Annotated in this window: 46 protein-coding genes, 1 other RNA gene and 1 other annotated feature (1 of these 48 running past the window's edge); of the genes, 19 read left to right on the top strand and 28 right to left on the bottom strand. The window is 50.8% G+C overall.

From position 1 onward, the window contains the following. From OGX99_RS00235 to OGX99_RS00200, 8 genes are all read right to left on the bottom strand, one after another. Positions 1-306, bottom strand: the 5' portion of a protein-coding gene (locus OGX99_RS00235; protein ID WP_252052498.1) for an antirestriction protein. It extends 174 nt beyond the left edge of the window; 306 of the gene's 480 nt are visible here — the first part of the coding sequence; it begins with the start codon at positions 304-306; its stop codon lies beyond the left edge, outside the window. Positions 307-385: 79 nt separating this feature from the next. Then, on the bottom strand, positions 386-1,207 hold the full coding sequence (locus tag OGX99_RS00230; protein WP_071067384.1) for a DUF932 domain-containing protein: 822 nt from the start codon (positions 1,205-1,207) through the stop codon (positions 386-388). Positions 1,208-1,313: 106 nt separating this feature from the next. Then, entirely contained in the window at positions 1,314-1,526 is a 213-nt protein-coding gene (locus tag OGX99_RS00225) for a hypothetical protein (protein WP_047058010.1), read from the bottom strand. Between the two features lie 84 nt (positions 1,527-1,610). Then, positions 1,611-1,970: a hypothetical protein gene (locus OGX99_RS00220; protein WP_004136901.1), complete on the bottom strand. Its 360-nt coding sequence runs from the start codon at positions 1,968-1,970 to the stop codon at positions 1,611-1,613. Between the two features lie 54 nt (positions 1,971-2,024). After that, positions 2,025-2,489: a YfjT/YkfB family phage-associated protein gene (locus tag OGX99_RS00215; RefSeq protein WP_004114621.1), complete on the bottom strand. Its 465-nt coding sequence runs from the start codon at positions 2,487-2,489 to the stop codon at positions 2,025-2,027. A gap of 277 nt (positions 2,490-2,766) precedes the next feature. After that, a complete protein-coding gene (locus OGX99_RS00210; protein ID WP_224224984.1) occupies positions 2,767-3,987 on the bottom strand; it encodes a hypothetical protein in 1,221 nt (406 codons plus the stop codon). A 303-nt stretch (positions 3,988-4,290) separates the two neighbouring features. Next, the gene (locus tag OGX99_RS00205) at positions 4,291-5,901 is read right to left on the bottom strand and encodes a YfjI family protein (RefSeq protein ID WP_286542240.1); all 1,611 of its coding nucleotides are present in this window, start codon (positions 5,899-5,901) and stop codon (positions 4,291-4,293) included. A 227-nt stretch (positions 5,902-6,128) separates the two neighbouring features. Beyond that, on the bottom strand, positions 6,129-6,344 hold the full coding sequence (locus tag OGX99_RS00200; protein ID WP_123829877.1) for an AlpA family phage regulatory protein: 216 nt from the start codon (positions 6,342-6,344) through the stop codon (positions 6,129-6,131). Between the two features lie 122 nt (positions 6,345-6,466). Between OGX99_RS00200 and OGX99_RS00195 the strand changes: the two genes are divergently transcribed. The 6 genes from OGX99_RS00195 (at position 6,467) to OGX99_RS00170 (ending at position 14,556) form a co-directional block, all read left to right on the top strand. Beyond that, entirely contained in the window at positions 6,467-7,216 is a 750-nt protein-coding gene (locus OGX99_RS00195; protein ID WP_148856010.1) for a hypothetical protein, read from the top strand. A 466-nt stretch (positions 7,217-7,682) separates the two neighbouring features. Then, on the top strand, positions 7,683-9,059 hold the full coding sequence (locus tag OGX99_RS00190; protein ID WP_123829875.1) for a metallophosphoesterase: 1,377 nt from the start codon (positions 7,683-7,685) through the stop codon (positions 9,057-9,059). Then, a complete protein-coding gene (locus tag OGX99_RS00185; protein WP_148855992.1) occupies positions 9,059-10,084 on the top strand; it encodes a GTPase-associated system all-helical protein GASH in 1,026 nt (341 codons plus the stop codon). The genes OGX99_RS00190 and OGX99_RS00185 overlap by 1 nt, the downstream gene beginning before the upstream one ends. Then, the gene (locus tag OGX99_RS00180; protein WP_286542235.1) at positions 10,081-11,100 is read left to right on the top strand and encodes a TRAFAC clade GTPase domain-containing protein; all 1,020 of its coding nucleotides are present in this window, start codon (positions 10,081-10,083) and stop codon (positions 11,098-11,100) included. The genes OGX99_RS00185 and OGX99_RS00180 overlap by 4 nt, the downstream gene beginning before the upstream one ends. Continuing rightward, entirely contained in the window at positions 11,097-11,939 is an 843-nt protein-coding gene (locus OGX99_RS00175) for a TRAFAC clade GTPase domain-containing protein (RefSeq protein ID WP_123829872.1), read from the top strand. The genes OGX99_RS00180 and OGX99_RS00175 overlap by 4 nt, the downstream gene beginning before the upstream one ends. Position 11,940: 1 nt before the next feature. After that, on the top strand, positions 11,941-14,556 hold the full coding sequence (locus OGX99_RS00170) for a GAP1-N1 domain-containing protein (protein ID WP_193162613.1): 2,616 nt from the start codon (positions 11,941-11,943) through the stop codon (positions 14,554-14,556). Positions 14,557-15,021: 465 nt separating this feature from the next. Here OGX99_RS00170 and OGX99_RS00165 read toward each other — a convergent pair whose 3' ends face one another. The 7 genes from OGX99_RS00165 to smpB all read right to left on the bottom strand — a co-directional run bounded on the left by OGX99_RS00165 (position 15,022) and on the right by smpB (position 34,074). After that, complete coding sequence (locus tag OGX99_RS00165) at positions 15,022-16,263, bottom strand: integrase (RefSeq protein WP_123829870.1); 1,242 nt, start codon at positions 16,261-16,263, stop codon at positions 15,022-15,024. 204 nt (positions 16,264-16,467) lie between these two features. Continuing rightward, positions 16,468-16,831: a transfer-messenger RNA gene (gene ssrA, locus OGX99_RS00160) on the bottom strand. A 72-nt stretch (positions 16,832-16,903) separates the two neighbouring features. Continuing rightward, complete coding sequence (locus OGX99_RS00155) at positions 16,904-18,067, bottom strand: beta-barrel domain-containing protein (RefSeq protein WP_151218389.1); 1,164 nt, start codon at positions 18,065-18,067, stop codon at positions 16,904-16,906. Positions 18,068-18,074: 7 nt separating this feature from the next. Then, positions 18,075-20,261 carry a type I secretion system permease/ATPase gene (locus OGX99_RS00150; RefSeq protein WP_286542228.1) on the bottom strand — a complete coding sequence of 729 codons (2,187 nt, stop codon included), beginning with the start codon at positions 20,259-20,261 and terminating at the stop codon, positions 18,075-18,077. Then, positions 20,258-21,667: a TolC family outer membrane protein gene (locus tag OGX99_RS00145; RefSeq protein ID WP_151218121.1), complete on the bottom strand. Its 1,410-nt coding sequence runs from the start codon at positions 21,665-21,667 to the stop codon at positions 20,258-20,260. Before OGX99_RS00145 ends, OGX99_RS00150 begins: the two co-directional genes overlap by 4 nt. Positions 21,668-21,767: 100 nt before the next feature. Continuing rightward, a complete protein-coding gene (locus OGX99_RS00140) occupies positions 21,768-33,020 on the bottom strand; it encodes a BapA/Bap/LapF family large adhesin (RefSeq protein WP_286542225.1) in 11,253 nt (3,750 codons plus the stop codon). 571 nt (positions 33,021-33,591) lie between these two features. Then, positions 33,592-34,074, bottom strand: coding sequence for an SsrA-binding protein SmpB (gene smpB, locus OGX99_RS00135; RefSeq protein WP_003031211.1), 483 nt, complete (start codon positions 34,072-34,074; stop codon positions 33,592-33,594). A gap of 154 nt (positions 34,075-34,228) precedes the next feature. Here smpB and ratA point away from each other — a divergent pair, with 154 nt between their 5' ends. Both ratA and OGX99_RS00125 read left to right on the top strand, forming a co-directional pair. Then, on the top strand, positions 34,229-34,672 hold the full coding sequence (ratA, locus tag OGX99_RS00130) for a type II toxin-antitoxin system RatA family toxin (protein WP_210905271.1): 444 nt from the start codon (positions 34,229-34,231) through the stop codon (positions 34,670-34,672). Further along, entirely contained in the window at positions 34,656-34,952 is a 297-nt protein-coding gene (locus OGX99_RS00125; protein WP_151218118.1) for an RnfH family protein, read from the top strand. The genes ratA and OGX99_RS00125 overlap by 17 nt, the downstream gene beginning before the upstream one ends. A gap of 50 nt (positions 34,953-35,002) precedes the next feature. Here OGX99_RS00125 and bamE read toward each other — a convergent pair whose 3' ends face one another. From bamE to nadK, 3 genes are all read right to left on the bottom strand, one after another. Further along, positions 35,003-35,347 carry an outer membrane protein assembly factor BamE gene (gene bamE, locus OGX99_RS00120; protein ID WP_003826401.1) on the bottom strand — a complete coding sequence of 115 codons (345 nt, stop codon included), beginning with the start codon at positions 35,345-35,347 and terminating at the stop codon, positions 35,003-35,005. Positions 35,348-35,496: 149 nt separating this feature from the next. Beyond that, the gene (gene recN, locus OGX99_RS00115) at positions 35,497-37,158 is read right to left on the bottom strand and encodes a DNA repair protein RecN (RefSeq protein ID WP_286537487.1); all 1,662 of its coding nucleotides are present in this window, start codon (positions 37,156-37,158) and stop codon (positions 35,497-35,499) included. Between the two features lie 85 nt (positions 37,159-37,243). Next, on the bottom strand, positions 37,244-38,122 hold the full coding sequence (gene nadK, locus OGX99_RS00110) for an NAD(+) kinase (RefSeq protein WP_151218116.1): 879 nt from the start codon (positions 38,120-38,122) through the stop codon (positions 37,244-37,246). A 121-nt stretch (positions 38,123-38,243) separates the two neighbouring features. Between nadK and grpE the strand changes: the two genes are divergently transcribed. Then, entirely contained in the window at positions 38,244-38,837 is a 594-nt protein-coding gene (grpE, locus tag OGX99_RS00105) for a nucleotide exchange factor GrpE (RefSeq protein WP_286542221.1), read from the top strand. Between the two features lie 50 nt (positions 38,838-38,887). Here grpE and OGX99_RS00100 read toward each other — a convergent pair whose 3' ends face one another. Both OGX99_RS00100 and OGX99_RS00095 read right to left on the bottom strand, forming a co-directional pair. Then, positions 38,888-40,177 carry an HlyC/CorC family transporter gene (locus OGX99_RS00100; RefSeq protein ID WP_187253037.1) on the bottom strand — a complete coding sequence of 430 codons (1,290 nt, stop codon included), beginning with the start codon at positions 40,175-40,177 and terminating at the stop codon, positions 38,888-38,890. Between the two features lie 18 nt (positions 40,178-40,195). Continuing rightward, the gene (locus OGX99_RS00095; RefSeq protein ID WP_151218114.1) at positions 40,196-40,987 is read right to left on the bottom strand and encodes a cytochrome C assembly family protein; all 792 of its coding nucleotides are present in this window, start codon (positions 40,985-40,987) and stop codon (positions 40,196-40,198) included. A gap of 165 nt (positions 40,988-41,152) precedes the next feature. Between OGX99_RS00095 and ffh the strand changes: the two genes are divergently transcribed. From ffh to rplS, 5 genes are all read left to right on the top strand, one after another. Continuing rightward, positions 41,153-42,514 carry a signal recognition particle protein gene (gene ffh, locus OGX99_RS00090; RefSeq protein ID WP_003031226.1) on the top strand — a complete coding sequence of 454 codons (1,362 nt, stop codon included), beginning with the start codon at positions 41,153-41,155 and terminating at the stop codon, positions 42,512-42,514. A gap of 293 nt (positions 42,515-42,807) precedes the next feature. Continuing rightward, a complete protein-coding gene (gene rpsP / locus OGX99_RS00085) occupies positions 42,808-43,056 on the top strand; it encodes a 30S ribosomal protein S16 (protein WP_003031228.1) in 249 nt (82 codons plus the stop codon). A gap of 18 nt (positions 43,057-43,074) precedes the next feature. Next, complete coding sequence (rimM, locus tag OGX99_RS00080) at positions 43,075-43,623, top strand: ribosome maturation factor RimM (RefSeq protein ID WP_003031230.1); 549 nt, start codon at positions 43,075-43,077, stop codon at positions 43,621-43,623. A 44-nt stretch (positions 43,624-43,667) separates the two neighbouring features. After that, positions 43,668-44,435, top strand: a complete 768-nt coding sequence (gene trmD, locus OGX99_RS00075) for a tRNA (guanosine(37)-N1)-methyltransferase TrmD (RefSeq protein ID WP_003031232.1) — start codon at positions 43,668-43,670, stop codon at positions 44,433-44,435. 39 nt (positions 44,436-44,474) lie between these two features. Further along, positions 44,475-44,822, top strand: a complete 348-nt coding sequence (gene rplS, locus OGX99_RS00070) for a 50S ribosomal protein L19 (protein ID WP_002914145.1) — start codon at positions 44,475-44,477, stop codon at positions 44,820-44,822. Positions 44,823-44,950: 128 nt separating this feature from the next. Here rplS and OGX99_RS00065 read toward each other — a convergent pair whose 3' ends face one another. The 4 genes from OGX99_RS00065 to OGX99_RS00050 form a co-directional block, all read right to left on the bottom strand. Beyond that, complete coding sequence (locus tag OGX99_RS00065; RefSeq protein ID WP_151218113.1) at positions 44,951-45,433, bottom strand: OmpA family protein; 483 nt, start codon at positions 45,431-45,433, stop codon at positions 44,951-44,953. A gap of 12 nt (positions 45,434-45,445) precedes the next feature. After that, positions 45,446-46,672, bottom strand: a complete 1,227-nt coding sequence (dgcN, locus tag OGX99_RS00060) for a diguanylate cyclase DgcN/YfiN (RefSeq protein WP_187260360.1) — start codon at positions 46,670-46,672, stop codon at positions 45,446-45,448. Continuing rightward, positions 46,665-47,183, bottom strand: coding sequence for a regulatory sequestration protein YfiR (yfiR, locus tag OGX99_RS00055; RefSeq protein ID WP_151218111.1), 519 nt, complete (start codon positions 47,181-47,183; stop codon positions 46,665-46,667). Before yfiR ends, dgcN begins: the two co-directional genes overlap by 8 nt. A gap of 158 nt (positions 47,184-47,341) precedes the next feature. Then, positions 47,342-47,716, bottom strand: a complete 375-nt coding sequence (locus OGX99_RS00050; protein WP_151223949.1) for a DUF2799 domain-containing protein — start codon at positions 47,714-47,716, stop codon at positions 47,342-47,344. 215 nt (positions 47,717-47,931) lie between these two features. Between OGX99_RS00050 and aroF the strand changes: the two genes are divergently transcribed. Both aroF and tyrA read left to right on the top strand, forming a co-directional pair. Then, positions 47,932-49,002, top strand: coding sequence for a 3-deoxy-7-phosphoheptulonate synthase AroF (aroF, locus tag OGX99_RS00045; RefSeq protein ID WP_151218109.1), 1,071 nt, complete (start codon positions 47,932-47,934; stop codon positions 49,000-49,002). Between the two features lie 10 nt (positions 49,003-49,012). Then, positions 49,013-50,134, top strand: coding sequence for a bifunctional chorismate mutase/prephenate dehydrogenase (gene tyrA / locus OGX99_RS00040; RefSeq protein ID WP_151218108.1), 1,122 nt, complete (start codon positions 49,013-49,015; stop codon positions 50,132-50,134). Positions 50,135-50,178: 44 nt separating this feature from the next. On the opposite strand, the gene pheA is transcribed toward tyrA, so the two are convergent. From pheA to bamD, 4 genes are all read right to left on the bottom strand, one after another. Further along, entirely contained in the window at positions 50,179-51,339 is a 1,161-nt protein-coding gene (gene pheA / locus OGX99_RS00035; RefSeq protein WP_003031243.1) for a bifunctional chorismate mutase/prephenate dehydratase, read from the bottom strand. Positions 51,340-51,361: 22 nt separating this feature from the next. After that, positions 51,362-51,487, bottom strand: a sequence feature (Phe leader region). After that, a complete protein-coding gene (gene pheL, locus OGX99_RS00030; RefSeq protein ID WP_100250063.1) occupies positions 51,439-51,486 on the bottom strand; it encodes a pheA operon leader peptide PheL in 48 nt (15 codons plus the stop codon). (Overlaps the previous feature by 48 nt.) A 102-nt stretch (positions 51,488-51,589) precedes the next feature. After that, positions 51,590-51,928, bottom strand: a complete 339-nt coding sequence (gene raiA, locus OGX99_RS00025) for a ribosome-associated translation inhibitor RaiA (RefSeq protein WP_151218107.1) — start codon at positions 51,926-51,928, stop codon at positions 51,590-51,592. A 269-nt stretch (positions 51,929-52,197) separates the two neighbouring features. Next, positions 52,198-52,935, bottom strand: coding sequence for an outer membrane protein assembly factor BamD (gene bamD / locus OGX99_RS00020; protein WP_151218106.1), 738 nt, complete (start codon positions 52,933-52,935; stop codon positions 52,198-52,200). 131 nt (positions 52,936-53,066) lie between these two features. On the opposite strand from bamD, the gene rluD reads away from it, so the two are divergent. From rluD to clpB, 3 genes are all read left to right on the top strand, one after another. Then, the gene (rluD, locus tag OGX99_RS00015; protein WP_278238514.1) at positions 53,067-54,047 is read left to right on the top strand and encodes a 23S rRNA pseudouridine(1911/1915/1917) synthase RluD; all 981 of its coding nucleotides are present in this window, start codon (positions 53,067-53,069) and stop codon (positions 54,045-54,047) included. Further along, positions 54,044-54,775, top strand: a complete 732-nt coding sequence (yfiH, locus tag OGX99_RS00010) for a purine nucleoside phosphorylase YfiH (protein ID WP_286542217.1) — start codon at positions 54,044-54,046, stop codon at positions 54,773-54,775. Before rluD ends, yfiH begins: the two co-directional genes overlap by 4 nt. Before the next feature lie 129 nt (positions 54,776-54,904). Then, positions 54,905-57,478, top strand: a complete 2,574-nt coding sequence (gene clpB, locus OGX99_RS00005; RefSeq protein ID WP_187253035.1) for an ATP-dependent chaperone ClpB — start codon at positions 54,905-54,907, stop codon at positions 57,476-57,478. Positions 57,479-57,671: the final 193 nt, after the last annotated feature.

The raw sequence follows: 57,671 nt of genomic DNA, 5'->3' as shown, positions 1-57,671 counted from the left end.
GTTCATGGCGTTGAACAGCGACCAGAAGACATCGTTGTCCGTTTCCGGAACCATGAAGGCCCCGCCGTTGCTGAGAGTATAAAAATTCCAGACACCGCCGCTGTAGTCAGCGCAGAACCGATCCATCCAAGCAAAGACCTGCGGTTCAAGGGTTATCCACTGCGGGATGTTGCCAAAGTGCTGCGGCCAGAACTCCACACGCTGTTCGTCCGGTACGGGCGCGGCTGTCAGAGCATGTGCAGAACCGTTATCGTCAGCCTGCAGAGGTAGCTGATTTTTATCGTTAATATTAATCATGTCGGTCATGTTAATTTTTCCTTATGCATGGAGATGTTGAATGGAAGACTCGGGCCGGGGATTGATTTCGGTGGCGGGGCGCGGGTTATTACCCGCCCAACAGGCCCATCATGTTTTCGGCCATCACCCAGAGCGCACGGTTTAACTTAACGTCGCCATCAATCCCGTTTACTGCGCGGGTATGGGTACGTTTACCCTGCGCGGTACGGCCACTTAGCCCGCCTTTCAGCAGGTTTTCCTGAATGCGCTGGTAGGTAGTCCACAGGTCATCGCTCTCGTCCTGCCAGCGGCGAGGTGCAAGGATTTGCGATTCAGTCACTGGCTGGTACTCTTCCCCAAAACGGTAGGCCAGCGCCGCTTTAGCAAGTGCATGCTGTGCTGGTGACGGGAGTTGCAGGGACTGCATAGCGTCACGTTTCTCTTCCACCCGGTCAAAGACGCTGAGCACCTCATAGGCACCCTCAATCACCTTCCCGACGACATCCCCCCTGTGTGGCACGCGGATCTCGCCAAACGACTGTCCGCAGACGAGCGAATTAGTGCAGACACTTCGGAATATCCCCGGCAGTAACTGAAAACTCGACGCGCCATCGTGCGAATTCAGAATGATGATTTCCGGCACCTGCTGACCGTTTATCTGACCGGCACGACGCAGGCGCAGCATATGCTTTGTATGTTCCCGTCGGCTCTGGTCGCGCACTCGTGACTGACAGGCAAAGAATGGCCGGAACCCTTCGCGTTTAAGGTTCTCCAGCAGGGTGATCGTGGGTATGTAGGTGTACTTTTCGCTTCTGGAGTCGTGCTTGTCTTCCCCGAAGACGCTGGGGACATGCTGCATCAGTTCTTCGTGGGTTAAGGGACGGTCACGGCGAATCTGGTTCACCCGACCAAAACGGCTGGCTAATCGCATAGTTGATTCCTCATCTGGTTAATCTGAAGGCATAAAAGCAAAAGCCCCTGCTCCGTGAGGAGGCAGGGGCTGGATGTGTTGTTCTCAATGAACGGATAGGGCGGGATTACAGCGTATCCAGAATCTTCAGTATCTGCGCCATCAGGGCGGAGATAAGTGCAGTGACCAGCAACGTGACCGCTTCCCGGGCTGTATCAATGCAGTCGTCATCGTAACCGGCCTGACGAAAGCGGATTTCAATATACTGCCGGGCATGATGTCCGCCGCACCAGGTCAGCGCCTGGCTCAGGGCGGTCACCAGCATTTTCAGAAAGGTCATAGGATTTACTCTGGACTGCGCAGCGGCAGCCCGTTGGTCATGTGGCATTTTTTAGGTTGGGAAACGTTAATCAGGGGCGGGGACTCAGTGGTAAGTGTAACGCCATCCCCCCTTATCAGTAGTGACGACGACTTCTGAAGCCACGCAGTTATTATAAAAACTCACGCTGACGGACTGCCCGTAACGCAGGGTGGCAGGCAAAATAGTTTCTTTATTACTGGAGTACAGATATTTCTGGTTGGCAATGCGACAGTTTCCCCGGTTCACGTCAATATTTTCGACTTTCACGGTGTTATCCAGTGCAGTGACCACGACCGTGACGTAGCGTGTTCCGGCAGGGTGAACCTGATTACTGGTCTCCACTTTGATGGATGGCGTTGGCTCTGCCAGCGCCAGGGCTGACAGTGCAAACAGTGCGGGCACCAGCATGTGTTTAAATTTCATAAACTGTTCCTTTTAAAAATAACGTAATCAACAGGTATTAAATTCAGATGCAGGCTAGAGTGCATCTTTACCCACGCAGCCGTGGGTCCCGAATACTGGCAATACCTTTGCTGCCCCAGCCAGCGTGAATGTGGCATCCTTAACACCGTCTCCGGTTACTGAGACCTGTTTGCCATTACGTAGCTGAGCCCAGGCCAGCGCCAGGTTATTACCGCCCACTCGACTGCCAGATTCGCTGATGTCGATGGGGGCTCCACCGTCGATACTGACCTGAAGGCTTTTATCTTCATCCATACTGACCTGATGCCCGCTGGCGTCAGTGAATATGACCGTGGCCGGTTGCGAGCCGTAATCCTCACAGGTCAGAGACAGTTGCGATTGACTTTCCCCATTGATAACAAACTCTGATACTCCCTGGCCCCAGCCCCGGGTCCAGGTGGTTTGATTACCGAAGGCCATTGCCACTGCCGGTACCAGCGCACAGGTCAGTAGTAAAGGGTGAATCATTTTTCTGTTCATTTTTGTGCACCTCTGGTTTTCGTAAAACGCTACCCGGAAAGGGTATCTGCATGATTTTTAGTAGAAGACAGACAGTCATAAGCATCCCGTTGGGATTTTATAGCTGCAAAAAAGAAGGGGATAACGATGAAATTCGATCGAACCGATCGACAAAATTGATCGTGGTTCAGTAAATATATTTACCGTAAACCTCGCCCGAGTTTATCGATGGTCCGGTTTCACTTCAGAAGGGTGATATATATCTGAGATTTTATTGAACACAGGCTGAGGAAATGCATCACTGAGGCGGTATGGCGCAGACACCGTCCTCTGTGACAGGAGGAACACTAAAAAAGCGGTTATAGAAGAGATTACAGGCTCTGTGGTCGCTAGTGTCAATGTGAAAATATTTTGCCATGTACTGGCTGAGTATATGCTGAAATTCGTCGTAGATTTGTTGAGACCCCCGCTTGTGCTTCACCCTGATTTCATCGACTAAACGATAACATTGCTCCAGCAGGCGGTCGCCGTCGCCGTTCAGCAACGCATGAAACGCGGCAACGGCAAATAATTCATTCGCAGGCCCGGCATTAAGCCAGACGCTGACTTCGGTACAAACCAGCGTTTCCCATAGTGACATCAAATTCAGGCGTAAGGCTTCCTCTTTTAACAGACGGGTTAGTGGAGGAAATGCGTAAATATCAGTGTCAAATAGCCTGCGTGACAGACTTAAATCAGCAAAGGCAAGATGCTTAACTCCGTACAATGCTTCCTGTACAGCATCTGAACCGTATTTATCCGTTAACGCTTTCAGTAAGGTCGATTTAACCGGTTGAGGTGTTTCCATTGCTTTTATGCCACTCAGCACTCCTGACTGACAGCAGGGGATAAAATCCTTCATCATCCGGTTTATAGCAGCAGGTGCGATGATAATGTTTCTGGCGATATTTGCACCGCCCTTAGAGTTAGGGTAAATGTGGCATAGCTCAAGATCCAGCCAGGGGATTAACCTTTTTGGCGTATCAGCAACTCTGTGCCCGTTCAGCGTATTATACGTTTTCTGGTGGTCAGCTTTGCGCTGATATAACCGAATGAGGTCTGCAATATCCGTCGGACCGGTGATACTCCCCAGTCCAAGGGAATTATTTTTTAGCATAGCTTCCACATTGAGCCAGTAAGAGTGCTTAACCAGTCTTATAATAGCATCGTCATCGATTAACCTCCGGGCTTTATCCCGATGTTCCTTACAACAATAAAACTGATTGCGGGTTTCAGATATACTGATACCACAGGCGGGATACTGGCATATTAATGCTGCTCTTTCCGTTCGTCTGGCTGCATTTAACTGTCTGCCCTGATAATGTGCCGGGCATAGCCGTAATATCCGTTCGGCGGGTGAATGGCCGATCTGTGCCATGCAGTTATTTCTTTTACATACGGCCATAATTAAACTCTTATTTAATGTGGTAATATCTTTGCTTTTATTGTTAATAATAATGATGCTATTTTTATATGTCATTAAATATATTTATTGATCAACATTAATTAAATGTTAATGTATTTGTCTCAAATGAGTAAGAAATACACTAGCAAAACACATTGTGTTAAATTACATGTTTTGATGGCTGTTAATGGTTCATATCCACAGAGCTTTCCACCAGTCGTCATTATCTGTTTTTTAGCACTGTATTCTGAGAAAACCCCGCGCGGATTGCGACCAGTCGCGACTGGCGCGGGGGTTTTTGCCTCTGTGGCTGTTTTTCGAAGACATTTAACCGGTTTACGCTCTGGCCATTCGGGTCTCTGTAGTGAGGTGTCCCGATTAATATTCCAGCCTGTTAAAGTCAAAGTATTCAAAACCATACCTACCAGTAACATTCTCTGGCGATGCAATAATCGGATTATGTCCGTTCTCCAGGAATGCCGGTGGAATACACCATGAGTGGCGATCTTCCAGGGAAGGCATGGCAATATACACCGCAGAATGACGGCCCGGACGAATAAAACAAATCAGACCCAGTGCGATTAACTGCTCCAGAACAGATTGTGATTTACTGGCGTCACGCAACCGATTCGGGCCGTTCCGGTTTACCTCATTTTTCCTGAATGGATATCCCTTATCATCGAGAAATTTCTCCTTAAGCCACCTGAACATCTCGTAAACGTCTTCCATAAATGCATTCCGTTCAGAAGAAGGGAAAAAAAGCCTTTCCGCTTCTTCAAGATGCCATTCCACAATGTTGAAGGCGGCCTGGATTACCCCCCGCGAAATACATAAACTCTCAGGTGAATACATATATGTCAGGATGGCCGCAACCCTGAGGGCATTCGCCCCCGCTTTGGCTGCAATTTCACTGATATGTTCCATCTGTTGTCCGGGGGCTGCTTTACGGCTGAGCTCTGACTGTTTTTCTGCCCAGTAAGCGGTCGCATCATCAGATAACCTGAGCGTTTGTTTCTGCGAGTCGTTACTATAAAAACGCACCTTCTGCTTATCAAGTAACTGGTTAATTTTCTGGTGGAATACATTTAATGCTTCATCAGACTGAGCGTGACCTGTATTGGTGCGGCGACGACCCAGTGTGCTGATGGTATTGATGTAAAGAAACCGTGACAGAAAACCACTTCCCTTGCTGAGTTCACCGTGGTTGCGGCAGTAATTTTCAAAGACCGGAGGCTGAACCATTAATGCCAGGGTCAGACAGGCATTGATATCGTACTCTTCGCCGCCCGGGCGGTGGTATTCATAGGTCTCCCCGTCCCAGGCTTTATTCAGTAAACCGAGGTTGTTTTTCAGATACCCTTTAAAAAAGGTAATTGCCTCATCTGAGACCACCCCGGCTTCAGAGTACCGGCTCAGACCTTCCAGGAGCGCCTTTGCGGTGGTGTCATCATAAAGCATCGCCAGACGGGCTGGAGGCTGCTGCCGGGTTTCTGCATGCTCATCTAACAGCCGTTCTTCTTCCATCCCCTCATAACCGTTTTTGATGGCAGTGTACAGATTACTGGTCAGTGCTTTCTGGTGTATTTTCCAGATATTGTCAGCACGCAGGTGCGTCTTCATCAGACTGTCGTGCTGCTGCTTCATTTGCTCAGAGAACCGGTAAAAAGGTTTCATCACTTTTTTGCTGATACTGGTCTTACCTTCTCCTGAGACCGCCAGCGTCAGTAGATACAGTGCACAGTGCATCGGATCCGATGAGTGTGGTGGTACCACCTCAATATGAGCCTGACAGGCGAGGGCAGCGGCTGCCAGTACGGCCCCCGCTATCAGTTCCGCCGGGATACCCGTCTCGTTATAAAGAGCATCAATGACATCCCGCATCACCGGCGGGAACGCGCAGACAGGGTAACCCTCCGGGTTTCTGTTTTGTACGGGAATATAAGGCTCCGGCATTTTCGGAATGACAGTGTATGGCAGTAAATTCTGCATGTAATATTCTCCTTGGTTACTGTTTTCAGTAACGGGTTAGTTGTGAATATAATAAAATAGCCAAGCGTCAAAATTTATTTAAAGTAAAAATCTTACCCAATAAATAATCGCATTCAGTTTCCTTGCAACTGGCAAAAATATGTCGCAGCGAGCGCATATTTAAATCAGAGACGTTGTTATATAACCTGCGTATCCTCCTTTAATTTTTACCAATACTATCTCATCGCTTATGATGGCTGCTGGCGTTCCAGCAGCCATGCATCCAGCTCTGACTCAAGCCAGCCGACGGACTGCATACCCAGCCTGCGCTGTTTCGGGAAGGTCGGGTCGTAACGCGGTGACTTCGGGTTGATCCAGTCATAGATGGTTGAGCGGGCGATGCCCGTTTTGTTAACAACGGCGCGTATGCGTAGTATCCTGATGCTTTGTGTGGTTGTGCTCATTTAATACCCTTTGGCCCTGTATGGATAGATGGTGACACGGTACAGGGAGGTAAAATGATAGGGTAGACGCCTGCCAAAAATACTGAAAGATTTTTGCTCAACGTACTTTTTGAGGAGATATTTTGTCTGATAACAACGAATTGTGTTCATGTGATGCTGAATGCACGGATGTTTTTTTCTCAATGGTTAAAGATCAGGTGCAGAGCATGTATTCCCTGCTTCATCAGGAAAGAAGACTTATCAGCGAAGAGGAAAAAAGACGAGTAAAACAATGGTTCCGAGATGCCTTGAGTGATATGAGGGGGTGGAGCCGAGAATCTAAAACCAGAATTGTTAATGGGAAGGTGAATGATTGTTACGAGCAGTCTCACCTTAAGGTCGGTGTTTTCGGAAAGGATATTGATTGTTACCTGGATGCTGCCGGAATCCTTTTCTGGTGGGGGCAATATACCTGGAAGAGAGGTGATCTGGGAGAAGGTATTCGCGCCATGCTGCGAGCAGCTCACTGCCTGGGGGCATGGCAGGGAGCCCATCATCAACTCGATAAGCAAGAGGAGTGTCAGTCACTCAGTGAAGTGCGGAGCGAGGCTGGAAAAAAAGGGGCAAAGTCTAAAAGGGCGTTGTTTGAACCAGTCAAAAAAGAATTTCTGTCCCTGATTGAGGAGCATATGCCCGCCGAAGGCTGGAAAAGCCGGGCCCAAGCAATAAAGATTGTCGCGCCTGAGTTACGTGTATTCATCGCCGGACTGAAAATAATGGGTAAACCGAGTGAAATTGATCTGGAACGTTTGATTGGTGACTGGTGTCGGAACAAGAAGTCGCCAGAATTTGGCAAACAGGTTAATGAAATGTTAAATAGATCCGGGATCTGACTACGTCGGGAGAAGGTCAATTTTCTTTAGTGCGAAACGAGCCTGTACACCATTCTGTGTAAATGCCTTTCTCAGAAGTGACCATCCAGGCGGCCACCGAACTCGATAATAAAGTGACTCATTGCCATGCGCCAGTCGCTTAGCTGGTGGGATAATGATGTGATTGAATCGTTCTCCAGTTCGCTGAAAAAAACTGATCACAAGGCGTATTTACAAAACCCGTGATCTGATGACCTGCCCCGTATTGAAGTGTGCCACAACCTGTATCGATGCCAGTCACCTTGGCGGCGTCAGTCCAAGTTGTGAGAACAATCCATATGTGGTTAAGGGACATAGATTAGAGGTCATTGTATAATCATGTGAATATCGGTGGGATTAGCTAATCCGAAGTGCCATTTTGCTTGTTAGGGGATTGATGCTTTATGGATTTTTTGTGTATCTAAAATGAGAAATGTTGGGGGTACGAATGCCAGCAGTATTTGTTCATGTATCAGATATTCATTTTGGTCAAGAAAAAGGTGATGACCGCGTCCACATACATGATGATGTCAAGCAGCAACTAATTTCTGATGCACGACATGTAGTTTCAAATTTAGGTAACGGAGTAGCTCATGGAATCTTGGTTACAGGTGACATTGCTCATTCGGGGACAAAGGCTGAATACGATTCTGCAGGAGAATGGTTGGATGAACTTGCGTCCAGCATAGGGGCAGAAATCCATTGTGTTCAAATGGTGCCGGGTAACCATGACCTTGATCGTTCTAAGCTGTCGTTATCCGGAAAAGCTATTCTTGACCATATCCGTAAAGGTGGCCCCCAAGAATACGAACGAGTTATGAACAACGTAGTGGATCGCGCCGCTCTTTTTGCTCGATTCGAAGACTATGGCAACTTCAGTTTTGGCTACAATTGCCCACTCAATGATGAGGGAGTATTTGCCTCTGAGATGGAAGTAAATTTAGCTCCAGGCCGCTCTATTCGTTTTATAAGGCTCAATTCATCATTACTTTGCCATGGTGAAGAACGCGATGAAGATCCGGAATTGATGATAGGAGCGCGGCAATTCACTATTCCACGCGATGATGGTGTGGAAAATGTAATTCTGGTTCATCACCCCTTAAGTTGGTACAAAGATCAGGAGCAAGTCCGTCAATACATCCGTAGTCGTGCTCGTGTATTCATTTCTGGGCATGAGCATGATCCCAAAGTTTCTGTGGATAGTGTTGAACAAGGTTGTGATATTTTAATGCTCGCAGCTGGCGCCACAGTTCCTTATCATTCCGATGACGTCTACACCTTTACTTATAACATCATTGAGTTTGATTGGGATGAAGAAATCGATGGGCTATCGGTAACCATACATCCAAGAGCCTGGAACCCGAATCGTACTTGTTTTGAAAATGATGATAAACGCTTAGGTGGAAAGGACCCCAATTATCGTCTTAACTCACCGAATTTTCGTGTTGCTCCACGCCCACAGTTAGCTTTGCCCTCTTCACCAATACAATCAAAACTAACAGAAGACGAGAATACGACTCCTTTATCCACTGGGATAGAAAAAACACCGGCAGAGTCTTCAAGAGAGGGCAAAAAATGTATGCCTTCTGTATCTGCTTCAGAGAGCTATGAAATTGCCAGGCTTCGTTTCTTCCGCGATCTTTTTGAAGGCGAGCGTTTACGAATTCTTGTTGAACTTGGGGCTCTCTCAGAGAATTTTAATGAACGGATGAATCAAGGAATTGAGCGAAAATTGTTGGATTTACTCGTTCGAGAAGGAAAACTGGAAGGAATTGAGAAAATGATTGATCAATTAATTAGTGACCGTAAGGAAGAGGCGAAATAATGGACAATTTAGCTCGTCATATGCGAATCAGCGGTGTTGCTGTTAGTGATAATGATGTTGAATCACGAAAGGCTGCAGTTAAAAGTTTAGCAACCCTTTGGGGTAAACAGAATAAAGTAGCGAGTATAGTCTCCCTTGCTGCTGATATAGCTGTAGCACTTGGTGGTAACGGAGACCCCTCACAGGAGTTGGGTGAGCAAGTCCAAGCCAGCATTCAGAAAAAGGCTCCTGCTTTCCTCTATGATGAACGACCTCTTGATGTTGGTGTTTGTTGTGGTATGGCGATGATTTCGATTCTGAGTGGTGCCGTAGGTAATAATGGATGGACTATACCAGTCATTTATGCTGCCTCTTTATGGTCGGCTTTATCTTATCAGCCAGCATTACCAGATGAGCGTCGAGAAATTTTGCGTCTAGAGATTTTAGAGAAAGCTGCAAATTATTACGCGGTATCAGCTGAAAAGGCAAGAGAGCGAATTCATGTACCTGATCCAGCGGAAGTAGATATAACCGTTGAGGACGATGTTGTTACGAATAATTTTCCTGAAGCAATCAAATATACCATAGAAGCATTACGTCGCAACGCTGTCTTGGATCGAGAGGAACTCGATTTTTTGTGGTGGGTACAATTGGGTCATAGCCGTTTACTTAAAAATCAGCTATCAAAGATTGACGAACCAGTGCGAATTGTAACGTCAGGTATTGAAGCTGCCAAGATTCTTCGGCGTTTACCTTGTGAGGTGCATCGTGAGATTGTTCTTCGTACATTGGAGCAGAATCCAGAACTTGATCTAGAAGAACTACTCTCTGTAATTGGCGATGAACGAACAACGCTCAGTGCAGCATTGACGGCGGAACATATACTTGCCCATCCAACTGTTTTCCCTCTCCTTCATGCGTTAACTACAGGTGAGATAGATCAAATAAATTCGTCTATAAAACGTCCAGTTTCTGAATGGGGGGAAAGAGCTCTGCTAGAAGCAACACTTGCAAAAATGATGTCACAAGGAGCTGGAACAATATGAGTGGCTCATGTAGGCATGAAGGCTGTACCTTCGATGAAACAGGAATCTGTACTCTCGGAAATGTCCCTACATCTTGTTCAAACCGACTTCCACTGGAAGATAGTGAAGGAACATCGCTTGAGGCTTCGGATTATAATGACTTAACCGAGCAGATCGGTGTCCCAGTCCTATCAGAACCAACCCAATCCCACACATTTGGTTCAAAACAGTCTCTTGGACTGGATGATGTCAACGCTTTAATGAGCAAAAGGTATGTCAATGTCGTAGGTATTCTCGGAGATCCAGAATCGGGGAAAACAGCCTGCTTAGCAAGCCTTTATCTTCTTCTATCGCATGCCAAACTTGATGGTTGGTCCTTTGCTGATAGTCGAAGCCTAACGGCTTTTGAAGAGATTGCACGAGGAGCCCGGGAATGGAATAACGGTCAGGTTCCAGAGCAGATGACGGTTCACACGGAGTTGACAGATGAACGCAGTCCGGGTTTTTTACATCTTAGACTAAAAAGATTATCCGATGGACGTAAAGTAGATTTTGCCCTTCCCGACATACCTGGTGAGTGGACACAAGCCCTTATTTCCAATTCACAATATGAACGGCTTGATTTTCTAAAGTCAGCGGAAACTATCTGGATTGTTATCGATGGCCGTGCTCTCAAAGATCCAGAGAAGCGCCATGGCACAATTGCTCGTTTAGGACAACTTGCTGGACGACTGCATACAATGTTCGGCGGCAATATTCCCCGGCTCTTAATCGTAGTTACCCATCGTGATTCATACACTGTAGATGAAAACATCTCCTCTCGTGTGCAACACGAGTTAAATCGGCGTGGAGCGAATGCCGAGATAGTTGAGGTTGCTCCATTCTCAGATCAGTTAGATATGGTTCCCGCAGGGTTTGGTATTGCAGAATTGATTAACATTACAGTTAATACTCCTCCTCGGCCGTTGATATTTTGGAAAACATATGAGCAGGGGACTAGTAAACGTGAATATCTGAACTATCGGAGAAGCATATGAGCCGATCAATAGTATTACTTGGTGGTCCAGACTCGGGGAAGACCAATTATATCGGGCCCCTGTGGCTTGCATTGGATAATGGAAAGGGAGCATTACATGCTGCAGAACAGCCTCCTGATATTGCTTTTGTGCTATCTGTCGCTGACCACATCTTCCAGGGAAGTTTCGCACCACGTACTGAACTAAGCGACATACGACGTAACTTTGAAGTTGTTGTTGCCGCAACTAAAGATGGACCTAGATCAAAGGTCATTGTGCCTGATATTTCTGGAGAACTTTGGCGTAATGCTGTTATTGAGAACGAAATTTCTTCAGACTGGATGGATGAACTAAAACAAGCAGACGCAGCGTTGCTTTTTGTCAGAGTGGATTCTGATCAAGACGTTCGACCATTAGATTGGGTGACAGCTAGGAACATGCTTGAAAGGATGGGGAATGAGGAAGACCAAGGGCTCCCTACACAGGTTATGTTGTGCGAGTTAATCCATTTTCTTGAAGACTCTTTAGCTAGGCGCGAAGATGGCGGACGCCCACGTCTTTCAGTTGTTGTTGCTGCTTGGGATCGTGTCGATCCAGACAAGTTCGAACAAGGGCCTATAGCCTATCTTGAAAGGGAATATCCTTTAGTTGCGGGAAGAATAGCAGACCTGACCGCACTCGATGTTAAAGTTTTTGGCTTGAGCTCTATCGGTGGCGATTTAAAAAATGATCTTGAATACCGAAATAAATTTTTGGATGAAGGTCCAAATGATCAAGGGTGGACTGCAGTATATGATGGACAGAAATGGCAGAAAATATTTGATATTACGATACCAATAGAATGGGCAGTGGGGCTTTAAAATGGTTATTACCATTAATATACAGATACACGGATACCGTAAAGGTCATCAACTTCTGGCATCTTCTATATTGCTTTCTAAAGAAGATCAGGCAACTGTGGATCGTCTCTCCGATGTAGCTGGCCCCCTACGTCCAAAGGAACAATTTGAACCTTACCTAACGGCTTATCCGCTACCTAGCGGGACCTATTATGTAATTGCAAGAACCTGGCAGGATCATAGTGTTCCTAGAGCAGGTTGTGTTAGAACTAAAAGTTTACTAGTTGATGCCAATGTATGGGCTAATACACCTCCGCTTAGCGCTATTCTTGAGCTGCTTGATTCTTCAGAATTACCATCCGAAATAGAAGCGGTTCTTGTCCAGTGTAAGGAAAAGGAACTAGTAACGGAAACACTTCCACCCATTTCGGGTTTTAATGCATCCGAGTTGCTTGAGGCTCTTTTTCTTGAAGAGCCTAAGCCAGTAGTTATATTTGATGCACCAAAACCTGAACAAATCGCATTACATTTACTTGTCGCCCTGTGGCCAAATATCAGACAAAAATTCACCTTTTCAACGTTTGCGTTATCTCCCAGAAAGATAATGGGGCGTGATTTAGATCTTGTTTTTTCGCCTTCTAACGCAAAAGCTCGCTTCTCCGACTGGCCAGGACGTCGTGTAGACGGGCGTTTACTACCGGCAGCACGGCATCGATGGACAAAAGTGATCGTTCGTCGTGTTTTTGAGGAGTCAATACCGAGACTATTGTCAAAAAATGCGTTCAAACTTATAAATAACAATGAAGCTGAAAATGTTTCTGTACTCCGTATCGCTCTTCTCTGGGATGAACTCTTTGATAAGCTGGAACAAACACCAACAGCATTTTTAGGTCTGCTTGATATCGCTAATTCTGGAATGGTAAACGGTGAACATGCTATGGCATTGTTAACACCACGCTTACTTGATGTTGTTAATTCGGTCAAAAATAATCTACCTGAAAAGGATGCTTGGGAATTTGCAGGTGCGCTGACCAGAAAAACTATGGGGCGTGACATGGCTGATTGTATAATTGCTGTCAATAATCTAGCTATGTATTTATCTGAAAAAGATCCAGAGGGTGTAATTAACCTGATAAAGCAAGTTAATTCTGATGATGTCATTAATAATTTAGTGCCAGGGATCGCATCAGGGCTTGGTAAAAGCCCTAGTACAATGGTCAAGAAAGTACTTTTAAGCGTACCTGTAAATATATTTGCCAATTTAGTTTTATTAGGCGATGGGCTTGCAGAAAAAATTATTAGTGATGATGAATTAATCCATTTCACTGGACTCGTATTATCAGAGATAGATAAATCACTTTCATTTAAAATTGGGATGATTTTGCTTCCTTTTCTGATTGAAGATCGTCATCTTCCTGTCGCTCTTCCCATCATAAGTAGTCTTGATATATGTGAGATTTCAGACGAACTTGTTTGGTTGAAAAATACCAATGACTTTCAGTCTAAAAAAATTAGTATGGCGCTAATTAACCGTGCTCGAGATATTGAGGGAATTCCTGAGGTCCGTAATGTATTAATTTCAAAAGACAGTTCTCCACGGGCACAAGCATTGCTGGCTCAGACGATTAACCCTACTGTAGATGATGTGCTTTGGCTGCTTGGCGAAACAAGTTTATCTGAAAAATCGTCATCAATAATTTTAGCAAATGTCATCCGCCGTGCGAATGAACAACAATTTGTTAAGCTATTATCCAATATCAAGATTAGTGAAAGCATAGCCGAACGTCTGACGAAAAATGATCTCGACATACTTGAAAGAGCTGCATTACAAGACATCGTTCCTATAAATATATATGTCAGGATTGTTCAGGTTGTGATTTCAGAAGTCAATAACGACCATAAGCTTTTGATCGCAAAATATGCATTAGGTAGATGTCTACGTAATCGTTTTGAGAATGATGTAGTGATTTTGTCCATGCTGCTGAATGTTATTGGGCATGATCTTGACCCAAAATGGATTGTTTATAACGCACTAGAGAGAGAGATTAATTCTGAACTAGCCAGTCGAAATGTAATTGTACTGGAACAATCTCAAACATTGATTCGTCAAAAAATATTATATGTGGTTAACGAAATAGCGAATATGCTGCGTATGAGGCAAGTCAGCTATTTAAATGAGGATGCAAATAATGCTTGTGCCAGACTTATGTTTGATGCTCAAGAGGTTTCCTATCCAGCGTTAATTGATGCGGCGATCACCCTCATCCCATCGTTGCTTAATGCTCGATATAAACCTGTTTCATTGATGATATCTGTATTATTCCCAATTATTTATAAAGAATTATCAAGAGCCAATGATTTTTCGGAACGTTTTAATATTTTCTCCTTCTTCGATTGGGATCGTTGTAAGACTGCTCGAAATGAACTTGTTGAGGCTTTTATGTCTTCATCATGGAACCCGGGAGATCTAGCTCTAACAGCGTGTTTGTGTCAGGAAGAATTTAAAATACTTAAGCGAGTGGCGCAATCTTACGGAGGGGAAAAATATTTATATAAAATTGAGAGTGACCTTGAACGACTTGATGCTGATAGGCAAATTCATGTGAAACGTATTATTGCTGAGTTTCTTCATGAGTAGAAAAATAGTTTATAAGGTATATGCGTTTCCTGAAAGAAGAGGGGTGAGCCTATAATAAAATTTTACTTGTCCCTAATCTGAGATATGATCGACCTGTGATTTGAAATAAATAACCTACTCATCTATCTCTGACCCCCGCTACATCCGCTATACGTAGCAGATGTAGCGGGGGAAACATAAAGCGTCATTTACTTTTTCTGACTGCACCAGTACTTTTCTGTTGACGTCTGGTTGCTTTTCCCTTCTCCATAAGCTTCCCTTATCTACGTTTTTCTGATGCAATCCTCAAAGCCTCACATACCTTTTCCCGAAGACCAGTTGGCAATTCAATTGTAACTTCCACTTTTTGCTCAAACCAGACTGTCAGATTTTATTGTGATTTATCTACGAAATCTGCAGTGTAGGTTTGAGCAAATGCACTTTTACTTGGAAAAACTTGCCAATAAAACCAATCCAGCTAGAAACTCAGACTACAAGTTTTAACTCTATTTTACCGTTTTCAAGAATGCTCCCATTGCCGGCGTTACACACGAAATCAGCCCACCATTGCATCATGGGACGACGTTGCTCAAGATAGTCACTGCGGTTATAAGCACGCCGAACCTCATTCTTATCCACATGAGCAAGTGCTGCCTCAATAACATCCGGCGGAAAGCCTTGTTCATTAAGAGCCGTGCTGGCAATTGATCTCAGCCCATGCGAAACGAGCACTCCACCAAAACCTGCGCGTTTTAGCGATGCGTTAACGGTCTGACTGTTCATTGGCTGGTTTGGCTTGATGCGGCTGGGAAAGATAAATTCTCGATTTCCACTTAACGGCTTCATCATCTCCAATATCGCAATCGCTTCATCTGACAATGGAACAGTATGGTCACGGTTCATTTTCATGCGTGCTGCAGGAATCTTCCACTCTCGGGCTTCCATGTCTACCTCTTCCCAGCGAGCTTCAGCAGCTTCGGCAGGGCGGGTAATAGTAAGAAGTTGCCACATGAACAGGCAGCGTGTGGAAAGGCTAATGCTGGCTGTTCGCATTGTCTGCATCAGTTGAGGTAGCTGATCCGGTCGAATGCTGGGCATGTTCTTTTTCTGAGGCTTCTCGAAGGCTTTACCGATATTAACGCTGGGAACAGCATCAATAAGCCCTGTGTTTTGGGCGTAGATCATGACCTCATTAATGCGTTGGCACAGGCGACGAACGGTTTCCAGTGCTCCTCTGGCCTGAACTGGTTGGACGGCCTGAACCAGTGTGTGAGCTTTAATATCTGTAACGCTAACGTCGCCAATTGCAGGAAAGACATCTCTTTCAAGAGAGCGCCAGATATCGTCGGCATAGTCCTCTGTCACGCTGGCTTTCTTCACATTCCACCATCGTTCAGCCACGAGCTGGAAAGTATTGGTTTTAGCTTCAAGCGAACTGCGAAGTTGTTCTTGCTGATGTTCCTGTGGATCGATTTGTTTCGCCAGGAGAGAGCGTGACTCTGCCCGGTAGTTTCTGGCATCGGCAAGGGTAACTGACGGGTAGGGGCCTATGCTCTTCTTCGCTCGTTTCTTCGTGACAGGGCGAATGTAGCGAAACTGCCAGATTTTACTCCCGCTGGATTTGATGAGTAGCTCAAGGCCATCACCATCATAGAGAACGTAGTCCGCTTCTTTGGGTTTGGCGGATTCGATTTCCTTCACGGATAGAGGTTTAGTTTGTCTTGCCATTGCCGGGTTTCCATAGTTTTAGGCACCTCAAAAACAATAATGCTTTATGAGGTGCCTAACAAGGTGCCTAAAAGGATCGGATTTAATTAGTTGGCATCAGACTTCGCGGGACAAATTGAGGGCACAAAAAAGCCCGCAAGGCTTGCGCCGTGCGGGCTCTTAGGACTTCATCGGATGACTCTGGTAATCACCGATGGAGAATTTTGGTGGAGCTGGCGGGAGTTGAACCCGCGTCCGAAATTCCTACATCCTCGGTACTACATGCTTAGTCAGTCTTTACATTCGCCTGGCACCTGCGGACAGACACGCCACTACCAGACTAGCCTGATTAGATTTAACGCTTCAACCCCAGGCAGGGCCTCCACGCGATCTCTTTTGGGTTTGACCTCTCTTTGATCCCCGTCTTAAGAGCGGAAGCTAGGGAGAGAGGGCTCAGAGCAGGTTATTAAGCTGCTAAAGCGTAGTTTTCGTCGTTTGCGACTATTTTTTTGCGGCTTTTTACGAGGCCAACCGCCCCTCGGCATGCACCTTGGGTTTCGCGAATCCCGTCGAATCCAGAATCAGCCCCAATGTGTGAGAGCAAGTATAACAGACTTGTGACACGCGTGACCAGCCCCTGCAACCCCTAATCCTCAAGGATTTACCGCTCGCGCAGTGCTTCTTTTGCACGATTAAATGGTTTGATTAAATAGTCGACGATGGTTTTTTCACCTGTTTTTATATCCACGGTAGCAATCATGCCCGGTACGATGGAGAAATGGCGTCCGAGTTTGTTCTGCAAGAAGTCCTGATGGGTACGGATAAACACGCGGTAGTAGAAAATTTCTGGTTTCACTTTGTCCTGGATGGTGTCCGGGGAGATGGTTTCGACTACGCCTTCCAGACCGCCGTAAATAGCGTAATCATAGGCGGTTATCTTCACCAGCGCCCGCTGCCCGGGGTGGATGAACGCGATATCGCGCGGAGACAGGCGGGTTTCTATCAGCAGATGATCGTCCAGCGGTACAATCTCCATCATCTCGCCGTTAGGCGGAATAACGCCGCCAATGGTGGTGACCTGGATATTTTTTACAATACCGCGCATCGGCGCGCGCACGGTCAGGCGGGTCACGGAATCCTCTCGACCTTTTAAAATAGCCGCCAGCATATCCACTTCGGCGTTGGCTTTTGACAGTGCTTCCCGTGCCTGCACGAAGTATTGCGAGCGCAGGTCGGTGATTTTTAATCCCAGATCGCTTTTTTGGCGTTGCAGGCGCAGCACTTCTACGTGGCTGGCGGCACCGCTTTTCTCCAGCCGCTGAGTAATGGCCAGTTCTTTATTTACCGAAACCAGCGCATCCTGTAGCTCCGCCATAGAATCAGCAAGCTGCGCGCGACGGCTTTTATACAAACGCGTTTCGGAAGCGATAAGTTCCGGCCAGGCGCGTAGTGAATCGGGAAAGACCAGTGGCAGATCGTTAACTTCGGCATTGAGCCTTGCGCTGGAAGCCAGCGAGGCACGATAGCGGGCGGCGCTTTCCCCAACGTTGGACTCCGAACGGGTGGGGTCGAGGCGCGCCACAATTTGATTGGCCTGAACTTTATCTCCCTCACGGACTGTCAGCTCGGCGAGAATACCGCCATCCAGTGACTGCAAGACCTGTTCACGCGAGCTGGGGATCACTTTCCCGCTGCCGGTCGAGACTTCATCCAGCTTGCCGAAATACGCCCAGATCCCCAGGACAGCAAACAGTAGCGTGCTGAGCAGAATAATGCGGCTGGCCCCGGAAAAACGGTGCTCGCGGCGAATATCGAGGTCGTCCATGGCGGCGTCATGCGGATTGGTTTTCATTTTTCCACTCCCGACCGTGAGTTGGGGCAGGTGCCCGGCTCGCATTCAACGCCTGCGCTTTCGGGGCATCCATGACCAGTTGGCCTTCTTTCAACACCACCACGCGTTCGACCAGTTCCAGAACCGGAACGCGATGGGTTGCAACAATCAATGTGCGGTTGCCCAGCCACAGGTTCAGGCGCTGAATAAACTCCCGTTCGGTATGTTCATCTAACGAGGCGCTGGGTTCGTCGAGCAGCACAATATTGGGTGAGCGCAGCAGCATTCTTGCCAGCAGGATCGACTGCCGTTGGCCGCCGGATAAACCGCTGCCGCCTTCCATAATAGGATGCGCTAGTCCTTTGGCGAGCTGTTTAACGAAAGCCGCCGCGCCGCTGACCTCCAGCGCGTCGAAGATCTGTGCCTCGCTGGCATGCGGTGCGCCGAGGGTCAGGTTCTCGCGCAAGGTACCGAAAAACAGTCGCGCATTCTGGCTGAGAAAACCGATGTTACGGCGTAAATCGGCCATGTCGATTTGTGCCAGGCTCAGGTTATCGAGCCGGACATCACCCTGGATAATCTCCACGCCACCTGCCATGGCCTGTAGCAGCGTTGATTTTCCGGCGCCGTTACGCCCGAGGATCGCCACCCGTTCGCCGGGCATGACCTCCAGACGCGAGATCCGCAGTGGAACGCGCTGATCGTCGCTGTGGTAGCGGAAGTGTGCGTTTTCAAACAGATAATGGCCGTGAAAAGTCTCCTGATGCACGCGGTCTTCATCGTACTGCGTTTCGGTGGGGAGCTGCATGATGCTGTCCAACCCCACCTTCGCCGCCTTCACCTGTTGCCAGCGGGCCAGCACACCGCACAGGTTAGCCATTGGGGCAATCATTCTGGAACCGAGCATCGATGCCGCCACCACGGCCCCGGTCGTCATCGTACCTTCAATGACCATCGGCGCGCCGAGCATAATGATGGCGGCGTAGACCAGGCTTTGCACCGACATGCCCCAGCCAATTAGCCCCTGAGTCAGCTTACGCGTGCGCAGCCCTGACTCTCCTGTAATACGGATATAGCTGTTCCACTGCTGTAAAAAGCGGTTTTCCGCCTGCATCAGCTTGATGTCTTCCAGCCCCTGAACGCTCTCGACCAGCACCGCGTTGCGCAGAGTGGATTCATGCGCAGCCTGGTTGGCAAGCACTGCCAGCTTTTTCTGTAACAGCAAGCCAGGCAGAATCATCAACAAGGCAGCGACGGGGGCTATCCACGCTAGTGGCGGGGCAATACAGGCCAGCACTACGATAAACAGAAAGAAAAACGGCAGATCGACAATGGTCGACATAGTCGAGGAAGTGATCATCTCACGAACCTGCTCCAGCTCGCGGAGTTGAGAAATAAAGCTCCCTGTCGAACGGGGGACGGCGCTGTTGCGCAGCCGCAAGGCGTGGCTAAACACGCGATCGGAAATGCGCATATCGGCGCGTTTGCCGAGCAGGTCCATTATGTGGGTACGCGCTTCGCGCAGCAAAAAGCCAAACAGCACTGCGACCAGAACGCCGGTGGAGAGAACATACAGCGTTGGATAAGACTGGGCGGGGATTACCCGGTCATAAACCTGCATCGAAAAGATAATCCCGGCGAGCGACAGGACGTTAATCAGAAAGGCGGCAATCATGACCGGCAGGTAAGGGCGGATGTCCTGTAATACCAGTTCGCGCATCCAGTCGGGCTTGAAGCGCGAAATATAGCGGTCAACCCGACTATCCTTCAGCGCCGACAGCGGACGCAGTGCGGTAATGCTTACGATCTCTGGCAAAAGTTCTGCAACCGCGAGTCGGTTACGCAGGCCCTCATCGGCGATGATAAAAACATCCAGGACATCTTCACCGTTGAAATGTTCTATCACCATCAGTTGGCCGTCGCGCAGTTCCGCTATCACTGGTAAACGCCACTGACCGAACGCCTGTGCAGCAGTATCCAGCGCATGAAATGACAGTCCCGACTGCCGCGCCAGCTGTGACAGAGCCATCGCCCGACTTTTTCCTGCAAACCACGGGGCGTTGGCCTGGATTGCGCCTGGCGAACAGGTAACGCGATAGTGGCTGGCAATATGCGTCATCGCCTGCGCCCACTGGCTCAGGGCGTGTTCACTAATCGCATCTTTAGCATGTGAATCGACGTCGCTCATAGCGTGATCTCCACCGATTGAATGCTGCGGTTATTTAAGGCGAACGCCTGACGAAGTGAGCCGGTGTTATAAAGGCAGTTCAGCTGTAGCTGGCGCAGCTGATTTTGAGTCTGAAGTTCGGCAAAACGGGCCTGATATACCTCCTGCTCAGCGTTAAGCACGTCGAGCAGTGGACGCGAACCAAGGTCCAGATATTGCTGTTGATAAAGCTCGCGCGTTTGTTCGCTCAACCGCTGTTGGCGACGCAGAATCTGCAGGGCGGTGGCGAGGCTCATTGCCTGGCTACGGGACTCAAGTAATTTCTGTCGTACTTCAAGTCGGGTGCGCTGGATGGAGTATTGTGCAGACTCTACCGCGTGGCTGGCGGCGTTGCGTCTGGCGGTGAGTCCGCCTCCCTGATACAGCGGCATTTCAACTTTTACCCATGCAGAATACTGGGTTTTGTCGAGTACCTCATGGCTGGGGTATTTGTCGTTGAGATAGTGCTGAACCGAAGGCTCCAGAGAGATGGTGGGCGTCATCTGCGCGTTGGCGTAGTCGAGGTTTGCCTGCGCCACATTCGCCTGCGCCCATGCCGCCAACACCGCAGGAACCAGTTTATCTTCTGGTTTGACTACATCACAACTGCTGTCCAGTTTGACCGGGAATTCATTGCTGATGCCGTTAAGCGAGTTCCAGCCAAGGAAGCTCATCAGCGTTGCCTTGCTGCTGTCGAGATTGGCTTGATACTGGGCCAGTTGAGAACGTGCGGACTCAATACGCGCATCGGTTTGCACCACGTCCGACAGTGAGGTTGCCCCTTCATCATTACGCTGGCGGGTCAGTCGGCCAATGCCGTTCAGGGCGTTAAGTTGCTCTTCGGCGGCGTCCACCATTTGCTGCCACGTCTGCACCTGGACTATCGCATTGGCGGTGGCATGAGCGATGGTATCAATACTGAGTAGCACATTCGCCTGCTGTTGTGCGGCTCCGGCAGTTTCAGCGCGGACCTGGCTTGCCACTTTGCCGAAGTCGTACAGCATTTGCGACACCGAAATAACCAGCGCCGGGCTAAAGCCGTGGTCGGTGTAAGTATTGCTGTAACCGTTGTTCATTCCGGCAGAAACCTGCGGATAATATTTTGATTTCGCCACGTCGATCTGCTCATTTTGTGAGAGCAGCTTGCCGATGGATTCACGAATAGAAGGATGCCAGCTCACGGCGCGACTCACCGCGTCATTGAGCGTCAGGCTGCCGGGAGCGGCGGCACTAAGCGGCAGATCGGCAACCGCGCCGTCCAGCGAGGGAAGCATCTGGCTGGTGGCCAGACCTTCCGGCGTAATAATTTGCGGTTCATCTTCGGCATTCACCCGCATGGCACAGAGCGTTAATGCCAGCAGCAAGGCAACAGGCGCGACATTTCTCATAGATTATCCCTTACAAAATACGGCAGCGACGACTGTTATTGCCCCGGACGTCATGGCATCCGGGGCTGTAGTTATGGCGCTTTAACGCTATACGTTAACGTCAGGGCACAATGTGATTTTGTTGCACCAGCTCATCGAGCGTGGTGTGTACGTTCTCCAGCGTTATGAGATTGGTTGAGTGATAAGTGTTGCCCGTACCGTCGCGGTCGATGGCAATTACCGTGTTGTTACCGTTAGTGGTCACGGTGAGGTAGTTACCGAGCGTCGCGTTCTGTCCGTTCCAGCCCACCAGCAGGTCGCCGATATCGATTTTGTCGCCCTGGGCCAGCGAGAAGTTGGTCCAGGTGTCGGTAGGTCCAACGCCAACATTGCCAACGTTACCACCGGTAGCGTCGTTGGCATTAAGCAGGTGATAAATCAGCGTATCGCCGTAGACACTGCCGGTAAAACGATCGGCATCGACGGTGCTCACCACCTGCGGATTCATGTTGATAGTTAGCGTTGCGGTATCGGTATGACCATTCTGGTCGTTAAGGGTGTAGGTAAATGTCTCTTTGGTGATGATGGTGGAGAGTGAGACATCGCTGTTGAGGACGTAGGTGTAATGACCATCAATTCCAATGGTCAGTTTGCCGTATAGCCCGTTAATGATGGCGCTGGTCGTGCTGCTCAGCGGATCCAGCGTGGCGGTGCTACCGCCCGTGCCGTTCACCGTCAGCAGGGTATGTACGCTGGCAATATGGTCTCCGTCATAAATATTGCCAGTGACGCTGTTTGCTGCGGAAGTCTCGAAGTTCTGCAGGTCGATTATCGTGCCTTTTACGCTGGGGGTGATGGTGATATTCCCCACCCCCAGAGCCCCGACGCTGCCGGTGTAGTCGAGGCGATAGTTGCCGGGGTGCAGCACTACCCCGCTCAGGGCAATATCGATATTGCCGCCAACCAGTAATCCACCATTGAATGAGCTGCCGGCAACCTTGACGTTGTTGCTGTCATACAGCGCCCAGGTGACGGTTAGCCCGCCCAGCGTCAGACCTGAAGCAACGTTAAAATGCAGTATGGCGTTTTGCACCGCCGTTCCCGTCGCGACCTCAATGACGCCGGTACCATTTTGTGAGGTAGGTGAAAGGAGTTGGGCGTTCCAGCTGGCACTCCCAACGCTGCTATCGGTGAACGACCGGGAAGTATCCGCCTGCGTGGTGACTGCCATTTGACTGCTGATGTCGTTTACGGCATCCAGCGCCTGCGGGGTTGCTGTAATGTTCAGTGACGCGCTGCCGGTATCGCCATTTGGTGTCCTGACCTTATACACGAAGCTGTCCGGCGTGTTGATACCATCTGCGCCCAGTCCGCTTTTCAGCGTGTAGGTATAGTTCCCTTTTGCATCAATAGTCAGCGTGCCGTACTGCCCATTAATCGTGGTCGTGCCCGTCCCATTCACGGTGACACCGTTCACTTCGGTGATAACGCTATTAGCCGGAGCCGAGTCGTTGGCCAGCAGATTTCCATTGGTTGCCGCACTCAGGCTGTCAACGGCGTAGGTATGATCGGCCAGAATATTCAGGGTATAGCCGGTCAGCAGCGTCAGGCCGCCGGAAGCGTTAAGCAGGAACAGATAGTCACCGCCCGGCAGGGTGATGGTGTAGTCCGTTGAGTTGCCACCCAACAGCGCCGTGACCCAATTGGGCTTCACGCGGAACTGTTCATACTGCTGAATAGATTCGTTGAAACGATAAACATAGAGATCAAAACCGCCCACCGTTACGCCAAGAACGCTGGCCTTGACGGTTAACGTGCGGGTTGCGCCATCGTCAACGTTGAACTTAATCGGGTTAGTCAGACCGTTGACAAGACTCACGTCCAGCACATTGCCGAGCCCAACGCTGGCGAGGGTGAAGCCGGTTTGTTGGGATGAGCCATGATCAACTGCGATAACCTGCGTCCCGTAAGTCAGCGCAGCCACATCGTCTGCCGCCGTTACCGTACTGGTGGTTGGGGCCTGACCCAGCGTGACCACCAGTTTTGCCGAGGAGTGATCGCTGCCATGCGTTAGCGTGTAGGTGAAGCTTTCGGAACGTCCATACACTGAGATTGACGTATTGGTCAGGGTATAGGTGTAGCTACCATTCTGGTTGATATGCAGAATGCCGTATTTCCCCTGCACATCAATGCCGCCCGCCGGGACGTTCACGACGTTGCCGTTACCGTCAGTAACGGCGGTGACCAGCGTGCCGGAAGGTGCATTATCTTGCCCGTTAGCGGGATCGGTATCCGTGATGATGTTGCCGGATTCTGTGGTACCGCCAATGATGGTCCCTGCGCTGGCTTTCACCACCGAGACATCAAGGCTGGTGTATGCCCCGGTAGCCAGCAGGTTGGTGTTGTAGCTGACCACACGGTAATCACCACCAGTCAGTCCGCCGTAATTGAGCGTAACCCCTGAGGCGCCCAGGGTGAGCAGGCTGGCAAAGTCTGGTTTACCGGTATCCACCACCGTTACCCAGGCATTCAGCGCGGTGTCAAAGCGCTGGATGACAATTTCCATGGTGCTCAGCAGCGACAGGACCACGCCGGTGGCGGCGGCATTGATCGTAATGGATCCGCTGCCGCCAGGGGCGATGCTGAAATTGACGGCTGCTGTATCGTTCCCCAGCACGTTGGCGACATTTCCCAGCGCATTAACCAACAGGAAGCCATAATCGCTTTGATGCTCGGTGCTGACGATCACATCGGTTTGTAGTGGCAGACTGGTGACATTGTCTTCAGCCAGCAGCGGCAATACCGGCGCGATAGCGCTTGTTGGTGATGAGGTATTTCCCGCTGCATCGGTTGCCGTGGCGGACAGCGACTGCCCTTCAATCTGGCGAACCGGCAGGTTGACGCTGTAAACACCGCTGCCGTTGGCGATTGCTGTCACGCTGGTGCCGCCGGGTAGAGAGATGGTGACCGTGCTTCCCGCTTCGGCGACGCCGCTGACGGTACCGCCATCGGCGCTGATCAGTATCGTTGGCGCGGTCGGTGGCGTGGTATCCACAATCACGCTGAACGAACTGGACAACCCGCTTGCGCCGTTGACGTTTGTTGCCGTGGCGGTAAACGCGTGGCTGCCTTCGCTGAGCGCGCCGGATGGCGTAAAGCTCCAGAGCCCGTTACCGTCTGCGGTCGTAGTGCCCATGAGCGCGCCATTGTTGTACAGATTGATGATGGCGTTAGCCTGTGCCGTTCCGCTGAGCGTAGGCAGGGTATCATTGGTGGTTTTTCCGGCCGCGACCAGCCCCGTGATCGTGCCGACGTCATCGAACACGCTGGCAATAACCGGCGCAGGCGGTACGCCGGTAAACGGTGCGAGCACGTTACCCGCCGTGCCGATGTTGCCTGCGGCGTCCTGTGCGCTAACCAGCAGCGTTTGCCCACTGATTTGGGGTGGGTTCAGCGTGAAAGTGAAATTACCGGAGCCGTTGGCGGTTGCCGTACCGATCACCGTTCCGCCGCTGGAGGTAATAATGACCGTGCTGTTTGGTTCGGCAATGCCAGTAAGCGTGGTGCCGTTGGCGTTGACCGCCAGCCCCGTAGGGATGCCCGGGGCGACGGTATCGACCACAATCGCTGCCGCAGACGATGTACCACTGGTATTCCCCGCACTGTCCGTTGCGGTGATGGTAAACGAGTGGGTACCTTGTGCCAGTGCGGTAGCCGGGGTGTAGCTCCAGTTGCCGCTGCCGTCCGCTGTCACGCTGGTGACAAAGGTGCCATTATCATAAATATCGACCCGCGCGTTGGCCTCGGTGGTGCCGTTTAACGTTGGGCGTGCGTCGTTGGTTGGCTGATTACTGCCAATCGCCCCCGTGTTTGGTCCAACATCGTCAATAATATTGCTGATTGAAGGCTGCGCCGGTGCCGTGGTGTCGACCACCACGTTAAAGCCTGCCGTCGCACCGCTGGTGTTGCCCGCCGCATCGGTGGCGGTGACGGTGAACGTGTGCGATCCATTCGCCAGTGGTGTGGTGGGGGTGAACGACCAGCTGTTATTGCTTTGCACCAGCGCCGTGCCCAGCAGGGTGCTGCCGTCATAGATGCTGACAGTGCTGCCTGCCTCAGCGGTACCGTTTAGAGTCGGGCGTGCATCATTGGTCAGTTGTCCGTTGCTGAGCGCCGCATTGAACACGCCGCCTGCGACATCATCTACCACTGAGACCAGCAGCGGGACGGAAGGCGCAATGGTGTCGACATTAAGAGTAAACCCGCCTGATATGGGGCTCACGTTCCCGGCGGCATCGGCGGCGATAGCAGTAAACACGTGCTGACCGTTGCTCAGCGTAGCCGGCAGATATTCCCAGCTGCCGTCTATCGCCGCAGTTACTGTTGCCAGCAGCGTGCCATTATCGTAGATAGTTATCCGGGCACCGGCTTCCGCCGAACCGTTCAGTACGGGACGGGTATCATTGGTGTAAGCACCGTTCGACAGCGTTCCGGTACCTGGCAGTACGTCATCAAAAGCCTGGATAATTGTTGGCGCTAGCGGGGCCACGGTATCAACAACGATGTTAAATCCAGCGGACGTTGGGCTTACGTTTCCAGCCGCGTCGGTTGCTGTCGCTGTCAGCGTGTGATTCCCGTTGCCAAGCGCGGTTCCCGGCGTGAAGCTCCAGGCGCCCGTGCCATCTGCTGTGGTTAAACCGATAAACGCTCCGTTATCGTAAATTCTCACCGTGGCATTGGCTTCGGCCGTGCCGCTCAAGGCGGGGCGTGCGTCATCCGTTGACTGACCGTTGGTTAAGTTCCCTTGCTGCGACCCGAAATCATCGGCGGCCTGAGTAATAGCTGGTGCTGTCGGTGCCAGCGTGTCGACGGTGTAGGTAAAGCCACCTGAAGGAAGGCTGGTATTGCCTGCGCTATCTGTCGCCGTGGCGGTCAGCGTATGCAGGCCGTTACCTAACGCTGCTGAGGGTGTAAAGCTCCAGGTTCCACCCGCGCCGACGATAGTGGTGCCAATGGGTTGGCCATCGCTCAGGACAGTAATGGTCGCGCCAACTTCACCCGTACCGCTGAGCGCCGGGCGACTTTCGTTACTGATTTGCCCGTTAGAGATAGGCCCGGTTGTCGGGGCTGTGTTGTCCTGAACGGTCAGAATTATCGGTGCTGTCGGCGCAATCGAATCGACTAAAACGGTGAACGAGGCAGAAGCTCCGCTGGTGTTGCCCGCTGCATCCGTCGCGGTCACCGTAAAGATATTTTCCCCCTGCGCCAGCGCGTTTGTTGGGGTGAAGCTCCAGCTACCGGAGCCATCGGCATTTGCGGTGCCAATGATCGTTCCGTTACTACGAATGGTGACAATAGCATTAGCTTCGGTCGTGCCACTCAGAGTGGGTTGGGCATCATTAGTCAGTTGGCCGTTGGTCAACAGCGTGCTTCCCGGCTGATCGTCGATGACTGACACAATCGTTGGTACTGCTGGCGGGAGTGTGTCGACCAACAGCGAGAACGGCGATGTCGCCGGGCTAACGTTGCCAGCAGCGTCCGTGACCGTGGCGGTCAACGCGTGATTGCCTTCGCCGAGTGCCGGAGAAGGCGTAAAGCTCCAGTTGCCGCTTCCGTCGCTGGTGGTGGTGCCAATCACCGTGCCGTTATCGCGAAGAGTGACCAGGCTATTGGCTTCGGTGGTACCTGCCAGGGTTGGCGTATTATCGTTGGTTGTCTGCCCGGAAATGAGCGTGGATGTTACACCTACATCATCGGTTACCGACACAATGACCGGTGCTGAAGGTAGGCCTGTATCAACCGTTATCGGATAGGGGGCTGATGCGAGCCCCTGATTTCCGGCGGCGTCGGTGGCGCGTACGGTGAAAGTATGAGAGCCGTCATTCAGGGCGTTCTGCGGGGTAAAGCTCCAGTTTCCGCTGCTGTTAACGGTAGTGGTACCGATGGATACGCCACCGTCATAAACCGTAATGGTCGCGCCAATCTCGCCTGAACCACTCAGTGTTGGACGCGCGTCGTTGGTGCTTTGTCCACTGCCGACGTTGCCCGTTACTGGGGCGACGTCATCAGTAACGGCGGTGATGCTCGGCGCAAGCGGCGCGGTGGTATCGATAGTAATGACATAGTTTGGCGACTTGCCGCTGGTGTCATTTCCCACCGTTTGCGACACAGCGTAGCTCCAGGTTGTGCCGTCTGCCAGCGCGGTGGGGAGGGTGTAGCTCCAGGCACCGGTACTCGCGTCAGCCGGGACGGTGGTCAGCAGGAGCCCGTTTTGGTAGATATTTACATCAGCTCCGGCGGTTGCCACGCCTTGTAAGGTTGGCTGCGTGTCATTGGTGGTTTTCCCGTTGCCAATATCGCCTGTTCCGGGGGCAACATCGTCGATAATTTGCAGAGTTGGCGGATGCGGAAGGCCCGAGATTGAGGCGGTAAACGGTGTTTCTCCGCTTTGGTTACCCGCTGGATCCTGGGCAATTGCGTTCAATGATTCACCCGCCGTCTGTGCCGGTGAAATTGTGACGGTGTAAGCGCCGGTAATGCTATCTGCGACGGCCTGGCCCAGCACCGTTGTACCGTTTCTGATGATGACGGTGCTGCCCGGTTCGGCTGTCCCGCTCACCAGCGTACCGCTATTATCTATGGTGTCTACAGCGGGGGCGCCCGGCGCTTGCGTATCGGTTGTTATAACGATCGGGTTGGCCGCCGGGAGGCTATTACCTGCTGCATCCTGCGCGCCAAAGGTCAGCGTGTGTTTCACGTTGGCCGAGAGTGGGACGTCCACGCTCCACTTACCATCGGCTCCCACCATTGTGATGATCAGCGGGATGGGATTGCCATTATCATAGATTAGGATCGTACTACCCGGCGTTCCGGTACCGCTGACGGTCGGTGAGAGATCGTCCGTCACGCTGCCACTGCCGAGTGTACCGGTAATCACGCCGACGTTATCCTCGATATCTGTCACCAGCGGGGCGGTAAGCGGCGTCGAATTCACCGTAAACGAGATGCTATTTGATGCGTTGCTGGGGTTGCCAGCGGCATCGGTGGCGACCGCCGTCAGCGTGTAGGTGCCATTGGGCAGCGCCATCGTCGGCGTGATGCTCCACAAACCATTCACGACGGTGGTGGTGCCGATAACCGTCGTGCCGTTATACAGCGTAATGATCGAGCCGCTTTCGCCGGTTCCGCGCACAGTTGGTGTGCTGTCATCGGTAGTGCCGTTTGCTGCGATGTCTCCCTGAACAGCGCCTACGTCGTCATTTGCGGCAAGGATTGTGGGCGTTGCGGGAGGGGTAATATCAATGTTCAGGGTAACAGGAGTCGAAGCCTGGCTGACGTTGCCCGCTGGATCGGTTGCGGTAACGGTAACCTGATAAGTATCCGGATTAATAGGTGTGGTTGGCGTAAAGCTCCAGGTGCCATCTGCGCCAACTTTTGTGGTGCCCAGCGGCGTGGTACTGCCGTCGAGATACACCGAGATCACATCACCAGCCGTGCCGGTACCGCTAAAGGTTGGCGTGGTGTCGTTGGTATTGCCATTTGTGACCACACCCGTTACCGGAGCCGCATCGTCAGTAATGATGGGGGCACCAGGCTGAGCGGGAGGCGTGTTGTCTACCGTCAGAGTGAAACTAGCCGATGGGATCCCCGTATTACCTGCAGCGTCAGTTGCCGTGGCGGTAAATTTGTGTGGACCCTCTATGAGTACGGGGTCCGGGGTAAATGTCCAGGTGCCATTTGGCTGAACGGTGGCGATACCAATACTGGCGTTATTGTCAAAAATAGTAATGGTTGCGCCCGGCTCACCCGTACCGGAGAGGGCCGGTGCGGTACTTTTCGTACTACCGCCGTTCGCCAGAGCAACGGTGGTGTTGCCCACGAGTCCTTCACCGACGGTAATCACCGGAGCCGCTGGTGGGGTGGTATCAATGGTTAACGTAAAGCTTCCCGGCGCGCTGGCATTACCTGCGGCATCCGTCGCCACGGCTGTCAGAGTGTGTGGCCCTTCGCTTAGCGGTTGAGTCAACTGGATGCTCCAGTTACCTCCAGGCGGCACTACCACGCTGCCAACAGGCGTCGTACCGTCATAGAGCGTGACGGTTGAACCTGCAACCCCCGTACCGTTCAGTTTTGGCAGAGTATCGTCCGTACTCTTGTTGGTGAGCAGATCGCTTTGGATGCTACCGACATCATCCGTCATACTGACAATGACAGGTGCGGCGGGCGCTTGCGTATCCACCGTAACAGACACCACGATTGGTGAGGTGGTGACGTTACCTGCCATGTCCGTGGCCGATACAGTGAAATTATGCACCCGATCAGTGAGTGGAGCGCTATCCGGCACCGTATAGCGCCATGTGCCGGAACTGGTGACCAGGACAGTATTTAGCAAAACGCCATTATCAAACAAACTGACCAACGAACCGGGTTCACCGGTACCTGAAATCGTCGGCGTGTTGTCATTGGTGATGCCGCCATTGTTGGCGACATTGCCGGTTATCGTCCCGACATCATCGTTCACCAATGTAATGGCGGGTGCTGTCGGCGCGATGCTATCGACAATGATTTTCCAGCTTGCCGCGCTGCTGGTATTGTTGGCGGCATCGGTTGCCGTCACTGTAAATACGTGCGCCCCCTGGCCCAACGCAGAGGTGGGTGTATAGTTCCAGTTACCGTTGATATCAGCGGTAATGGTTGTTAGCAGGGTGCCGTTATCGTAAATTTTGACCTGAGAACCCGCTTCGGCGGTGCCTTCCAGTTTAGGCTTGCTATCGTTGGTGACGTCGCCGTTATTGAGAGGGCCCTGATACATGGGCTGGTCATCCGTCACGGCGGTAATGATCGGGGTGTCGGGGGCGGTGATATCCGGCGCCAACGCGGAAGTCGGCAGACTCTCGTTATTGCTGCTGTCCGTTGCGGTGACGTTTACCATTTCGCCGTTCTTTTGCGACGGTGTTATAGACACGGCGAAGTTGCCGCCGCTGTCAGCCTGGCCTACGCCAATCTGGTTACCGTTGCTGTCTTTGACGGTGACGGTGCTCCCCGCTTCAGCATGTCCACTCACAGAACTGCCGTCTCCTGAGACGGTGACGCCAGTTGGCGCATCAGGCGCTGTGGTATCCGGTGCGGTAACTGGGCTGTTGGCGCTGGTATTACCTGCCGCGTCCGTCGCGTTGGCGACGAGATGTTCTCCATTGGTCTGTGGTGGAACCAGCGTGGCGGTGAAACTCCCACCTGAGCCTGCGGTTGCTGTTCCAATAATCGCGCCGCCGGGAGCCAGGATATGCACCGTACTGTTGGGTTCTGCGGTGCCGGTCACTTGATCGCCAGTGGGATTAATCACCAGATTAGCAGGCGGCTGCGGGGCCGTGATGTCTGGCGCGAGCGCCGTTTCCGATGGGCTTAGGTTTCCTGCCGGGTCTGTAGCGACAGCGGTAATGGTTTCGCCATTGGTCTGCGGCGGGTTAATAGTGATAGAAAATGTGCCATCGGGTCCGGCGACACCGTTGCCGATAGGATTATTGCCAGCGTCGGTGATAACCACGGTATTGCCGGGCTCGGTGGTTCCGGTGACGACAGTGCCATCAGCGGATACACTCAGATCATCCGGTGGCAACGGTGGTTGTGTGTCAATGTTGATAGTGAATGCTGCCGACATTCCTCCGGTTCCTGATGCGTTCGTTGCATCGACGGTAAAGGCGTGAGGACCATCAGGCAGGTTGGTTGGCGAAGCCCAGTTCCAGTTTCCGTTAGCATCAGCAGTAACGCTCGCCAGCAGGCTGCCATTGTTATAAATGTTTACCGTGCTGTTGGCGTCTGCGATACCTGAGAGCGTGGGCGTCGGGTCATTGGTGGCCTGATTGTTGCTCAATGGCCCGGTTGAGGGGGCGACATCATCCATAACGCTGACGATAATGGGTACGCCCGGGTAGCCTGAATTGGTGGCATTGAAGGACGTATTTGGCCCGATATTACCTGCCTGATCCTGGATCTTCGCGATCAGCGCTTCTCCGTGCGTCTGTGACGGTGAAATCGCGATGGAGAAATTGCCGGTGTGATCGACCGTTGTAGAACCTAAAACCTGATTATTACTGCCGATGATAATGACCAGGCTTCCAGCTTCCGCGCTACCGGTTACCGTTGTACCTTCCGGATTAATGGAAGAAATGATCGCGGCTGCAGGCGGAGTCGTATCAACGGTAAATGTTGGCACGGTTGTTTGCGCGCTCACGTTACCTGCGGCATCTGTTTGCGTCAGCGTCAGGTTGTGAACACCGTCGCTGAGCGGCGTGTCCGGTGTAAACGTCCAGAAACCATTGTCATCCACCTGGACCATGCCTATCAGAATACCGTTATCAGATACACTAATGAAACTGCCTGCTTCGCCGGTGCCAGTGATCGTTGGTGTGGCATCGTCGGTTACGCCATTATTGGCGATAAGACCGGTGATTGAACCAAAATCATCAGCGACTTCTGTCGCTACAGGGGCGTCGGGGGCAAGCGTATCAACAGTAATTTCCCAACTGTCCGACATTCCACTGCTGCCCGTACTGTCTGAGGCGCTGACGGTAAACTGGTGGGTACCGTCCGCGAGCGGAGATGATGGCGTAAACGACCAGTTGCCGTTGGCATCGATAGTGACCTGGCCTATTTCGACACCGTTATCAAAAATATGTAAGGTGGCATTAGCGGGGCCGGTGCCCTGGAGAGTAGGCGTATTATCGTTGGTAGATTCCTGTTGATTGACAGGACCTGTAATCAGCTCCTGATTATCGATTACGCTGGTAATAACGGGCACGCCTGGTATGTTAGGTGTTGTCGTTGGCGGAGTGCCGCCATCGCCGTTACCATCACCATCACCATCACCATTGCCATTGCCATTGCCATTGCCATTGCCGTTGCCGTTGCCACTATTACCGTTTCCGGCATTGTTATCACTCCCACCGCTGCCACCACCGCCACCGCCTCCTGCAGCAAGGCCTATTCCACCAGCAACCGCGATCCCACCAAGAACCCAGGGCCAGACAGCTCCACCTTCATGACCACCTTCGGCTGTCATCAGAGGAGTGAGATCGTCTAAATGCTGGAAGTGGAAAGCGCCATCGGTATCCTGGACCCACCACAGCGCGCCATTGCTGTCTTCCAGAACAAGCTGGTTTTGCGCATCACCTTTTCCGACGTAGAAGTTTTTAATGGTGATGGTTTCACCTGAACGGAGTGTGACAACCAGATCCTGATTAACGCGTGTCAGTTGGCTTACTTCCTCACGCGACACCGACAGTTTCACTATAGAAGGTGAACTGAGCGTAACTTCAGAGGTTTCAACATTTGTGGAAACGCCAGTTAATTTTGATACAACGGCGAGTAGACGCATATGTTCACTCCTGATGGCATGCCGGGAGTATTAATCCGCAACAGCGCTGGGAAAATGAGCAGACAGGGGCCCGGTTCATCATAAAAATGAATTTACACATGTAATTACATTGATTAGGTTAAGCAGATGTTATTTTATTGACGTATTGCGTTTGGGCCCTTTTGGCTGAATAGTTCTTTCGTATTAGATGATATAGTCAGAAAGAAACTATTCTGCAACTTATCCATTTTAAAAAACTATTTAGTCATTTGAAAAGGATTCTTTCCAGTATGATTTTAACGGAGGTTTACTTGTTAACCTGTTGTATTAATTGTCTTTATTTGGATTTTATATAATATAATAAACGCCAGTAATAATAGTGTTATTCAATAAAATAAAATACAAATTTATGATCTTGAACTTTTATATTATTAGACTATAGACAGCTACCATAATGATAGAGGGGTTATTTCATCTTTGGACGATTCAGCATAAATATACTATAAGTTGGGTGAATGTATTGGGCAGGGTTCAATAACTAAAAAATAAGAACCAGCCTCAAGATGAGAGACTGGTTGCAGTGGAGTGGCGTTTAGCGGCCAGCATTTTTCATAATACGCGCTTTATCTAACTGCCATTCGCGTTCTTTGACATCAGAGCGTTTGTCGTGCTGTTTCTTACCTTTTGCAACGCCAATTTTCACTTTGCACCAGGCATTTTTCCAGTACAGCGAAAGCGCAACAACGGTATAACCATCACGATTCATTCGACCATACAAGGAGTCGAGCTCGCGCTGGTTTAACAACAACTTACGGGTGCGAGTGGGATCGCATACTACGTGCGTTGAGGCCACCGCCATCGGCGTGAAGTTGGCGCCAAACAGGAACGCTTCGCCGTCTTTAAGAATGACATAGCTGTCGCCGATGTTAGCTTTACCCGCGCGCAGGGATTTGACTTCCCAACCCTGCAAGGCGAGGCCTGCTTCGAACTCTTCTTCAATAAAGTATTCGTGTCGTGCGCGCTTGTTAAGCGCGATTGTGGCTGAGCCAGGTTTGTGTGCTTTTTTCTTCGTCATAATGCCGCTCAGTATAGGTAATCTGGAATCGAAAAACACCCCATTTCATCCAGCGGGGCGCAAGGCGCTATCTTAGCACGAGTTAGGCTATAGCGTTTTTTTTAGCAGGGGATAAATGGTATTATTTGCGTGATTGATATTGATGGAAATTGTTATGCCTCAGATTAGCCGGACCGCTTTAGTACCTTACAGTGCGGAACAGATGTATCAGCTAGTGAATGATGTTAAATCCTATCCCCAGTTTTTACCGGGTTGCACCGGTAGCCGCGTGCTGGAGTCGACTCCAGGACAAATGACGGCCGCTGTGGATGTCTCGAAAGCAGGGATCAGCAAAACGTTCACCACGCGCAATCAACTGACCAGTAATCAGAGCATCCTGATGCATCTGGTCGATGGACCGTTCAAGAAACTGATTGGCGGCTGGAAGTTTACGCCACTAAGCCATGAAGCGTGTCGTATTGAGTTTCATCTCGATTTTGAGTTCACCAATAAGTTAATCGAGCTGGCGTTTGGCCGCATCTTTAAAGAGCTGGCTTCTAACATGGTGCAGGCCTTCACGCTTCGCGCGAAAGAGGTTTACAGTGTCAGCGTCGGCTAAAATTGTTGTTGAAGTAGCGTACGCGCTGCCCGAGAAACAGTATTTACAGCGCGTCACGCTGCAGCAGGGTGCAACGGTGGAAGAGGCTATTCGTGCTTCCGGGCTGCTGGAATTACGTACCGATATCGATCTCAGTAAAAATAAAGTGGGCGTCTACAGCCGTCCGGTTAAGCTAGCCGATGTTCTTCATGACGGCGATCGGGTGGAAATTTATCGGCCATTGATTGCTGATCCAAAAGAACTGCGCAGGCAGCGAGCAGAAAAATCCGCTAAAAAATAACAGACAATAAAAAAGGTGCTCATTGAGCACCTTTTTTTGATCTCTCAAACCTACTTGTTGTCGGTCAGAGCGGGTTTGTTATCAATGTTGGTCAATACGCCGCTGCTGTTAAAGGTCAGCGTCAGCGTTTGCTGTGTTACACCTTCATGCCCAGGCTGCTGACGGAACACATAAAACCAGGTGTTAGTACCAAAAGGATCGGACATCATTGGTGTACCCAGAGCATAAGCAACTTGCTGTTGCGTCATACCTGTACGCACTTTGGCGACATCGGTAGGTGTCAGATAATTTCCCTGGTTGATGTCAGGGCGGTAAACCACTCGCTCCAGAGTGGAACAGCCTGCAGTCAACATCAGTAGTACTGCTGCAGCAGCAGTCAGCGTTTTACAGCGCATAGTGATTTGATTCCTTTTCGGGCCCGAGCAGTACGCGGCTCATATGTAATATGCCGATGATAATAGACCTTTCACCACTTTAAAACCTTTTGCTGTCGGGTCGGTCGGCGATTTTATGTTGAACTCAGACCTTCACAAGGTAAAAAAGTTTATGCCGCCAGCAGTTCTTTTGCATTTGCGAGGGTATTGCGCGTCACTTCGCTCCCGCCAAGCAGGCGGGCTAATTCCTGCAGACGAGCGCGTTTATCAAGCGGCTGCATGTGTGTTTCGGTCATTGCGCCGTCAGTTTCTTTGCTGACATAGAAATGTTGATGACCGCAGCCAGCAACCTGCGGCAGGTGAGTCACACACATAACCTGGGTTGACTCACCTAGCTGACGCAGCATTTTACCCACCACAGCAGCAGTCGGGCCGCTAATACCGACATCCACCTCATCGAAAATCAGGGCAGGGGTTTCCATTTTACGTGCGGTGATGACCTGAATAGCCAGCGCAATGCGAGACAGCTCGCCGCCAGAAGCGACTTTCGCAATGGGCTGTAACGGCTGACCGGGGTTAGTGGTAACTTTAAATTCCACGCGATCGGCACCGTCTGCGCTCAGATGGTGTTCCTCAAATTTCACATCAATACAAAAGACACCGTGCGGCATCGAGAGAGCATGCATGCTCTCTGTAATAAGTTGTCCCAGTTCCTGAGCATAATGTTGACGCTGCTGATGCAGCATTTTTGCCGTTTCCAGCGCCTGCTGGTGATGATTGTTCACCGCCAGGGTTAATGTTTCGAGTGAGTCTGCCTGATCGTCCAGTTGTTGTTGCTCATCCAGCAATGACTGGTAGAACAGTGGCAGTGCTTCAGGGGCAACATGATGCTTACGCGCCAACGAGATTTGTCTGGAAATACGTTGCTCCAGTTCGAACAAGCGGTTAGGGTCTAAATCCAGACGATCGCAATAGTGGCGAAGCTCGTCGCTGGCTTCACTGAGCTGGATGGTCGCCTCTTCCAGCATGTCCAGAATACCGGAGAGCTTACCGTCCATTCCTGCCAGTTCACTAACCAGCTGTTTTACCGTATACAGCTGACTTTGCAGATTAACGTCTTCGCCGTCTGCCATGATAGCCAGTGCCTGTTGGCTGGACGTGAGCAATTGCCCACTGTTAGCCAGACGTTTGTACTCTTCATCAATTTGCTCAAATTCGCCCGGCTGCGGGCTAAATTCGTTCAGTTCCTTTAACTGATACTGTAACAGCTCCGCCCGGGCCGCGCGTTCCTGGCTTTGTTGTTGATGATGGGCGAGGTCGCGACAGCTCTGGTGCCACAGCTGGTAGCGCGCGGCCATTTCCTGAGTCAGGGACACTTCATTGGCATAACCATCAAGCAGGGCTTTTTGGTGTTCAGATTTCGTCAGGAGTTGGTGCGCGTGCTGGCCGTGGATTTGAATAAGCAGTTGTCCCAGCTCGCGCAGTTGCGACAGGGGAACGGCGGTGCCGTTGATAAAGCCTCGGGAGCGGCCATCGTTGCTGATTACGCGACGCAGCAAACACTCACGACCCTCCTCAAGCTGGTTTTCTTCCAGCCAGCGCAGGGCCGCGGGGGTGTCTTTTAAGGCAAAACGGGCGCACAGGTCGGCTCGGGTGGCGCCTGTACGCACCATGTCAGCATCGGCCCTGCCGCCCAGGCACAAACCGAGGGCATCAATGGCAATGGACTTACCCGCACCAGTCTCGCCGGTAATGACGGTCATTCCGCTCTGAAAATCGATCTCAAGTTCACGAACGATAGCAAAATTGCTGATGGTCAGTTGTGCCAACATAGCTGTTTTCCTGTATGAAAAACCATTACTGTAATTACATACAGTATAAACTGGTTTTTTATACAGTAAAGAGGTTGGCGTTAAATTAGAATAATTTTTTTGACCAGCCTAACTTAGTGCTTAATGTATTGAAATAGCTGTAATCTTTGGGGTGTATCAGGTTCAGATGATAATCACAGCGGCGAATCAATACGTCTTCACCTTCCTGGATAGGCAGGGCGATCTGGCTGTCACAGCTGATCTCCAAATCGTTCCGGCGATGTGAAAAGCGCAGGCGAATCGTGCTGCTACTGTTGATCACCAGCGGTCGCGCAGAAAGCGTATGCGGGAACATCGGTACCAGCGTAATAGCATCTAAAGAAGGCGTCAGAATTGGGCCTCCGGCAGAGAGCGAATAGGCGGTAGAGCCGGTAGGGGTGGAGATAATTAGCCCGTCAGAACGCTGAGAGAAGGCAAAGATTTCATCAATATAGACTTCAAATTCAATCATGTGCGCCACTTTTCCGGGGTGCAGCACAACTTCATTGATGGCCGTGCTAATGCGCTTTTGGCAATCTTGCTGGCACACCTGGGCTTCGAGTAGAAAGCGCTTTTCGCTGATGTAGTGGCCTTCCAGCACGTCAGCTAACTGCTGCTGGGCATTGTCAGGGTCTAGATCGGTCAGGAAACCGAGGTTGCCGCGGTTAATCCCGATAACCTTGATGTCATAACGTGCCAGAGTGCGTGCCGCACCCAACATATTGCCATCACCGCCAACGACCACGGCGAGGTCTGCCTGATGGCCAATCTCTGCGAGCGTACCGGTTTTCACATTTTTCAACTGCAGCTCGTGGGCGATTTGTTGCTCGACGATAACCTCATAACCTTTGGCGCAAAGCCAGCGGTAGAGCATTTCATGTGTGGTCAGTGCAGTGGGGTGACGTGGATGCCCCACAATGCCAATACACTTGAAATGTTTGTTCATTTTCTCGAGGTCCTTGTAACGAAGATTAGTGACAATGTGAGTACTTCCCTTGAAACCCTGAATCTTATCCCCATAATAATCCAGGTTAGCGAGATGAATGCGAAAAAACGCGGAGAAATTCATGAGTAGTAAAGAACAGAAAACGCCTGAGGGGCAAGCCCCGGAAGAAATTATCATGGATCAGCACGAAGAAGTTGAGGCGGTTGAATCAAACGCTCCTGCTGAGCAGGTGGATCCGCGCGATGAAAAAATTGCGAATCTGGAAGCTCAGCTTGCTGAAGCCGAAACTCGCGAGCGCGACAGCGTGTTGCGTATCAAAGCGGAAATGGAAAACCTGCGTCGTCGTACCGAACTGGACGTAGAAAAAGCGCATAAATTTGCGCTGGAAAAATTCGTCAACGAACTGCTGCCGGTGCTGGATAGTCTGGACCGCGCGCTGGAAGTGGCGGACAAAAATAATGACGCGATGGCTGCGATGGTTGAAGGTATTGAGCTGACCCGTAAGTCAATGCTAGATGTTGTGGCGAAGTTTGGCGTACAGGTGGTGGCCGATATTGATGTGCCGATGGACCCGAACGTGCACCAGGCCATTGCAATGGTAGAGTCTGACGACGTTGCCGCCGGTAATGTGCTGATGGTTATGCAGAAAGGTTATACCCTGAACGGACGTACCATTCGCGCCGCGATGGTCTCTGTGGCGAAAGCCAAAGGCTAATCAGCTTTCAGGTCGGGTAATGCTCACGCGCTACCCGGCCTGAATTACGCTCACTGATCCGACACGCTTTCCCGTAGCGGTTTGACCGGCAAGACCTGCACCTGCTTAATCATATTGTCCTGGACGTCGAGAATATCGATATCATACTGCCCAATACGCACACGCGTACCGGCAACCGGGATCTCTTCCAGTGCTTCAAGAATAATACCATTCACGGTCCGGGCGTCATCTTCCGGCAGGTGCCAGTTAAACGCCTTATTGATTTCACGAACGTTGGCGCTGCCGTCAATGATCACTGAGCCATCATTTTGCGGCGTTACTTCTTCGGCAAGCGTGGGTGACATTGAGGTGGTGAAGTCGCCGACAATCTCTTCCAGAATATCCTCAACCGTGACCAGTCCCTGAATATCGCCATATTCATTAACGACCAGACCCACTTTCTTTTTATTTCGCTGAAACTTAATGAGCTGGGTGCTAAGCGGTGTACCTTCCGGGACGTAATAGATTTCGTCGGCGGCGCGTAACATGGTCTCTTTGGTGAACTCTTTTTTTTCTGCCATTAATCGCCAGGCCTCACGCACGCGCAGCATACTGATAGCATCGTCCAGCGAGTCTCGGTACAGCACAATGCGGCCGTGCGGAGAGTGCGAAAGCTGACGTACGATAGACTTCCAGTCATCGTTAATATCAATACCGATGATTTCGTTACGCGGGATCATGATGTCATCGACGCTGACTTTTTCCAGATCCAGCACGGACAGCAGCATATCCTGGTTACGGCGTGAAATTTGCGAGCGCGATTCATTCACCAGCGTTCGCAGTTCATCTTTGCTCAGCGAACCGCTCACCACGATATCCGTTTTGATGCCCATCATGCGCATTAGCAGCCGCGTGATGGTATTGAGTAGCCAGACCAACGGCATCATCAGAATCTGCAGTGGGGCCAGCAGGACGCTGCTTGGATAGGCGACTTTTTCCGGATAAAGCGCGGCAATGGTCTTTGGCAGTACTTCGGCAAATATCAGCACTACAAACGTCAATACCCCGGTGGCAATGGCGACGCCCGCATCGCCATACAGGCGCATACCGACAATGGTACCGAGCGCGGAGGCCAGAATATTCACCAGGTTATTCCCGATGAGTACCAGACTTATCAGACGGTCCGGCTTGCGCAGTAACTTTTCAACGCGTTTCGCCTGACGATTTCCCTGCTTGGCCCGATGACGTAGACGGTAGCGATTCAGGGTCATCATTCCGGTTTCAGAACCGGAAAAATAGGCGGATATGACCACCATGATGAGAAGCGTGACAATGAGTGTGGTGGTGGAGATGTGTTCCACGTAGGGTTCCTTAAAGATTTAACTCACGAACTGCTGCAGGATACGGCTGCCGAAATAGGCCAGCGTCAGAATGCCTGCGCCTGCGACGTTAAACCATACGACGCGACGTCCGCGCCAGCCTTCATGGTAATGCCCCCACAACAGAACGATATAGACAAACCATGCCACGATAGAGAGGACTGCTTTATCAATGTTCTCCGTGCTGAACAGGTTGTGCATGTAAAACAGGCCGGTGCACAGGGTGAGCGTCAGCAGAACCACGCCGATTTGGGTGATATGAAACATTTTCCGCTCAATACTCATCAGCGGTGGCATTTCATTGCTGAAGGCCAATTTTTTGTTTTTTAACTGGTAGTCAATCCATGCCAGCTGTAGCGCATAGAGCGCGGCGATAATCAGCGTGGCATAAGCGAACAGCGACAGCCCGATGTGAATCATCATGCCCGGCGTAGCTTCGAGATGGGTGATGAACTCGTTAGGCATAAACGTGGCAAAGGCGAGATTGATTAGCGCAAAGGCGTAGACAATGGGCAGCAATAGCCAGCCGCGATTGCGCGACGCGACGATGGTCATCACGGTACAGATCATCAGACTCACCAGCGAGCCAACGTTCAGCAGACTCAGGTTTTGTCCGCTTTCACCGCCGGGTAGAATACGTGCTTCCAGAGCGACAGCATGGCACACCAGCGCGACGACCGCAGAGAGAATAGCCATACGCCGCCAGCCGCTGTTTTTTTGCAGCAGAGCGGGAATAATCAGCGCAAGGCTGACTGAGTAGGCGACAAGGGCGAGCAGAGCAAAAACGGGCATATAGGTGTCGACAGTTGGCCAGTGATAAAGAAAAGCAGTATAGCGTTACGTGACCGCGGCTCCAACCGTTGCATAACAACAAAGGCGGCTTCATGTTATACTGCGACAAATTTCTGTTGATGTGTCGCTGTCGCGACCGACCGTTTCCACCCCAGGCGAGAGACAATGTTTGATAATTTAACCGATCGTTTGTCGCGCACGCTGCGCAATATCAGTGGCCGTGGACGCCTTACTGAAGACAACGTTAAAGAAACGCTGCGCGAAGTGCGCATGGCGCTGCTGGAGGCTGACGTAGCGCTGCCGGTAGTGCGTGAGTTTATCAATCGCGTAAAAGAGAAAGCGGTTGGTCATGAAGTTAACAAAAGCCTGACGCCGGGTCAGGAGTTCGTCAAGATTGTCCGTAACGAACTGGTTGCGGCAATGGGCGAAGAAAACCAGACCCTGAATCTGGCTGCACAGCCGCCAGCCGTTGTGCTGATGGCGGGCCTGCAGGGTGCGGGTAAAACCACCAGCGTCGGTAAGCTGGGTAAGTTCCTGCGTGAGAAGCACAAGAAGAAAGTGCTGGTGGTTTCCGCAGACGTGTATCGCCCGGCGGCGATCAAACAGCTGGAAACGCTGGCCGAGCAGGTCGGTGTGGACTTCTTCCCGTCGGATGTCGGCCAGAAGCCGGTTGATATCGTTAACGCCGCGCTGAAAGAAGCCAAACTCAAATTCTACGACGTGCTGCTGGTGGATACCGCCGGTCGTTTGCACGTTGATGAAGCGATGATGGACGAAATCAAACAGGTTCACGCTTCTATCAAGCCGGTAGAAACGCTGTTTGTGGTCGATGCCATGACCGGTCAGGATGCTGCAAATACCGCCAAAGCCTTTAACGAAGCGCTGCCGTTAACCGGTGTGGTGCTGACTAAAGTTGATGGTGATGCTCGTGGCGGTGCCGCGCTCTCTATTCGCCACATCACCGGCAAGCCGATTAAATTCCTCGGCGTCGGGGAGAAAACTGAAGCACTGGAGCCGTTCCATCCGGACAGGATTGCTTCACGTATTCTCGGCATGGGCGACGTGCTGTCGCTTATCGAAGATATCGAAAGCAAAGTTGATCGCGCGCAGGCCGAGAAATTAGCCAGCAAGCTGAAAAAAGGCGATGGCTTCGATCTCAACGATTTCCTTGAGCAGCTCAACCAGATGAAAAACATGGGCGGTATGGCAAGTCTGATGGGCAAGCTACCGGGCATGGGTCAGATCCCTGACAACGTGAAATCGCAAATGGACGATAAAGTGCTGGTGCGTATGGAAGCCATCATCAACTCGATGACGATGAAAGAACGCGCTAAGCCAGAAATCATCAAAGGTTCCCGTAAACGCCGTATTGCTGCTGGTTGCGGTATGCAGGTACAGGACGTAAACCGCCTTCTGAAACAGTTCGACGACATGCAGCGCATGATGAAGAAAATGAAGAAGGGCGGTATGGCTAAGATGATGCGTGGTATGAAGGGGATGATGCCGCCCGGCTTCCCCGGTAGATAAATATATCGGGCTACCTTATTTGCCATTTTGACACCGGAGTGTGCTCGACAAAACACTGTAGTGTTTTGAACGCCCTTTAGGGCGGCCCGAAGGGCGAGCGGAGCGAGTAAATGCTCACGTACTGCGTGTACGCTCCGGAGGCTGACGGCACTGCCGACGGCCTTTTATAGCAGAGTTATCAACTGCTGATTGCATTTTCCCCAGAAATCAGTAAAATTTTCGGGCTTTTAATATGACACCCGGGCTCCGTTCCTCGATGGGGCCTGGGTGTTTTATTCACACAAGAGGATGTTATGGTTACTATTCGTTTAGCTCGTCACGGCGCTAAAAAGCGTCCGTTCTACCAGGTTGTTGTTACCGACAGCCGTAATGCACGCAACGGTCGCTTCATCGAGCGCGTTGGCTTCTTTAACCCAATCGCTAGCGAAAAAGAAGAAGGCACTCGCCTGGATCTGGATCGCATCGCTCACTGGGTTGGCCAGGGCGCGACTATTTCTGATCGCGTAGCTACGCTGATCAAAGCAGCAAACAAAGCAGCTTAATCTGTCACGGTGGTCATGATGAGCAAGCAACTCGCCGCACAGGCTCCTGTGGAACCCATTGTTTTGGGGAAAATGGGGTCTTCTTACGGTATCCGTGGTTGGCTCAGAGTGTTTTCTTCCACTGAAGACGCCGAAAGCATTTTTGACTATCAGCCCTGGTTTATCCAGAAGGCGGGTCAGTGGCAGCAAGTACAGCTGGAAAGCTGGAAGCACCACAATCAGGATCTGATCATCAAGCTGAAAGGCGTTGACGATCGTGATTCGGCGAATCTACTGACTAATTGCGAAATTGTCGTGGATTCCTCGCAGTTGCCAGCGCTGGAAGATGGTTCTTACTACTGGAAAGACCTTATGGGCTGCCAGGTAGTGACCACTGAAGGCTACGATCTCGGTAAAGTCGTCGATATGATGGAAACCGGTTCGAATGACGTCATCGTCATCAAGGCAAACCTGAAAGATGCGTTTGGTATCAAGGAACGTCTTGTGCCGTTCCTCGATGGGCAGGTTATCAAGAAAGTCGATCTCGCTACTCGAACTATCGAAGTAGATTGGGATCCTGGTTTTTAAACCACCGGATAAACGGTAAAAGTCGGCGTTATGGGGATTGGCTTGTGTTTATAGGTATCGTTAGCCTGTTTCCAGAAATGTTCCGCGCAATTACCGATTACGGGGTAACTGGCCGGGCAGTAAAAAATGGCCTGCTAAACATCCAGAGCTGGAGTCCTCGTGACTTTACTCATGACCGGCACCGTACCGTGGACGATCGTCCTTACGGCGGCGGACCGGGGATGTTAATGATGGTGCAACCCTTACGGGACGCCATTCATGCAGCGAAAGCTGCGGCTGGTGAAGGCGCAAAGGTGATTTATCTCTCACCTCAGGGACGCAAGCTTGATCAAGCGGGCGTTAGCGAACTGGCCACGAATCAAAAGCTGATTCTGGTGTGTGGTCGCTATGAAGGAATAGATGAGCGCGTGATTCAAACCGAAATTGACGAAGAATGGTCAATCGGCGATTACGTCCTCAGCGGTGGTGAGTTACCAGCAATGACGCTGATAGACTCCGTTTCCCGGTTTATTCCGGGGGTTCTGGGTCATGAGGCTTCAGCAATCGAAGATTCGTTTGCTGATGGATTGCTGGATTGCCCACACTATACCCGACCTGAAGTGTTAGAGCAGATGGAAGTACCGGCAGTGTTACTGTCAGGAAACCATGCTGAGATACGTCGCTGGCGTTTGAAGCAGTCGCTGGGCCGGACCTGGCTTAGAAGACCTGAACTTCTGGAAAACCTGGCTCTGACTGAAGAGCAAGCAAGGTTGCTGGCGGAGTTCAAAAAGGAACACGCGCAACAGCAACATAAACATGATGGGCAGGCGTAAGCCCCCAATATCAGTTTACCCAGGATAAGAGATTAAATTATGAGCAACATTATTAAGCAACTTGAACAAGAACAGATGAAGCAGGACGTACCTTCCTTCCGTCCGGGTGATACCGTGGAAGTGAAAGTATGGGTTGTTGAAGGTTCCAAAAAACGTCTGCAGGCATTCGAGGGCGTGGTTATCGCTATTCGTAACCGCGGTCTGCACTCTGCATTCACTGTTCGTAAAATTTCCAACGGCGAAGGCGTTGAGCGTGTCTTCCAGACTCACTCTCCGGTAGTTGACAGCATTGCTGTTAAACGTCGTGGTGCTGTTCGTAAAGCTAAACTGTACTACCTGCGTGAGCGCACTGGTAAGTCTGCTCGTATCAAAGAGCGTCTTAACTAAGATTCTCGCAAGCGACATCCTGTTAGAAAAGGGCTGGCCGAAAGGCTGGCCCTTTTTTTATTCCGACCTTTATTCATTTGTTTTTTGTTATTAGATGACTGCGCGGCGCGCAGTCAGTTGAATATTCATTACGGCGTCGAGATCACGACTGCAACGCGACGGTTTTCAGCACGACCTTTTGACGTCTGGTTGCTTGCGATCGGGTATTTCTTCCCAAGCCCCTGAGTTGTCAGGTTGGCGCGGGGAATGTTGGCGCCCTGTGCCCAGGCATCGGCAACCACATTCGCGCGTTTGAGCGACAGAGCTTCGTTGTAACTGTCTTCGCCGTAGTTATCGGTATGACCGTCCAGGCGCGCATGGTTAAGCCCGGTAGCAGCCAGTTTGGAAGCCATTTCCTGGATCTGTTTTTCGCTTTCGGGGCGGAGCTTGTAGTCGTTTTTATCAAACAGGATGTTGTCAGACAGGCCAAGAGACCAGTCTCCGGAAGCTTCAGTAAATCCGTACGATTTCATGGCTGCAATTTGCTCTGGGGTAAATTTTCCCTGAGGAGCCTGACAGCCTGCCACAACCAGTAAAAGCAAAAGAAATGGGGATAATAAGCGTTTTAGCATGTGTGTGATTCCTTATTTAATAATAGTGCGTTCAGAACGCATATGTTTGGCCTGATACATATTTTGATCGGCAAGTTCTTGTAATTTCTCGGCAGAGGCATGTTCCCACGTCAGCGCAAAACCGATACTGAGTGTCATGCTTGCTAAATGACCATTATGCAGGTCAAAAGGTCGGTCAAACTCTTGTGAAAGTGCCGCACAGATCCGCTGTACCTCATATTCAGAATGAACGCTATATAGCACCATCGCGAACTCGTCGCCGCCAAGTCTGTATGGCGAATGTCGATTACCGCCAAACTCGGACAGCCTTTTTGCGACTTCAATCAGAACCCGATCCCCCGCAGCGTGGCCCCAGGTATCATTAATAAATTTAAAATTATCACCATCAAGAAATAACAATGCGGAACTGCTGTGGGTGACATCGTCATTCATCAGCGCGTTAATACTGCTACGAAATGCGGCACGATTCGCCAGGCCCGTCAGAGGATCATGGAGTGCAGTACGCAAAAGCTGAGCGTTCTTTGCCTGCAGTCGAAGTTGCCACTCCTCCATCTCGTCCAGCAGACTATTAAAATCCTGGGCAAAAAGATGAAACTCTTCAATGCGCTCTTCGGATACACGTCGTGAAAAATTACGGTTGGTACGAACATCATGTACCACTTCAGTTATATTTTGCAGGGCTTCCACGACGCCATTGTGTAAATAGCGAGTGAGCATTAATGCAATGCCTGATGCCAACAGAATGCACCCGGTAAGAACGGCCAGCGACAAATAAATGAAATGACTAATGACGCTATCGCGCGCGGTCAATCGTACTTCGCCGATGACGTTGCCATTATGCAAAATAGGCTTAGTAACCGGTTGTGGGAACAGCCAGTGGCTGATCAGTCCGCTGATCTTCTCCGTGGTGTCCTGCGCGTTATAACGCCAGGTGGCGATCGCCTTTTGGTTTTTATTACGAACTTCCGCAACGGAAAATTGCCCTTGCTGGCCCAGTGCAGCCAGCGTTTCCGTTGCCGCGACGCTATCAGAAAAAACGAGCGCAGCTTCAAGCGTACGGGTCATGGTTGCAGCGGTCAAATCCAGGTTCTTTTGCGCATACTGTCTCAATGCCAGCACGGAAGAAATGCTGAGCAGCAACCAGATCAACGTCATCGTCACCAGGACACTGATTATGCTGATACGCCGTAATGTCCGCTTAAACGTCGGGCGTGTTACAGGAGAATGGCCCTTATCCATGCTTATTATTCCGTGCAAGCATCAATACGTCTGGACTGACCCTTACGCCACTGCGTGAAAGGGAATCCATATTTACGGAAAATCTCACATCTTCATCTTTAATTATGAGGCAAAAGGCGCTGCCAATAACGCATTCGGGATTCTGTTCGGCAATTAATAACAATGCCTTAGTCGGATATTTATTCTTTAATTCCACCTGATAAGTAGGTGATTCTTTTCCAAAATAAAAACCGTCACACTGCGAAACTAATATTTCTTGTTCCGTACGAATGATGACGGGAAGATAGGGTAATGCCCCAGTACTGGTATCTTCCAGAACACTGGAAAAACGCGATGAAGAGAAAATACACAGTTTGGGCGGCCCGGAAAGTGCAGGCCAGCGTGTATAACTAACGATACCGGAAACCATAGCACGTACAGATTTTGCTTCTTCTGTAATGCTTTGGGCGTACAGCGGTAACCCGGTCAGGAGCAGTGCCAGTAGAAGTATGAGTCGGTAAGAATAGCTCATGAATAGTTACCTACCAGCATTTGCCGTAAAGCGTCGAAATACATTCAAAATTGTTTAGGACAAAATAACATTATTTTCCTAAGTCGTCATTATTCCAGGGATAAAGCTGCTGGTGATTTAAGTTAAATCCTAGTTGATTGTAAAGTTTAACTCATTGTTTAATTTAATCTTATTGAGGCTGAGCCTTCATTTGATCCTTTTTGCCAGGCATTATGTAACTGGTCTACATTTTCGACCGTATCACAACTTTGGGGAAAGGTTTTCCCGGCCAGCCCCCTGGCGTAAACAAAATCCTGCTGGCAGATTTTACGTTGCCCCTCGGCGAAACCCTTAAGATATTTCGTACGATCGACGTCGGGATCATTGAAGTTGTCGGCAAGAGTTTCATTATCTTTAACGGCATAGCCCGAAATGGCATCTTGTATACCGGCATCGTACCAGTCGGTCCCTGTCCAGGTGGGGGCGTGGGTATAGGGATCTATTTGACAACCGCTAAGAAGGAATAGAAATAAGGTGCTGATGAGTTGCTTCATTGCCCGTGCTCCCTTGTTTTTTTAAGCATAGCGGATTTGAATATTGAATGGTGTAAATTTAATTGTACATTATTAACGGCTTTTTCTGCTGATTAATTGTGTGTTGTAAATTAAAATTTACGGATTGTGGATTGAAATCTTTACCTGTTGTGTTATCGTTATCACCTCCTCACTGAGGATCAACTATCGCAAACGAGCTAAACAGGATCACCATCATGCAAAAAGACGCGCTGAACAACGTACATATTACCGACGAACAGGTTCTGATGACTCCGGAGCAGCTGAAAGCTGAATTTCCGCTGAGCCAGGCGCAAGAAGCGCAAATCTCCCAGTCGCGTAAAATCATTTCAGATATTATCGCCGGTCGCGATCCGCGTTTGCTGGTGGTATGTGGTCCATGCTCCATTCACGATCCTGAAATGGCTATTGAGTACGCTCGTCGATTTAAAGCCCTTGCCGCAGAGGTCAGCGATAGCCTCTACCTGGTGATGCGCGTCTATTTTGAAAAACCCCGTACCACCGTCGGCTGGAAAGGGTTAATTAACGATCCTCACATGGATGGCTCTTTTGATGTTGAAGCAGGACTGAAAATTGCGCGTCAACTGCTGCTTGAACTGGTGAATATGGGACTGCCGCTGGCAACTGAAGCGCTGGATCCAAATAGTCCGCAATACCTGGGCGATCTGTTTAGCTGGTCCGCAATCGGAGCCCGTACCACGGAATCGCAGACTCACCGCGAAATGGCTTCCGGTCTTTCCATGCCGGTCGGCTTTAAGAATGGTACTGACGGTAGTCTTGCGACCGCCATTAATGCCATGCGAGCGGCGGCACAGTCGCACCGCTTTGTTGGTATTAATCAGGCCGGGCAGGTTGCGCTGTTGCAAACTCAGGGGAATCCGGACGGTCACGTGATCCTGCGTGGTGGTAAAGCGCCGAACTACAGTCCGGCAGATGTCGCCCAGTGCGAAAAAGAGATGGAGCAGGCGGGACTACGACCTTCTCTGATGGTAGATTGCAGTCATGGTAACTCCAATAAAGATTACCGCCGCCAGCCTGCCGTGGCTGAATCTGTGATTGCACAAATCAAAGATGGCAATCGCTCGATCATTGGCTTGATGATCGAAAGTAATATTCACGAAGGCAACCAGTCTTCTGAACAGCCGCGCAGCGAAATGAAATACGGCGTGTCCGTAACCGATGCCTGCATTAGCTGGGAAATGACGGATGCGCTGTTGCGTGAAATTAGCCAGGATTTAAACGGTCAGCTGTCGGCGCGTGTAGCATAAGAGGTTGGTTATGGTTGCTGAATTGACCGCATTACGCGATCAAATTGATGAAGTCGACAAGGCGTTGCTGGACTTACTGGCACGCCGCCTGGAGTTGGTTGCCGAAGTCGGTGAAGTAAAAAGCCGCTTTGGGCTGCCGATCTACGTACCGGAGCGGGAAGCCTCTATGCTGGCCTCCCGCCGGGCAGAGGCGGAAGCTCTGGGCGTGCCACCGGACCTGATTGAAGATGTGTTGCGTCGGGTTATGCGTGAGTCCTACTCCAGCGAAAATGACAAAGGGTTTAAAACACTTTGTCCTTCTCTGCGCCCGGTGGTGATCGTCGGTGGCGGTGGTCAGATGGGACGTCTGTTCGAAAAAATGCTCACCTTGTCAGGTTACCAGGTGCGGATCCTGGAACAGCAGGACTGGGATCGCGCGCCGGAGATCGTCTCTGATGCCGGCATGGTGATCGTCAGTGTGCCGATCCACGTCACCGAGCAGGTGATCGCCAAATTACCGCGCCTGCCTTCTGACTGTATCCTGGTGGATCTGGCTTCGGTGAAAAATGGTCCTTTGCAGGCGATGCTGGCGGCGCACGATGGCCCGGTGGTGGGATTGCATCCGATGTTTGGTCCGGACAGCGGCAGTCTGGCCAAGCAGGTCGTCGTCTGGTGTGACGGACGTCAGCCGGAAGCTTATCAGTGGTTTCTCGAACAGATTCAGGTGTGGGGGGCGCGGTTGCATCGGATCAGCGCCGTTGAACACGACCAGAATATGGCGTTTATTCAGGCACTACGTCACTTTGCGACTTTTGCTTACGGTCTGCATCTAGCGGAAGAGAATGTTCAACTGGAACAGTTGCTGGCGCTCTCTTCGCCGATTTACCGCCTTGAGCTGGCGATGGTAGGACGTCTGTTTGCCCAGGATCCGCAGCTCTATGCTGATATTATTATGTCGTCTGAGAGCAACCTTGCGCTGATCAAACGCTACTACCAACGTTTTGGTGAGGCGATCGGTTTACTGGAGCAGGGCGATAAGCAAGCGTTTATCGACAGCTTCCGTAAGGTGGAGCACTGGTTTGGCGATTACGCTCAGCGCTTTCAGAGCGAAAGCCGTACGTTGTTGCGCCAGGCTAACGATAGCCGCCAGTAAATAGAATGCCGGATAATCTTAGCGCTATCCGGCATTATAAAACGTTAGCTCGGATCGACCGGCACCACATTTTCACTTGGATAGCAGCCAAGTACTTTCATCGAACGCGTAATCTCACCCAGTTCCTTCAATGCTTTTTGCATCTGAGGCGATTCCAGGTTGGCCTGAATATCCAGGTAAAACATCTCTTCCCACGGATTGCCGTGAATTGGGCGTGACTCCAGTTTGGTCATAATCAGATTATGGTTGCGCAATACCAGCAGCGCTTCAACCAGCGCACCCGCCTGTTGTCCTGTCGCCATCAGCAGCGTGGTTTTTGCCGGAACCTGGTCAGAAACATTGATTGCTTTGCGCGCCAGTACCACGAAGCGGGTGATGTTTTGCGTCTGGTTAGCTTCAATGTGCTCAAGAACCTGCAAACCATACAGTACGCCTCCGGCTTCGCTCCCCAGAGCCGCCACGCGCGGCGAGTTAGCCTGCGCAACTTTTTCCATTGCCGCAGAGGTACTTTCGGTGTACTCAATCTTCCAGTGTGGATGGCGACTCAGAAATTTGCTGCACTGCTGGAACGGCTGCGGATGGCTGTAAACCGTTTCAATAGTCTCGAGATCCGTCGTGCCGGATACCAACACACAGTGGTCAATTGTGATGGTCATCTCGCCAACGATAGACAGGCTGGTGTGTTGTAGCAGGTCGTAAACGTCGTTAATCCCGCCGGAACTGGTGTTTTCAATCGGAACCACCGCGTAGTCAGCTTGTCCGGTTTCAACCTGATTAAAGATATCGGCAAATTTTGCGCAGCCGCTTTCAATAAATTGTTCAAAGTGGCGGGCGGCATACTGACGGGCGGCGAGGTGAGAATATGAACCCTTTGGGCCGAGGAAGGCTACGCGCGCAGAGTGCGGATTGATTTTGTTCAGATGCTGCTGGAGCAGTGCCTGTTGTGTCAGGACGGAGTCTTCGATAATCAGCTGGAACAGGCGAGTAATATAATGAGCATCAAGATGATGTGCTTTGCCAAGCTGAATCAGGCGGTCTAACAGGTCGCGCTCACGGTCGATATCACGAACCGGACGATGCGAAAGCAGTTTTGCTTTGCCAACTTCTACGGCCAGTCCACGTCGCTCAGCCAGCAGGGCCAGTAATTTTTCATCCAGCGTGCTGATCTTATCGCGCAGCGCCAGCAATGGGTTTTCCGATGTCATAGTGTTGCCTTTCTTGTTATCAATAAAAAAGGCCCCCCGTGGTGGGAGGCCTTATTGTTCGTCTTCGCATTCTTTATCACACGACGAAACGCCTCCCATTCAGGGGAAGGTAAAAAAGAATGCGAAGAAGAACGGGACAAGTTTCATGTAATTTTCCTTTGGCTATATCAGTAAAGTACCCGTACTGTTTTCACCATGTCAACAAAAAACGCGCCCGAAGGCGCGTTGGCGATACACTCAATGTAAGGGACTACTCTTCTTCTGCTTCGACGAAGTTGGCGTCTTTTACTGAAGCTGTTGCACGACGGGCTTCGCCTTTGTGCTGCACTTTATTGAGCTGCCGTTCCAGCTTGTTGATCAAATCGTTAATTGCGGTGTACATATCCTCGTGTTTTGCGCTGGCGACCAGATGTCCGTTCGGTGTATTGATGGTGGCATCAGCAATGAAACCCTGTGGCTCCTTAGACAGAATGATATGTGGATTAATCAGATGAGTTTGCCATTTTTCAAGTTTGGCGAGACGGTCTGCGACATGCTGGCGAATTGCCGGAGTAATTTCCATTTGTTTACTGGTAATGTTCATTGTCATAAATTTTACCTCTTGTCTTTCCCGTCTTGGTGATTCCAGCATACCGTTCCTAATGTCAAAATGTGTGATTTAAATCACATTATTTTGTCGCTTTTTGTCAAGAAAACCTTTTTGTGAGGCACAGCAGGAACAGGCGATATTTTACTTGAGGAATACCAGAAAGCAGGCCATATTTGATGAGATGCGTTGCAGCTAAACCGCTTCAGTTGTGGCGTTAACGGATAAAAAAACGGCAGCCCAAGGGCTGCCGTTTTGCATTCTGAGGTAAATCAGGTATTGCTGCTGTTAGCGGCAATGATTTTCGCTACTTTTTCTGCCTGCGCATTCATCTGCATCTGGCGATAAGCTTTTTCCATTAACGGCAGAGCATCACGTGTTGCCTGAGTATCAGGGTAGTCGCGTAGCATACCTTCCACACGGTTTACCACAGCGACCCATGCTCCGCGGGCAGTGTAGTATTGCGCAACGGAGTATTCATACTTCGCCAGACGGTCCTTCAGGAATACCAGACGTTTGGTGGCGTCAGTAGTGTACTGGCTGTTCGGATAGCCACGTACCAGTTTGGAAAAGTCATTAAACGCAGCTCGGGCGTGTTGCGGATCGCGATCGCTGCGATCAACACCAAAGAACCCTTGCAGTGCGCTATCGTCCAACGCCATATTGGTCAGGCCACGCATATACATGACATAATCAATGTTAGGGTGTGTCGGATTAAGTCGGATAAAACGATCGATGGCAGCCTGAGCAAGCGGCAGATCGGCGTTTTTGTAGTAGGCGTAGATGAGATCTAATTGCACCTGCTGAGAATACGGTCCAAATGGATAACGGTTATCCAACGCTTCCAATTGCGTTATTGCCTGTTTCCAGTTACCGTCCTGCAGCTTTTGCTGAGCAGTCGCGTAGATTTCATTTGGCGGATTATCGGGCACCTCTTCCTTTGAACCAGAGCAACCCGCCAAAAACAGGCTCAACGTGGCTGCTGCCACCAGATATTTCATGCGCGTCATGACGTTTTGACTTTCCTCAAAATGTATTACGGGAGATTCTCTGTTCCTGCTCCCGGTTAAGACCAGCTACAATAGCACACTATATTAAACGGCAAAGCCGTAAAACCCAACGTTAAACGAAGAAGCAGTTTATGGCACAACGAGTAGAACTCACCGCAACAGTCTCCGAAAATCAGCTCGGTCAACGCTTAGATCAGGCTTTGGCCGAATTGTTCCCTGATTATTCACGATCGCGCATAAAAGAATGGATCCTTGATCAGCGCGTGCTGGTAAATGGCAATCTTTGCGATAAACCGAAAGAAAAAGTGTTGGGTGGAGAACGCGTCTCCATCAATGCAGAAATTGACGAAGAGGTGCGTTTTGAACCTCAGGATATCCCGCTGGATATCGTTTATGAAGATGACGACATTCTTGTCATCAACAAACCCCGTGATCTCGTGGTGCATCCGGGCGCCGGTAATCCTGATGGCACGGTCTTGAATGCATTGCTGCATTACTACCCGCCGATCGCGGATGTTCCTCGTGCCGGTATTGTGCACCGTCTGGATAAAGACACGACGGGATTAATGGTGGTGGCAAAAACCGTTCCTGCGCAAACGCGACTGGTGGAGTCGCTGCAGCTGCGTGAAATTACCCGTGAGTACGAAGCCGTGGCGATTGGTCACATGACGGCAGGCGGAACCGTTGAGGAGCCGATTAGCCGTCACCCGACTAAGCGTACGCACATGGCGGTACACCCGATGGGGAAACCGGCGGTGACGCACTATCGCATTATGGAACACTTCCGTGTGCACACGCGTCTGCGGTTGCGTCTGGAAACCGGACGTACGCACCAGATCCGCGTGCACATGGCGCATATCACCCATCCGCTGGTGGGCGATCAGGTCTACGGCGGTCGTCCGCGTCCACCGAAAGGCGCTTCTGACGAATTTATCTCCATATTGCGTAAGTTCGATCGTCAGGCGCTGCACGCGACCATGCTGCGTTTGTATCACCCAATTTCCGGTATCGAAATGGAATGGCACGCGCCAATTCCACAAGATATGGTGCAGTTGATTGAAGTGATGCGTGCTGATTTCGAAGAACATAAGGATGATATTGCCTGGCTATGAGTAAGCTAATTGTCCCGCAGTGGCCGATACCGCAGGGTGTCGTGGCGTGTAGTTCTACTCGTATTGGCGGTGTCAGTATGTCGCCTTACGATTCGCTGAATCTGGGTGCCCATTGCGGTGATAACCCGGAGCATGTTGAGGAGAACCGCATGCGGCTGTTTGCTGCGGGCAATCTGCCTGCAAAACCCGTCTGGCTGGAACAGGTCCACGGTAAGGACGTTCTGAAACTGACTGGCGAGCCTTACGCCTCCAAACGTGCAGATGCTTCATACAGCAACATGCCGGGCACCGTGTGTGCGGTGATGACGGCTGACTGTTTGCCGGTGCTGTTTTGCAATCGCGCAGGAACGGAGGTTGCGGCGGCCCATGCGGGTTGGCGAGGATTATGCGCAGGTGTGCTGGAAGAGACGGTGGCGTGTTTTGCCGACAAACCTGAAAACATTATCGCCTGGCTAGGCCCGGCGATTGGCCCGGACGCGTTTGAAGTGGGAGCAGAAGTCCGCGAAGCGTTTATGGAGAAAGATCCGCAAGCGGACATCGCATTTGTCCCGCGTGATGACAAATATCTGGCGGATATCTATCAGCTTGCGCGCCAACGTCTGGCAAATGTCGGTGTGGAGAACCTTTACGGCGGCGACCGTTGCACCTTCAGCGAAAGCGAGACGTTCTTCTCTTATCGTCGCGACAATACCACGGGGCGTATGGCAAGTTTTATTTGGCTGATATAACCTAAAGAATCAAGACGATCCGGTACGTGTAATTTTCTTTTCACATAATTCAGGTCATTAACCTTGAATAATTGAGGGATGACCTCATTTAATCTCCAGTAGCAATTTTGACCTGTTATGGGAGGAGTTATGCGTCTGGATCGTCTTACCAATAAATTCCAGCTTGCTCTTGCCGATGCCCAGTCACTCGCATTGGGGCACGACAATCAATTCATCGAACCACTTCATCTAATGAGCGCCTTGCTGAATCAGGAAGGGGGATCGGTACGTCCTTTATTAACGTCCGCTGGCATTAATGCTGGCCAGTTACGTACAGCTATTGACCAGGCGTTGAGCCGTTTGCCGCAGGTAGAAGGTACCGGTGGTGATGTGCAGCCTTCTCAGGATCTGGTGCGTGTTCTGAATCTTTGCGACAAGCTGGCGCAAAAACGTGGGGACAACTTTATTTCGTCAGAACTGTTCGTTCTGGCAGCGCTTGAGTCACGCGGTACGCTGACCGATTTATTAAAATCAGCAGGCGCGACGACCGCCAATATCACTCAGGCAATTGAACAAATGCGTGGAGGTGAAAGCGTGAATGACCAGGGGGCTGAAGACCAACGTCAGGCCTTGAAAAAATATACCGTCGATCTGACCGAACGTGCCGAGCAGGGCAAACTCGATCCGGTTATCGGTCGTGATGAAGAAATTCGCCGCACCATTCAGGTGCTGCAGCGTCGTACTAAAAACAACCCGGTGTTAATCGGTGAGCCCGGGGTCGGTAAAACAGCGATTGTTGAAGGGCTGGCTCAACGCATCATCAATGGTGAAGTGCCGGAAGGCTTAAAAGGCCGCCGTGTGCTGGCGCTGGATATGGGGGCGCTGGTGGCTGGAGCCAAATATCGTGGTGAGTTTGAAGAACGCTTAAAAGGTGTGCTGAACGATCTTTCTAAACAGGAAGGCAATGTCATCCTGTTTATTGATGAGTTACACACTATGGTTGGGGCGGGTAAAGCCGATGGCGCAATGGACGCCGGAAATATGCTGAAACCTGCACTGGCACGTGGGGAACTGCACTGTGTAGGCGCAACAACGCTTGATGAGTATCGCCAGTACATCGAAAAAGATGCTGCGCTGGAACGTCGTTTCCAGAAAGTGTTTGTGGCCGAACCTTCAGTAGAAGATACCATCGCGATTTTGCGTGGTCTGAAAGAGCGTTATGAGCTGCACCACCACGTGCAGATTACTGACCCGGCGATTGTCGCGGCAGCTACGCTGTCTCACCGCTATATTGCCGATCGTCAGTTGCCTGATAAAGCTATCGACCTCATTGACGAAGCGGCATCCAGCATTCGTATGCAGATTGACTCCAAGCCGGAGGAACTCGACAGACTCGACCGCCGTATTATCCAGCTCAAACTGGAACAGCAGGCATTAATGAAAGAGTCTGATGAGGCGAGTAAAAAACGTCTCGATATGCTCAACGAAGAGCTGGATGATAAAGAGCGCCAGTATTCTGAGTTAGAAGAAGAGTGGAAAGCTGAAAAAGCTTCCCTTTCTGGAACGCAAACTATCAAGGCTGAGCTGGAACAGGCGAAAATCGCCATTGAACAGGCGCGTCGTGTCGGCGATCTGGCGCGGATGTCCGAACTGCAGTATGGCAAAATTCCTGAACTGGAAAAACAGCTCGAAGCCGCCACCCAGTCTGAAGGCAAAACCATGCGTCTGCTGCGTAATAAAGTGACGGATGCAGAAATTGCAGAAGTGCTGGCGCGCTGGACCGGGATCCCGGTTGCCCGCATGCTGGAAGGCGAGCGGGAAAAACTGTTACGTATGGAGCAGGAACTGCACAGCCGCGTGATTGGCCAGAATGAAGCGGTGGAAGCGGTTTCTAACGCCATCCGTCGTAGCCGTGCAGGGTTGTCCGACCCGAATCGTCCGATTGGTTCATTCCTGTTCCTTGGCCCAACCGGTGTCGGTAAAACCGAACTGTGTAAGGCGCTGGCTAATTTTATGTTCGACAGCGACGACGCAATGGTGCGTATCGATATGTCCGAGTTTATGGAGAAACACTCTGTCTCTCGTCTGGTCGGGGCGCCTCCGGGATATGTCGGCTATGAGGAAGGTGGGTATCTGACGGAAGCGGTACGCCGTCGTCCTTACTCTGTCATTCTGCTCGATGAAGTGGAGAAAGCGCATCCGGATGTGTTCAACATCCTGTTGCAGGTGCTTGACGATGGTCGTCTGACTGACGGGCAGGGGAGAACGGTCGATTTCCGTAACACGGTTGTCATCATGACCTCAAACCTGGGATCGGACCTGATTCAGGAACGCTTCGGGGAGCTGGATTATGGCCACATGAAGGATATGGTGCTGGGCGTTGTGAGCCATAACTTCCGTCCGGAATTCATCAACCGTATAGATGAGGTCGTTGTATTCCATCCGTTGGGTGAGCAGCACATTGCTTCTATTGCTCAGATCCAGCTGCAGCGTCTGTATAAACGTCTGGAAGAGCGTGGTTATGAAATTCACATCTCTGACGAGGCGCTTAAACTGCTGAGCGCGAATGGTTACGATCCAGTCTATGGCGCACGTCCATTGAAACGCGCTATCCAGCAACAGATCGAAAACCCGCTGGCTCAGCAAATCCTGTCTGGTGAGCTGATTCCTGGCAAAACGATTCGCCTGGAAGTTAACGACGATCGCATTGTGGCAGTGCAGTAAGTCACTAAATGACCATAAACGGGCCCTGAGGGGCTCGTTTTTGTTTAATAACCAGGCAAAAACAGAGTGATCGATTGAAAAGTAATCGCTTGATAGGTTTTTTGTATTTTTAACTTGTCAGCCTCAAATAACTCCCTATAATGCGCCTCCACTGACACGGAACAACGGATTACAAGCCGCCGGGTCAGCGGGG

It is taken from the genome of Citrobacter sp. Cu096, assembly GCF_030332285.1.
In the GTDB taxonomy this organism is placed as follows: Bacteria; Pseudomonadota; Gammaproteobacteria; order Enterobacterales; family Enterobacteriaceae; genus Citrobacter; species Citrobacter meridianamericanus.
This window is presented reverse-complemented; position numbering and strand designations above follow the sequence as displayed.

Bases quoted from the DNA above. Each gene is read 5' to 3' on its own strand.
- OGX99_RS00175 (WP_123829872.1), top strand. From the start codon at position 11,097: ATGAGCCGATCAATAGTATTACTTGGTGGTCCAGACTCGGGGAAGACC.
- ratA (WP_210905271.1), top strand. From the start codon at position 34,229: ATGCCTCAGATTAGCCGGACCGCTTTAGTACCTTACAGTGCGGAACAG.
- OGX99_RS00165 (WP_123829870.1), bottom strand. From the start codon at position 16,263: ATGGCAAGACAAACTAAACCTCTATCCGTGAAGGAAATCGAATCCGCC.
- OGX99_RS00155 (WP_151218389.1), bottom strand. From the start codon at position 18,067: ATGGACGACCTCGATATTCGCCGCGAGCACCGTTTTTCCGGGGCCAGC.
- OGX99_RS00190 (WP_123829875.1), top strand. From the start codon at position 7,683: ATGCCAGCAGTATTTGTTCATGTATCAGATATTCATTTTGGTCAAGAA.
- OGX99_RS00050 (WP_151223949.1), bottom strand. From the start codon at position 47,716: ATGAAGCAACTCATCAGCACCTTATTTCTATTCCTTCTTAGCGGTTGT.
- recN (WP_286537487.1), bottom strand. From the start codon at position 37,158: ATGTTGGCACAACTGACCATCAGCAATTTTGCTATCGTTCGTGAACTT.
- dgcN (WP_187260360.1), bottom strand. From the start codon at position 46,672: ATGGATAAGGGCCATTCTCCTGTAACACGCCCGACGTTTAAGCGGACA.
- OGX99_RS00200 (WP_123829877.1), bottom strand. From the start codon at position 6,344: ATGAGCACAACCACACAAAGCATCAGGATACTACGCATACGCGCCGTT.
- bamE (WP_003826401.1), bottom strand. From the start codon at position 35,347: ATGCGCTGTAAAACGCTGACTGCTGCTGCAGCAGTACTACTGATGTTG.
- OGX99_RS00185 (WP_148855992.1), top strand. From the start codon at position 9,059: ATGGACAATTTAGCTCGTCATATGCGAATCAGCGGTGTTGCTGTTAGT.
- clpB (WP_187253035.1), top strand. From the start codon at position 54,905: ATGCGTCTGGATCGTCTTACCAATAAATTCCAGCTTGCTCTTGCCGAT.
- tyrA (WP_151218108.1), top strand. From the start codon at position 49,013: ATGGTTGCTGAATTGACCGCATTACGCGATCAAATTGATGAAGTCGAC.
- OGX99_RS00145 (WP_151218121.1), bottom strand. From the start codon at position 21,667: ATGAGAAATGTCGCGCCTGTTGCCTTGCTGCTGGCATTAACGCTCTGT.
- aroF (WP_151218109.1), top strand. From the start codon at position 47,932: ATGCAAAAAGACGCGCTGAACAACGTACATATTACCGACGAACAGGTT.
- raiA (WP_151218107.1), bottom strand. From the start codon at position 51,928: ATGACAATGAACATTACCAGTAAACAAATGGAAATTACTCCGGCAATT.
- yfiH (WP_286542217.1), top strand. From the start codon at position 54,044: ATGAGTAAGCTAATTGTCCCGCAGTGGCCGATACCGCAGGGTGTCGTG.
- OGX99_RS00095 (WP_151218114.1), bottom strand. From the start codon at position 40,987: ATGCCCGTTTTTGCTCTGCTCGCCCTTGTCGCCTACTCAGTCAGCCTT.
- OGX99_RS00205 (WP_286542240.1), bottom strand. From the start codon at position 5,901: ATGCAGAATTTACTGCCATACACTGTCATTCCGAAAATGCCGGAGCCT.
- OGX99_RS00230 (WP_071067384.1), bottom strand. From the start codon at position 1,207: ATGCGATTAGCCAGCCGTTTTGGTCGGGTGAACCAGATTCGCCGTGAC.
- grpE (WP_286542221.1), top strand. From the start codon at position 38,244: ATGAGTAGTAAAGAACAGAAAACGCCTGAGGGGCAAGCCCCGGAAGAA.
- OGX99_RS00065 (WP_151218113.1), bottom strand. From the start codon at position 45,433: ATGCTAAAACGCTTATTATCCCCATTTCTTTTGCTTTTACTGGTTGTG.
- rimM (WP_003031230.1), top strand. From the start codon at position 43,075: ATGAGCAAGCAACTCGCCGCACAGGCTCCTGTGGAACCCATTGTTTTG.
- nadK (WP_151218116.1), bottom strand. From the start codon at position 38,122: ATGAACAAACATTTCAAGTGTATTGGCATTGTGGGGCATCCACGTCAC.
- OGX99_RS00210 (WP_224224984.1), bottom strand. From the start codon at position 3,987: ATGACATATAAAAATAGCATCATTATTATTAACAATAAAAGCAAAGAT.
- rplS (WP_002914145.1), top strand. From the start codon at position 44,475: ATGAGCAACATTATTAAGCAACTTGAACAAGAACAGATGAAGCAGGAC.
- OGX99_RS00225 (WP_047058010.1), bottom strand. From the start codon at position 1,526: ATGACCTTTCTGAAAATGCTGGTGACCGCCCTGAGCCAGGCGCTGACC.
- rpsP (WP_003031228.1), top strand. From the start codon at position 42,808: ATGGTTACTATTCGTTTAGCTCGTCACGGCGCTAAAAAGCGTCCGTTC.
- yfiR (WP_151218111.1), bottom strand. From the start codon at position 47,183: ATGAGCTATTCTTACCGACTCATACTTCTACTGGCACTGCTCCTGACC.
- OGX99_RS00150 (WP_286542228.1), bottom strand. From the start codon at position 20,261: ATGAGCGACGTCGATTCACATGCTAAAGATGCGATTAGTGAACACGCC.
- pheA (WP_003031243.1), bottom strand. From the start codon at position 51,339: ATGACATCGGAAAACCCATTGCTGGCGCTGCGCGATAAGATCAGCACG.
- OGX99_RS00215 (WP_004114621.1), bottom strand. From the start codon at position 2,489: ATGAACAGAAAAATGATTCACCCTTTACTACTGACCTGTGCGCTGGTA.
- bamD (WP_151218106.1), bottom strand. From the start codon at position 52,935: ATGACGCGCATGAAATATCTGGTGGCAGCAGCCACGTTGAGCCTGTTT.
- rluD (WP_278238514.1), top strand. From the start codon at position 53,067: ATGGCACAACGAGTAGAACTCACCGCAACAGTCTCCGAAAATCAGCTC.
- OGX99_RS00180 (WP_286542235.1), top strand. From the start codon at position 10,081: ATGAGTGGCTCATGTAGGCATGAAGGCTGTACCTTCGATGAAACAGGA.
- ffh (WP_003031226.1), top strand. From the start codon at position 41,153: ATGTTTGATAATTTAACCGATCGTTTGTCGCGCACGCTGCGCAATATC.
- OGX99_RS00140 (WP_286542225.1), bottom strand. From the start codon at position 33,020: ATGCGTCTACTCGCCGTTGTATCAAAATTAACTGGCGTTTCCACAAAT.
- OGX99_RS00170 (WP_193162613.1), top strand. From the start codon at position 11,941: ATGGTTATTACCATTAATATACAGATACACGGATACCGTAAAGGTCAT.
- OGX99_RS00220 (WP_004136901.1), bottom strand. From the start codon at position 1,970: ATGAAATTTAAACACATGCTGGTGCCCGCACTGTTTGCACTGTCAGCC.
- smpB (WP_003031211.1), bottom strand. From the start codon at position 34,074: ATGACGAAGAAAAAAGCACACAAACCTGGCTCAGCCACAATCGCGCTT.